The sequence below is a fragment of the uncultured Sutterella sp. genome, from assembly GCF_937923675.1.
GTDB lineage: Bacteria > Pseudomonadota > Gammaproteobacteria > Burkholderiales > Burkholderiaceae_F > Sutterella.
Window position 1 is genome coordinate 1 of the sequence record NZ_CALDXB010000077.1, and the last position, 41,518, is coordinate 41,518.

The window sequence follows — 41,518 nt, forward strand, 5'->3', positions numbered from 1 at the left end:
CGAAAAAGCCCTGCTGTGAACCAGCAGGGCTTTAGTATCCTGGGGTGGGAGATGGCCCCCGTCAGTACTTGAACTTACTGTGGTTTACATCTTTCTGTTGATCCTGGCTACTTTTCGGGCTGCTTTTCACCAGGGCCCTGCACTATCCTGCACTCCCATTATACGGCCAACCGCTTCGCCTCCCAGTGCTTGTAGCAGTCAAGGTCTTTGACTGCAAAGCCGAGTTTGGCCAGAGAGTCTTCCACAAAACAAAGGTTGAAGTCCATGATGGCCTCGGCGAACTTCGGCGCGAGCGGGGATTCCGTCTGCTTCAGGAAGTTGTAGAAGAGTTTCAGATCGTCCCGGAAGAGATACCGCCAGCAGTAAACAAAGGTGCGCTGCTTTTCGAGGAAGTCTTCGCTGACCCGGTACATCTTCCTCCCTTCCGGAATATTGAGCGGGGTGAGGTTCGGCTTCCCGCTCTTTGGCAGTGCCCTGGGTTCCTGCTTCGGGGCGGCAGCCGTCTTTGCTTCCGGCACCTTCAGGTCGACGGCGTCGATGAACTTCAGGCATTCGGCGAACTGACAACGCGGCAGTTCGGTATAGCGCGGAATCTGAAACCGCACCTTGATCGCACGGTAGATCGTCTGGTAGTTCGCACTGGAGGTCTTCGCCCGGCGTGCGACGGCCTGCTGAATCTGTAGCTGTTCTGCGGGCGTGATCGTGGTCGGGGCTTCGAGCTCGTGCTTCATGCGTTCGAATTCATCGTAGAAAGCGCACTTGAATTCGAGTGCCTTCGCACCAGTGAAGCCCATGGCGAGGATGCAGAAGCCTTTCTGATCCATCCAGTAGCCAGTTACAGTGCGCTTTGCTCCGGAGCCGATTTCGACCTCTTCGGACCATTGCGCAAAATTGCGCGATGCTAGAAGTTCAGGCTTTTTAGCGATGATGGAGTCAATTGCGCGGACTGCGTCACTATGCTTTTTCGAGAAGTATTCGGCGACGATGCGACTGGACGTGACGGGACGACCTTCGATGACCTTGAAGGCGTTTTGGAAAATAATTTGACTCATAAGAGTGTCCTCTACTGGTTTTGAAGACCCTCTCAGATACCCCGCCAAGGATATCTGAAAGGCGTTCTCTGGTTGGCGGACCGGTGTAGAGGAACCGGCGGGTTGAAACCTCCTACTTCGTTCAATAGAACGGCAGAACGGCAAAGCCGTCTGAACGACATGGCACAAGGCCGAGGTCGACATTTCGGAGAACCCCCAAAGAACGCCTATCGGATATCCTGGGTAGGATATAAAAAATCCGCGATGACGTAAGTCATTGCGGAGCCAGACGCTCCTCTACACTAACGGGCCGCCAAGCCCGCGTCGGCCATTGCGACCGACACAGGAAGCATACCCGAAACAGAAGCGAGTAGTCAAAAAGCCCCGACAGGGAGCCGGGGGCTGCGACCATTTTCGTGGCGTCACGAAAATGGCTAGCCTTGCGGTATTCCTCTTTTGTCATGCTCGATTCCTATGTCATGCGGCATCTTCAGGCTCTTTTTTTGCCCGGTTTCAGTTTGTTCTGCGGCGGAGTTCTGCATATAGCCGAGCCCTTCAACGTAGCGGCGGATGTCTTCCCGTTTCCAGAAAAGCTTGGCGGAAAATCCTTCAACCGGTTTCGGGAAGCGGGTCTTGTCCGAGTACCGGCGGCGCTTGAACGTCGTGACGGAAATTCCCATGAAGGCGGCTGCGGCCGCTTGGTCCATCAGAAGTGTTGTGTTATCCATGGCGGTGGCTCCAGTCAATGTTGTCGTTCTCTTGTTCAATTGCTCTTTTCAGTTGTTCATCTGTGTAGGCGTAACTTCCGTCTTTGCCCCGTGTCAGGTGTCTCATCGCGAAGAACTCCATGACGATTCGTGTCGGCGAGCATTCGAAGCTTTCGCGAATATATGGGCCAGCGATTGCAACTCCTGCCCTGACTGCCTTGAGTTCATCCCCTTTGAAAACGAACCGCGGGTTGTCAGGGTTCATGTCGCAGGCGCGGTCGGCGCAGGCTTTGATTGCGTCTCCGGCTGCGTTGATGACGGGCGTGCATTCCTTTACCTCGTCCTTATCAAGCCAGTCTCTGGTGACAAGTCCCATGGTGCAAAGATTCAAAACGTCCCTGACGCAGGTCATGTCGTCCATCGTCGCTTCGCCTGTCGGGAATTTCAGCTCGGTGATGAGCTCAAAGTCCTGAAAGACGGCCTGCAGATGCTCGATGTCAGAGAGCTTCCAGCAGTTGAAGCGGACGGGCTTCGGGCGGTATTTCTTCCTCGGTCTTTTGTTGTTGGCCATTTTGTTTGCTTCTCTTCCCCGGTGTGGGATGATTGAGGTGTTCTTGCCGGAACATTCGTCAACCATCCCACGGAGGAAGCCATGTTGGAAGAACTGAGCGCAACTGCGTCTCTCGTCTCCCTTGTGTTTAAGGCTGTCAAACGTTTAAAAAAGGAACCTTCTATGCAGCTCTCCGCTTCTTTTGCCGGTCGCCGTGGTGATCGTGTCGAGCTTTCTCTGATTCTTTCTGCGGAACAGGAAACTCTAGTTGAGTCCGTGAGCGTCGATGACTGCGGCCTCGTTGATGATGACGGCCGCGTTGTCGACGCCCTGACAAAACCGATTGTTCTGCATGCCGTCGGCACCGTTGTCCGGGTGGTTGATCTCGGCTACAAGCGCCGGGAAATCAAGGCCGCTCCGGTCGAACTGAAGCTGACGGCCGTGCTCAGAAAAGAGCTCAGAATCATCACGGTTCGCGTTCAAACCGACAAAGGTGAAGCGGTTGCGCGGTCAGCGATTTGATTTCTCTTTCGCTTCTTTCACGGTTCCAGAACTTCCGGCTCGTCCGGATTGAGATCCGGGAGCGGTTCTTTGGGCGCGGCCGTCGGAGCTTCCGGAGCAGGCGCCGGGGCGGGTTCTTCCTCTTCCGGAAGAATCTCGATGCCTACGCCCTTCTCGGTAGCGATCCCGTCGATCACGTCGGACGCGGTGACGGCTTCGCCGCGGTCGGTCTTCTCGTCAACTTCTACGGCGCGCTGCGCTTCGATGCTGACGGGGAGGAGCTTGAACAACCGGCGGATCACAGTCTTTTTCGCCATTTCGGCCCAGTGAGTAGCCCACGGGCCTTTTGTGCCAGCCTTCGACTGACTGCGCACGGCTTCGATTTCAGCGCGGCTCATCACGTCAAACTGGAAGCCGCCGCCGACAAGACGGGCCACGGCGTAGACGTGGGTCACGGGGCCTCGGTCGGCCATAGCTGCAGGGACGTGCCGGCAGTCCTCGTGCAGGCCGAATTCGTAGTGGAACTCGTCGGCCTCGTGCACGCAGTGAGCGGAGATCGAAACGATCTGTCCGGAACGGCGGGCGAGGTCGATCATTCCGCGGTAGCCGATAATCAGCTGCGCATTCGGACGGCCGTCGGAAGCCTTGCCATTCCCAAAAGGGAGAAGGTAGCAGTGCCCCAGGGCGGAACCGGGTTCGAGACCCAACTGAGCGCACTGCAACACGCACCCGTAGAACGACGTCGGGGAACAATTGAGAAGCGCCGGCGTCTTGCGGCATTCGCTCATGACGATACGCGTCAGGCGTTCCGGGGTGAGGGACTTCGGCAGGGCTAAGGCCATTTGCTTCTGAAACGCTTTGCCGGTCACCACGTCCAGCAGGGAGCCTTCTTTCGTGGCCTTGACGGCGACGGCCTTCTTAGCCGCGTTGGGGTTAACTTTTTCGAGAAGAGTGTCGGTAGTGGACATTTTCTGTTTCCTTTCAATTAGTAAACACGGAGGATTCGGGACGGCTCAGAACGTCCTGCGTACTGAGCCCACAATTCAGGGTCATCGGCCTTCAGCTGCTTGGCGTTGAACATCGCACGGGACTGAGACTTGAAGGTGGCTGCTTTCTCGCCACCGATGAGGATTCCTTCGTTTTCGCCGATGAAGCCTGCAATCTTGGTAGCGACGGCCTCCATCTGATCTTTGATGCTGGTGGCCTTGTCCTTTAGCTGGCGGTATTCGCCGATAGCAATGGCGACTTCCGGAGTGGCTTCGACCATGGGGCCGACTTCACGGCGGTACAGGTGCCGGATGTCGTCCAGGTCTTTCGGTTCCGGCGCCTTGCCGCCGAGGACGTTGTCGAACCAAAAAGCCCGCAGCGTGGAAACGATGGCGTTGATGGCGTCTTCGTTTCGGTCGACCTTGTACATACGGAAGTCGTTTCCTCCGATGAGGACAGCCACGTAGCAGACGTGAACCCCGGTGAGTCGCATATACCACTGAACCTGCGTTTCGTAGTAAAGCGGAATCTCGTGTTCGGTGACGACTTTCCCGGCTTTGATCTCGTCTTCTTGGGATTCGCCCCAGAGGCCGGACGCGTAGGCGGATGCGGTCTTGCATTCCAGGATGGCGTCCGTCGTGATGAGCGGTTCGCCTTCCTTCGGATCCTTCGCCGGCCGCACGTTTTTCTGAATCTCCGGCATGACGACGGCGCGGTCGATGTTGGCCCGCATCCAGTCGCCTTCACCGTCTACGAACGTGTAGCCCACGCGCTGAACCTTCATGCCGGTGCGTTTCTGAAATTCCTTGGCGACGATGTCTTCCAGGATGGTGCCGAAGTGCATGGAATCCGTGGCCGGCTGTGGTTCGCCTTCGCCGCGTTTGTCCTGCCACAGTTCGACCGGCGTGCGCCACGGGGAAAGCCCCAGGGCTGCAGCCACGTCAGAGCCGCCGATACCCTTGGTGCGCTGTTGCAGCCACTCTTCGCGGGCGAGTCCGGTGATGGGGATGAGTCTTGTCATTTTTTTTACCTATGCCGCTTCGCGGCTGTCTTCGTTGATTGTGGTGGGGGGGGGTCATGTGGTCTCCTCGTCGAGGTTGAGTTCGTCCATCAGGCGGGAGAACTCGTCTTCTGTTAAGGCGTAGGAGTTCGATACTTCTCTGCGGCTGGTGTCCATCACTGAGACGGTATGCAGCTCGGTGTAGACGAAGTAGCTTTGGCTGCCGCCCTCAAACACCATCACGCGTTCAAGCGGGTTGACGTTGAGCGGCTTCCAGGCGTTGGCGTCTCGAATCAAATCTTCGTTGTGGTTGCTGAGATCAATCATTTCTTACTCCGGTAAGGCAGGGCGCGGACAGAAGCGGTCTGTCGGCTGGTGCGCCCTTTGATCTGCGTCCCGCGTGTAAGGACAAAAATCACGCACAGAATTCATGGGACGCAGATCAAAAGGCACGAAAAAACCCGCAGGCCAAAAGCTTGCGGGTATGAAAAAGCCGCCCGGAGGCGGCTACTGCTTACGCTTTGTAAGCGGTACTATGTAATCGTATTGATTTTGCTGAAAAAATCTAATTATGTAGAATTCTACGTAATTAGATACAGAGTTCTGAGCATTTGCGGCAATTGTTCTTTGTCAAACACCAGCGACTTGTCCACGAAGTATGAAGAACGCTCATATTCGGCACGACCTACCTTTGATTGGCTTTCGATGACGGCAATAACCCGATCTTTTCGTTGCTGACTGCGTAACTGTACGCTCAGTAGTTCTGCTTCCAGAAGACGGGACTTGTCTGCGGCAGCAACGATATAAATCGGAGCGAAGGAGGCACGGCTTAGAAAGTAGTCAACTGTTATTTCGTGCGAATCAGGCACAACATACTTCTCCTGTACTTCTTCTTTCTGCATCACGGAGAAGATTGCTTCCCGCAGTTCATCCTTGAATGCGCTGGCAACCTTTTGCGGGCGCAGGACAACGGTTGAATAGAGAGAAACGGAACATTGAGCCACCCTCAGAATCTGCACTGGCAGGTCGTCTGCCTGTGCAACAGAGAAGATTTCTCCTTCATCGTTGACTTGGATGCCGAACAGTGCCGCCTGCTCTGAGATAAAGTAATTGGCGGCGCTTCCCTCAAAGTCGAAGCCGGCTGTTGAGGCAAACCAATCGGCGTTTCCTCCGTCGGATATTTGGTAGCGATTACCCGGCAGAGGGCGGACACGAATAACTGCATGGTCGTTGGTACCAACGTATGCCAGCGGGGTCTCTACGAGAGAGACTCCGCTTTCGACGTTATTACGTACTTTAAAAAGCTGGCAGATGTTGATATTCATGGCTAAAACAACGATCCTTGGACGAACCGTTTCCCGCTAATGGTAATGCCGGCTGCTTGACAAAACAACTCAATCAGTTTGCATACGCCTTCAAAGATCTGCCTTTGCTGATGCACGCATCATGCCATCAAGTCTGCAGAGTTCGACCAGTGCTTTATTCTCAAGATGCCCAAAGTTTTTCCAGGGAGAGTCATCACCAGTCAAAGGGAGGGGAGGCAAGACAAATGGAGTTGGGCTCATTTGCGTAAATTAAAATGAATTTCAGTGGAGACAAACTCATTATTGACAATCAAAAGGCGGCCCCGATAGAAACAAAGCTATTTGTTTCTATTAAGGACGCTGATGGTGTGAACAACTACGTCAACCCGCTCAGTCTTTCCTAAAAAAGACCCACATCAGCCCTCGGTTTCAAGGGTTGATGTTGGCCTTTTCACATGGTCCCGGGTTGTTACGTCCCGGCGCGGCTCCCCGTGGGCCGGCCATGCTTAGCGCTTGCAGGTGCGCTGCGCGGTTGTTCCGTTTGGTCGGGGCACCACTCCCGGCTCAGGGTACAGAGTACTTTCAACTCCTTTGCGCACGCCTTCAGTGACGCTCGCTGCAGAACAGTTCAGAACCGTTCTTTTGTTTGCCCCATCCCACCGCCCAGGCCGTTAAAAGGAATCGGCGAAAAGGGGCAAACAGAAGAACGATTTGTTCTTCTTGCCGGGCTAGTACCCCGGCAATGAAAGCAACACATACCCGAGGATGACGAAGCCCGAGGCTGCCAGGACGTTTTCGATGAACTGCTTCATGCCAGCACCCACTGAAGAAAGACGATGAGGGCGGTCACGGCGGCAATGGCAATCAGCACTCTTGCCTGTGACCAAAAACGATCCTCGGCAATATCGGCCAGAAGTCCCATCCGGAATGCGTAGTCGAGTGTCATTTGGTGTCCTGTGATTCAGTTGTTTTTGGTGTATGAAGATTACACCACAAAAGCAACTATTTGGCAACCAAATAAGAAACCTAGAAAGTGTATTAAATGATGTATATTTGACGAATGTCAAAACGCAAGGCAACAAAAAACCGCCCGAAGGCGGTTGGAAAATAGATGGGTTGTTAGTTCTTGAAGGCTTTATCTGCAGGTATTTGAGCCAAGCGGCCCGATTCTTTGGCAATTTTCTTTTCGTCTGATTTAACTCTTCGCTCAAGTTTTTGGATATCTTCTTCTGCAGGAAGATTTTCCGGCTTAATTCCTCTTTGCCCAAGCATTTCCCGAACGCTTTTGTTGTTTTGAACGTGTTCGGCAGTGATAGGCGCTTCCCCTCGCAGATCTAACTGGGTGACATTGTGGTTAGTCATCTCCGTAGCCAGGTTTTTTGCTGCAATAGTTAAGGTTGGCAAAAAGTCGGCAAGTGGGCGGGACTTTGAAATGCCCAATTTTGCTTTCATTGCCAAGGTGGTGTTGCCGCCAAACAAAGCGCAATCGCCTCTTGAGCGAATCCTGCCAAAGCCTTTGTCGTCCACCCCTCGTTCGTAGATGTTGCGAGATAGAGTTTTTTCTGACTCACGCAAACGCTCCCGAGCCTCAAGTCGCGCGTGCAGTCGCATTCGGTCTTCAATAAGTTCTTGTTTCCTCGTTTGCACCGCGAAATAGCTTTGGGCAAAGGCTATTTCTTGTTTTCTGGGGTCGCCGTTTTGCGCGATGAGATAGCAGGCATAACGAGTGAGCATAAAGTCGGCGACTTCTCTCTGAGAACCGCTTCCAAGGGGAACCATTTTCGTGACGCCACGAAAATGGTCGTCAGGGTTGAATCCTGTTGATTTGCAAGAGGTTATAGCTTTTCCGATCACGCTGATGAAATTCTCCCAACGAGAATATCCGAGCAGTGGCTGAATGTCTCTGGCAAACCAAAACTCTATGTCTTCGTGTTCGGGTACGTGCTGGATGATGCAGTCAAAAGATTCTTTAAGTGATGGCAAATTGTCAGTCATAACAGGTCCTTGTCTTGAAATCTTTCAGGGGTTACAGGCGACGATACCGCCAGTATGTTCAACCATTACCGAAACCTCTTTCTGCACTCAACCACCACGCCGCAAAGCTGCAACTGCAGCTCTTGGGACGATAGCGTCGGGTACAAAGGGTTCAACGGTCGCAGTTCAAATGTTTCACGGCCGTACTTATCGAATCCTGTGACGGCGTACTGCTTCATCGTGGCTTCATTCATGCAGCCGTTGTCGATTCTCGCAACGACATAGTCGCCTGGCCTGGGGGACAAGTCTGGGTTCACAATCACTGTTTCGCCTTCATGAAACACGGGTTCCATTGACGAGCCTTTGATCGTCAGGGCGTAAGCATTGTCCGGCACGTCGTCGCCCACATCGATCCATTCATCGTACGAGTTGTCGCCACTATCGGTGGGCAGGCCGGCCTGAACGAACGAAAGCACGGGGATTTTTTTCGAACGAGAAATCTTGGTGCCGGTGAGTTCATGCGGTTCATCCAGGAATCCCTTTCCGAGATTCAGCTTTTCTTCAATGTACCTGGCGATACGCGGGCCGAATGACTTTTTGCCGGCAAGCATATCGTTGATCTGCTGCGGTGAACGTTCAAGCGCCCGAGCCAATTCGGCTGCTGTCCCGTACTGCTCACGAACCTTCTCAAAGTTCTCAAGCCGAATTTTCGGTAGGTCAATCATGGTGTTCTCCGGTCAATTTTGACCATTATCTGCCAAATACACCATAAAAATGCACCGACGGTTGCAACGCAAACACATTTATAGTGTATCATACAGTTTATATTCATCAACCTGTACGGTGTTTAAATGAACGAAACCGCGAAGTCCTTTTTCCGCTCTCTCACTGCAGAGGAAAAAGATGCCGTAGCAGCCAAGTGCGGAATTAACAGGCGGTATCTGAACAACCTTATCTATGGCGATAAGCGTCATCCGGGCGTCAAGCTGGCGGCGAAGATCGAACGAGCCACTTCCTGCCGCGTCACCAGGGAGCAGTTACGTCCCGATGTTGACTGGAAGCTTTTGAGCGGCATTTTGTGAAGGTGCTGCTATGGCTCGATATAGAAAAATCGACCCGCGTATATGGAACGATGAAAAGTTCGCTTCGCTTTCACATGAGGCACAGCGCGCTTTCTTTTTCATCCTGACGCATCCGAGCATGACGAGTCTGGGAGCTTTCCGCATCTCAGCTGCCGGTATGGCGCAGGAGCTCGGACTGACTGAGAAAGGGTTTCAGGAACCCTTTCATGAACTCTTGTCAAAGGGCATCGTGAGGTATGACGAAAAGTCCTTTCTGGTCTTCGCTCCGAACTTCCTGAAATACAACCCGCCGGAGAATCCGAACGTCATTAAAGGTTGGGCTGTTGCCCTTGATTATCTGCCGGAGTGCGGCTTAAAGCACGAAGTTTTACTGAAGGCAAAACAGTGCGCATCCAATACTGATAAGGGTTTAAAGGCTTTTGTTGATGCTTTCGGAGATATTTGCCATATCGCTCCGAAAGGGTTTCAGGAACCCTTCCCGAAGGGTATGCCAATACAAGAACAAGAGCAAGAACAAGAGCAAGAACAAGAAATAAAGGTTGGGGGCGCTTTTAGCGAAAAAGTCGCTGACGCTCCCGAACCTCCTCCTTCGGATTTTTGTGACGAGATTCCCGAGAAACTGTTCCCGGAGGACTGGGGCGCTCTTGAGCCTTTGCCTCCGCCGGAGACGAAACCGGCGAAAAAGGAAAAGCGCGGAACGCGTCTGGACGTTCAAACGCTTCCGGACGAGTGGGGAGCCTTTGTCAAGGAAAGGGCACCTGACCTCGATCCTGATCTTGTTTTCGAAGAGTTCAAGAACTACTGGGTATCTCAGCCGGGGCAGAAGGGCGTGAAGCTCGACTGGTTTGCAACTTTCCGGAACAACGTTATCTCGATGCCCGACGGAAAGCGCCGGGCCCTGAGCAGAAAGCACACATCGTTTGAACACGTCAACTACCACGAAGGAATCAACCCCGATGGAAGTTTTTAAGTCAAAGAACGGCACCTTCTACAAGGTGCTTGAGTGGGCCGAGTGCCCGAAGCACGGCCGGTACGTCTCGCGGATCGCCGAGTGGCGGTGCAAAAACGAGTTCGGTTCGCCGTGGTCATGCGTCTGTCAGGCCTGCAGGGATGAAGCTGAAGCGAACCGGATGTTCAGCCAGGCTGCCATCCCTCCGCGCTTTCAGGGCAAGACGATCGAGAGCTTTCAGGCTGGGACCGAAAAAGCTGCAGAGGTTAAGCAGTTTTTTGCCGACTATGCGGCGAACCTACCTGAGTGCATACGGGACGGGCGTTCGGTCATCCTGACAGGGCGCTGCGGGACTGGAAAGACACATCTGGCCTGCGCCCTGGCGCTTGACGCCAAGGCGATGGGGTTCACGGCTCTTTTCACCTCTGTGGCAAAGATCGTCCGGAACATCCGGGAGTCCTGGGGAAGCGCATCGGGCGCTTCTGAGCGTCAGATCATCGACCGTTATGCCGGCGTTGATCTGCTCATCATCGACGAGGTGGGCGTGCAGAACAACACTGACAACGAGAGAAATCTCCTTTTCAGCGTTCTTAACGAACGCTACGAGCAGATCAAGCCCACGATCCTTATCAGCAACCTGAAGCTCTCGGAGATCAAGGCAGTCATCGGTGAGCGCGCTTTTGACCGTATCCGGGAAAACGGCGGCCGGGCTTTTGTTTTCGACTGGGAAAGCTGGAGGCCGGACTCCAAGGCTGCGGAACCGGTTCGGTATAACCCGCTTGCCCGCCTGCACATTGAGGCATTCCCGGACGATGCAGAGCATCCGGAGGTGAAGGTCAGACCGGTTACAGACTACAGGTCCGAACTGGAGAAGTCGGATGCGCCTTAACGAGATCAGCCCGGCGGCACGTAAGTGCGTCCGGTGGATGCGGGCCCACAGCGGTATCTCACGGACCCGCCAAGACATCGAGAAGCAGTCACGAACAAGCGTCCCGGCCGTTACGGAGGCGCTTGGTTACCTTTCGGACAACAGGCAGCTTTACACGAGCTTTGACGCGCGGCCGGAGATGTCCAACGGCATTCCAAATCTGAACTCTATAACGCTCTACTACCGCTTCACGGAAGACTTCGAGGCCTTCGACCGCTCTGTCCGGGCCGAAAGGGACAAGATTTATCCGCCGGAGAAGCGGACGAGAAAATGATTTTTAATGAGGAGTGAAACCAATGGCAAAAATGACGGCCGCAATGGCCGAAAAAATCAACCGGGCTCACAAGCTCGGTTACGGCATCGGCCGCAGCGGTGAGGCACCGTCACGGTATCAGGCCGACATCAACGCCATGAATCCCCAGGAGAAGAAGTACTTTCAGCTCGGGCTGATTGAGGGGCAGATCGAGCGGAAAGAGGAGCTGGCAGTGGTTCACAAAGGTTCACCCAGGGCGGGGGTGTCGGCATGAGCATTTACCTCAACATTGAACTGCCGTACCCGAACCGGATTTTGTTCCCAAATGGCCGCGCTCACTGGCGGGCCCGGGCCAAGTCGGCCAAGGCCTACAGGGCGGCCGGATTCTTTTACACGTCCCATGCGATCGGGAGGGGCCCTAAGCCCAAGATTCCGGAGGAAGGGAAGGTCGTCGTTCGGCTTACGTTCTATCCGCCGGACCGTCGGAGCCGGGATGAGGACAACCAACTCGCGGCCATGAAGTCCGCCCTGGACGGCGTGGCTGACGCATTAGGGATCAACGACAAGAAGTTTCACATTCTCGAGCCGATCTTCAAGGAAGAAGTCGTCAGAGGCGGGAAAGTGGTTGTGACCTTGGATTTTCTTCCACGAACAAGCAAAAAGGCGGCATAGTGGGTTCTAAGCAGCTTGACGTCGGCTCTTTCGTCGTGACTCCGAGCGGGAGAGCCGGCGTCATTGTTGCCTTCACTTACGGCTCCCGGGGCGATCTCCCCAGGGCAGCCGTCCGATACATGAACCGGATTAACGACGAGGTGTGCCTGCAGCCGAAACTGCTGCGGCCGTACGATGATGCCGACAAGAAAAAGCAAAAGGCCAAAGAAGAAGCCGGCTAAGCTGTCGGCAAAACAAAAGCGATTTGTTGAGGAATACGCCGTAGACTGCAACGCTTCTGCCGCGGCAAGACGTGCCGGCTATTCCCAGAAGACGGCCAAGGAGACGGGGTACAGGCTTTTGAGGCAGCCGCACATTGCCAACGCCGTTCAGGAAAAGATGAAGCAGGCGGCGGCACGGGCCGAGCTCTCGGCTGACTTTGTCCGGCAGTTCTGGAAAAAGGCCATTCAGACCTGCGCCCAAGAGGTTGAGGCGCGGACTGCCGACGGGCTGCCGGTGTTGGACCGGGACGGCGAGCAGGTTTACAAGAACCTCGATGCGGCCACGCTCAGAAACCTCCTGGCGGATGTGGCCAAGCATCTGAGGATGTTCGAGAAGGATGACGCAGCCAAAGACGAGGACGACGGCACGGGCGTCATGAAGGTCCCGGGCGTGGCCTCCAAGGAAGACTGGAATGGGCAGTGAACCGCGCGTCATCTGGCAGCCCTTGCCGGGTTCCCAGACGAACTTTCTTTCCTGCCCGTTCTTTGAGGTGCTTCTCGAGGGAAACCGCGGCGGCGGCAAGACTGACGCTTTGCTCATGGACTTTGCTCAGCTTGTCGGGGCCGGATACGGCGAAGAATGGAGGGGCGTTATCTTTCGTCAGACCTATCCGGAACTCCGCGACCTTGAGACAAAAAGCCTCAAGTGGTTTCGACGCATCTTTCCGAACGCCAAGTACAACGTCACCAAGCACGAGTGGCACTGGCCGACCGGTGAGGCCCTGTTGTTCCGCAATGGGCAGACGGCCGACGATTATTGGAACTACCACGGCCATGCCTATCCGTTCCTCGGGTTCGAAGAGCTTACGAACTGGCGGGATCCGGGCTTTTACGAGGCCATGCTCTCCACGTGCCGCTCATCTGTTCCCGGCATCCCGCACTTTGTCCGGGCTACAACCAACCCGTACGGTAAGGGGCACACCTGGGTAAAGGAGCGCTTCGAGATTGGTAAGCGTAAGCCCTGTGAGGCGTGGGGCGAGCCCGGCCGCGAGCGCGTCTACATCCATTCTCAGCTCACTGAGAACACGATTCTCATGGCCTCCGACCCTGACTACATCAAGACGCTTGAGTCGCTCAAAGACCCTGCGCGCAAGAAGGCCTGGCTTTACGGTGACTGGGACATCAACATCGGGACGTTCTTTGCCGAGGTGTGGGACGAACGTACGTGTGTTGTCGACCCGTTCCCGATCCCTTCGAGCTGGAAGGTGTGGAAGTCGATGGACTGGGGCTATTCCAAGCCCTACGCGGTACTGTGGCTGGCTTTGTCCGAAGACGGTGTTTTCTACGTGTGGCGCGAGCTTTACGGCATTGACGCCGATATGCCGAACGTCGGCAGCAAGGAATCGGCTGTCGATGTGGCCAAGAAGATCAAGGCCATCGAAAAGCATGATTCGCGCCTGGGGTACGAGTACCGGATGAATCTTGCCGACCCGGCTATTTTCTCGAACACCGGGGCCGAGCGCAGTATCGGCCGCATTTTCCGGGATGAGGGTATCAAGTGGCTTCCCGCTTGGAACGCCCGCGGCAGCCGTGTGAACGGCTGGCAGGAAATCGTGCGCCTGCTCGCGGAGGGACGGCTCAAGTTCTTCCGCTCCTGCAAAAACTGCATCCGGACGATCCCGGCCATGCCGCCGGACGATTACAACCCTGAAGACGTCGATACCACGTGCGAAGACCATGCGGGCGACGCCCTGCGCTACGGGATCATGCGCCGTCGCCGTAATCCGAACAAGGACGATATCCGGGATGAGCGCACAGAGTCGGATGCGGAAATCACGGACGACGGCATCACCTTCGAGGTTGACTTCGGCAGGACTTGAAAGAAATCTTGCCCGGCCTTCGCTTTTTCGGGTTACAACCGCTACACCATTGAGACAACCTGCGCATACACATGGAAGAAGACCTCATTGCCGCTCAGCCTGGGACAGTGCCGGATATGCAGACGCCGGACTCCATCCTCATCATTGAGCCGGAAAAAATCCAAGACGCTCCCCAAGAGCCCGATAAGCTTGCCCGCCAGTGGCAGAAGCGCATTGACGCCGCCAAGAAGCACTGGAAGTGGTTTTATGACCGCTGCCGGTACAACCGCAAGCTGACGGCCAACTTCAATACGGAGAAAAAGGCTGATGATCCGGACTTCATGCCGTTTCGCATCAACCTCATCGAGTCCACGATCCGCGGCATCATGCCGAATCTCTACGCCCGTAATCCGGAAATTTCCATCCGGTGCCGGCGCCGTGCTGATGAGGCCAATGCCGAACTCACAAAGTTCTGTGACACGCTGCAGGAAGTGCTTAACGCTTACCTCGAACGGGCGGAACTTAAAGCCCGCGGCAAGAGCGTTGTACGCGCGGCCCTCACGAACTCCTACGGCGTGCTGAAGGTGAGCTTTCAGCGGGACCTTTCCACGGATACGATCATACGGAACCGCCTGCAGGACGCCCAGGACAACCTGGCCCGCATTGACGGCCTGGCTTCTGAGCTGGCTGACGATGATCTGCAGGGGCATGAACAACTCGAAGCCAAGCGCCAGGAGCTTCTGGAGACAATCTCCGGCTATCAGCAGGACCCGGAGCCGCAGACGATTACCGGCCTTGTGATCGACCGGGTGCCGACTGATCAGCTCATCATCGATCCGATGATCTGCGATTTCTCGGACTACCCGCAGGCCGACTGGATGTGCCAGTGTGTGCCGATGAGCCGGGAGTACGTTGAGGACACGTACAAGATCAAGGTTGACGGCGCTGCCGTTTACACCGAATCGGCAGGAGAAGCGCTCGACCGAAAAGAACTCGCGCCGACGGGCTCGGCCACGGACAATGTCAGGCCGGACGATCAGGTGATGGTTTTTGAAATTTGGGACCGGCGCAGCCAGCGCGTCTACACGATGTGCGACGGCTGCCAGTACTTCCTGCGTGAACCGGACTCGCCACAGAAGGTGGGGAGCCGGTGGTTCCCGTTCTTCCTGCTGCCGTTCGATCAGGTTGTCGATACGTTTGTTGCGCCTTCGCTTGTAGACCTGATGGAAGGCCTGCAGGAGGAGCACAACAAGACCCGTGACACCCAGATGCTGCATAAGGACTTCTGTAAGCCCGGCTACATTGCCAGCGCAGACGTTGATGAAAAGAGCATCACGCGGTTTGCTCAGGCAGAGCTCGGCGAGATCACGATCCTCAAAAACACCGAAGGGCAGGACCTGCGCTCGCTGATTCAGCCGAAGCAGTATCCTCCGCTCGACCAAGCGCTTTACGACACTACGGCTATCCGCCAGGATATTGAGCAAGTGACCGGCATGCAGGATGCCATGCGGTCCACGGTTGTGCAGCCGAAGACCGCTACAGAAGCGCAGATCATGCAGCAGGGACTGTCCGGCCGTGTGGCCGCGTTTCGTGATGCCGTTGAGGATTTCCTGCAGGAAGTGGCCTTTTATTCGGCTCAAGTGCTTTTGCAGGAGCTTGACGTCAAGGACGTCGAGGACATCATGGGCAAGGCTCAGCCTGACTTCGATCCCGTGACGCTGCAGATTGTTCCGGTGGAGCAGCCGTTTGTGTGGTATCAGCTCTCGGCCACAGAACTCTCCCGCCTTATCCGTCTCAAGATTGAGGCCGGCTCCACGGGAGCACCAAACAAGTTGCAGGAGCAGGAGAACTGGGGGAAGGTGGTGCCGACCATCATGCAGGCCGTGCAGGCCCTGTATCAGCTCGGTTCACAAGGGCTTGATACGACGCCCTTTGAAACCGTTATTTCTGAGACATGTCGACGATTTGATGAGCGCATCGACCCGAAGGCGTTTATCCCCGACCTACAGCCGCAGCTTGCTCAGCAGGCTGCATTACAGCAGGCGGCCGCCCAAGCGCAGGAGCAAGGGGCAGCACAGCCGGCCGCGGCTCAACCGAGTTTGATTCAACCAACCTAAAGAGGGAAAACCATGGAAACTGACGACAAGAATCTGCCTGCAACGGAAGAGGATCAGGAGCCCGATACGGCGCCGGCCTCTGAGGCAGAAGAGAATCCGTCCGGGCAGGATGCGCCCGAAAAGGGTGCGCAGGAACCTGCAGATGATGCCGGTGCGCACATTGCCGAGGCCATGAAGAAGATCGGCGTTGAGACTGAAGGCGAGGACGAGCCAAAGAAGGAAGAAAAGCCGCAGCCGCAGAACGACGGGGCTGACAAGCCCGCAGCCGCGGCACAGCCGGCTGCTGAGCCGGAAACTCAGGCGGCGCCTCAGAACCCGGCCGCAAAACTCTCGCCCGAGCAGGAAGAGGCTGAGCTCATCCGGGCGATCCCGTCCGATCGCGGCCGTACCCGCATCAGCCAGCTCTTGAGCCAGGGCCGCCAGGCGCGCTCAAGCCTTGCTGCCGTACAGCGTCTCGTCTCTGATTCCGGACTTGACCAGGAGTCTCTTACCTCGCTTCTGACGATCGCCAAAAACGTCAGCAGCAAAGACCCGCAGGCGCTCGAGGAAGGGCTCAGACAGCTCGAGGCCGTACGCGCCAACCTGTACCGGCAGGTGGGGCGTGAAGCGCCGGGCGTTGACCTTGTAGCCCGTTACTCAGATCTGCAGAAGCGCGTCACCGAGATGGGGATGCGCCGCGAGGACGCCTTAGAGATCGCCAAGGCCCGGCAGATCGAAGAGCAACGCAAGGCCTACGCTCAGCAAGAGGCGCGGATGCAGCAGGAGCGGGCGGCTTTTGAGGGGAAGATTCAACGCTTTCAGCAGCAGACCGTTGCGGCTTTTCAGGCCCGTCAGAACGATCCGCAGTTTGAGGCCAAAATCGAGATCCTTAAGGGGCATTTCACGCCTGAGAAAATCCAGGAGTTCGTGCGCTCGATCCCGCCTGAGCAGTGGATGGATTCGATTCTCTACCTGTACGACAACGCCAATCCTGTTGTCCGTAAGCCCAATAACTTCATCGCCGGACGGCCGTCCCGTAATGCCGGCGTGAAGGCCGGTGTGACGGCTCCCGGCACTCCCGATGGCATTGCGGCCCGTATTGCCCAGATGGGCCTTTAAAGAAATCTTGCCATTTCACTTGAAATGTGTTGTTAAATGTGCAGTGCGCGGCGGAGGACCGTTGCGCCTGCACTAAATTTATCGCTGTCAGTAAGGGGTCGCGTCTTACAGCACCGACGCAGCATCAGGAAAAATCCGCAGCAGCGGGGGTCGCGTCCGCAGCCTGGTGTTACGTGAACAAGTCTCGTGGTGGTGTGCTCGGGAGTGCGTGTGGTTTTTGTTTATCCATAACGCTTAGGAAAAGACACCATGCCTATTTCTTCTGACGATCTTGCGGCATTGTCCCGCACATCTTTGGACGACTACCTGAAGAACACGCCTGTTGATCAGGTCACTCAGGATCAGCCCTTCATCAACCGCCTTCTGCAGGGTAAGAAGCCCTTCGGCGGTGCCAAGCAGTACATCAAGGAAAACATCCGGAAGTCTCACGATTCCAACTTCAAGTGGGCGTACGGCGAGGAAAAGATCACGTTCAAGAAGCGTGATACCGTCGAACAGACCGAGTTCCCCTGGCGTCGTTGCGTGGACTCCATCTACCGCTCCGACGACGAACTTTTCTCCAACGGTATCCGCGTTGTGCGCGGTGACAGTGGGAAGGTGCGCCTGGAAAAGAACGAAAAGGTCCAGCTCATCGATCAGCTCAACGAGGATCAACTCACGCTGCGCACGGGCTTTTTCGAGCAGCTCAACCTGCACTGCCTGCGCGACGGCACTTCAAGCCCGGACGCGATTGTCGGTCTGGACGGCATCGTCACTCTCACCCCGACCACCGGCACTCTTGGCAACATCGACCGCGCCACGGCAAAGTACTGGCGCAATACGGCCGTCACGGCCATTGCCCCGGCAGGCCTCGTTGACAAGATGGAATACGCCTGGCGTCAGTGCGTGCGCTACGCCGGCGGTCAGGCCCCGGACTTCATCCTCGCGGGCGCCGACTTCATTGATGCTTACCGCAAGTGTCTGACGCTCACCCAAAACGTTGACGCCGGCCGCGTGAAGCGCCTCGACGCCTCCACCGGCGAAGGTAATAAGACCGGGCTCTTCTTCAAGGGCAAGGAAATCATCTGGGATCCGACTTTCGATGTGTTGGACGATTTGGATAAGCCGGAAACCAAGTGGGCCAAGCGCTGTTACTTCCTCAACATGCGCAACATCTCCTGGCGTGAAGACGGTTACGACATCTTCTCTCCGGACGCTCCGCACGACACGCTGTGCCTCTATACGGCCGTGTCTATGCGCTGCGTGCTGAGCTGCAACCGCGCCAACTCTCACGCGGTTTTGGCCCTGGCCTGATGCACTGACGTAACGGGCGCGCCGATTCTCTCCCTCGCGGCGCGCCCGCAGTGCTTTCCCATTCTCTTTCTGTAAGGAACATTCACATGCTTATCAAGACCGTCCGCATTCTCTGCGTCCGCGATTCCAAGACAAAGATTTCCGCCACTGTGGCAGAACACGAACTCCCGATCCTCAAGCTCATCCACGGTGAAGGCAACGTCATTGAGCAGCCGGACGTCGCTACTCGTCCCTGTGAGATTGAGCCCGAAGACGAGGCAGACCGCCTTAGCCAAAAGTACGGCCAGGAAGCGCTTTTCGCCGCTTACGGCCGGCTCGCTGGGCAGAGCCTCAAAAACGCCCTTGCGGCAGCAGAAGTCAAGACAAAGGCAGCAGAACCCAAGAAGGCGGCTAAGACGGGGGCGTAACTATGGCTCAGCCCAGTGCTTACAAACGGCAGCACGATTTCACTAAGGATGAACAGGGCGAGATTTCGACCGGTGAGCTCAACAGTGAACTGGACGGGGCGTCCACTTCAATTAACGAAATCCGCAGAAACCTGGCACTGCTCCAAAAGGATGACGGCAGCCTAAAAAACAAGCTCGTTGGGATGGAGAACCTGACGGACGATGTCGTTGATGAGTTCCGGAAGGCGACGGAGGATTCGGCAAAACAGGCAGCAACCTCTGCCAGTAACGCCGCAACTTCTGCCCAGAGCGCAGCCGGCTCCGAAGAGGCGGCCGCAGGTTCTGCTGAAGCGGCGAAAAAGGATGCTGAGGCGGCAGCGGCAAATGCACTCCAGACATCGAACGACCGTTCGGCCGTGAACCGAATGCTCGAAGATATGCGCCCGGCCATCAACAATGCCGATGACATCGTTATTGTGGCCCGCAATATCAACGGGGTCATTACGGTGGCGGGCGTGGTTGACTCGGTTAACGCTGTAGCGGCCATCAGCGAGGCCGTTGTTGAAGTCCACGAGAACTCGGCCAACATCAAGACTGTGGCGGCCTCCGATACACAAGTTCGTACGGTGTCGCAGAGCATTGCTGACGTCCGGACTGTTGCCGGGGATCTTGAAAGTTCAGCTCCGACCGGCGCCTCGATTTCTTACGGTTCCATTACCGATCCGCTGCAGGAAAGTCAGCAGACTACCGGCGGCACGATCAAGGTAGTGGCCGACAACATCGAATCGGTCCGAAGCGCCAAGGGTAATGCCGATGCGGCTAAGGAGGCGCGGAACGGTGCCGACGAGTCTGCGCGTGAGGCTGCTTCGGCCAGGGATCTGGCAAGGCGCTGGGCTCTTGAGCAAACAACGCCGGTCGAAGGCGGTGCGTATGGCGCTCGCTATTACGCGGAAGCGGCAGACGGTTCGGCTAATGCTGCCGGTGCATCTGCTACAAAAGCGGCTTCTTCTGAGAAGGCGGCCGGGGAATCTAAGTCAGCGGCACAAGTCTCGGCTCTGGATGCGGCTGCGTCCCAAGATGCGGCAGCACGCAGTGCGTCAGCCGCGAATGCTTCGGAAGCATCGGCGGTATCTGCCGCGGGCGATGCCGAGGCCTCGGCCGAAGACGCTGAGCAGTCAGCTACAGCGGCAGAAGAATCCCGTAAGGCTGCAGAGACTGCCAAGACAGAGGCTGAAACATCCGCTTCCAACGTAGATTCATCAGCGCAGAAAGCGGCTGAAAGCGCGCGCCATGCGGCCGGATCGGAAAGCAAAGCGGCCGATTCTCAGAAAGCTGCGGCTGCTTCGCAAAAGGCAGCGGAAACGGCGGCGACTCGTGCAGAAACTGCCAAGGCCGGGGCGGATAAAAGCGCTGAAAGTGCGGCTTCTTCTGCAACAAGCGCAGCGGGATCGGCGCAAGCGGCAGCAACGGCAGGAAGCGCGGCGGCCGGCGCCGCTTCTGCGGCTCAGACGGCTCAGGGTGCGGCAGAGTCCGCAAAGACCGCGGCAGAGACCGCTGCCGGAAAGGCGGGCACATCAGAGACGGCTGCGGCCGAGAGTGCGCGCCATGCGGCAGAATCGGCCAAACAGGCGTCCGCGGGGCAGATTCAGGCCGACTGGAACGAAAAGGACAATACCTCCAAGGCTTTCATTAAGAACAAGCCCGAGGCATTCACACCCTCCAAGCACTCCCACGCAATTGCCGATGTGGAAGGCCTGGGAGAGAAGATCAAAGAGCTCGAAGACAATGCGGCGGGGGCGGACTCCGTCATGCTCGCGCAGCAGGTTGTCGGCTTCTACAACGGGCTTACCGGGAGTGAGCTGGACTACCGCGAGTATGTCGATGCGCCTCCCTCTGAACTGCTTGACTCGCTTTACAGCTTTGGCGCCGGCTATCAGGCAGCGGCCGCTCCGGCTACATAACTTTTCAGGAGATGCCACATGGCAGCACAAATTGATATGGAAACAGTCGGCCGCGATATTCAGACGCGGTTGACGAACGTAGAAAAAGGTAAGGCTGACAGCTCAAAACTTGGGACGCTTGCCGCGCTTAATGAAGTCAATGCGGGACAGCTCGCTCCTCAGATTGCCCTTGGTGCAGTTAATGCCGCTGAGGGCAGCACCCATCGTCAGGTGGGGCAGGCCACAGCTCCAAATGATGAAGCGTTTGCCGGTTACAGGGGCGTAATTGGCCAAATTGTCTTCAACCGCGGCACCAAGGCACTTCATGTTCTTGACGGTACGGAAGGCTCTCTGGGCACGATCTTTCTAGACAGGGATGCGTGTGACAAGCGTTACTTGGGCCTAAAAACAACGGCTGAGGCAGCAAAGAAGGTGCCGTGGACCGGCGTACAGGGGCGTCCTGATCCTGTTGTTAAGGCGGGGAGCCGAGGAGCCCTTGCTGGCTACTCAACATCCGCAGCACTGACGGGGGCTCAGACCGTTGCGAAAGACTCGTCCGACACGATTGCCCTGAAAACGTCCGGAGCGGTAACGCTCACATTTACAGCGGCAACGGCTGCCGAGGCCTGCACCAAGGTGATTGACCTGACCGCCACTGCGGCGACGACATTGACAGTGGCCGGCGCCTCCTGGGCGAACGGCGATGAGGCCCCGACCTGGGGAACCGCCGGCAAACATCTGACGATTGAGGCCCACTTCATCGGCGGCCGCGTCGATCTCTATGTGCTTAACAACAATGAGGAGCAGGCATGAGTACGCATTACATCTACGAGGGAAAAGAGTACGCCACGCTGGCCGAGGTACGCCGGGCCGTCAACAAGAGTTTTCCGAAGAACCCGGACACGGCCATGCTCCTTTTGCTCAACATTAAAACTGTTGAGCGCCCGGATCCGGTGCCGCAGGAACCAACCGAAGAAGAGAAGGCGGCCGCAGCGCTTGAGCAGGCTAAACAGGAAAGAGCTTCTACGGTTGAAAAAATAAAAGTGACGATCGACGGGATGGTTTTTGACGGTGATGAAGTCTCGCAGGGGCGCATGGCACGAACGGTGGCGGCTGCTGTTGCCAAGGGCGTTGATCTCAAAACGACGAAGCGCTTGTGGGTGCTCGCCAACGACACTCCTGCGGAAGTAACGATTGATCAGCTTTCCCGGGCGCTTGAGGCGGCTGGAGACGCCCAAAGCGCCGTGTGGGCGAAGCCTTACGAAGCACAAGCTAAGGCCTGACAAAAGAAAACCGCCTGCAGCGGCCGGCTTCAGGCGGTTGGATATGACATCTAACAAGTCACAAAGGAATTGTATCAATGACTGTAGAAGAAAATGCTATGGAACTCCGTGAAAAGCAGGCCTTTTGGGCCGGTGTTGTGCGCGGCGTCATTGGATCGGCAGTGTTCTTTGCCGGGCTGGTGACGCTTATTTATTACGTTGTACGTTGTTCAGATTGTTAACGTGATGAAGTGAAACTATGTGGCCGTACCTTAAAAATATCCTTATCGCGATTGATCAGCTCATAAATACCGCTTTCCGCGGGCAGCCCGATGAGACGCTTTCGAGCCGCGCCTGGAGGCACTATGCCGACGGCACACGAAAGTGGCCGAAGGTCTTGATCGACACGATTCTCTTCTTCGACAAGAACCATTGCGAAGAGAGCTTTAAAAGTGAACTTGAGCGGCGTCAGTTGCCGCCTTCCATGAGGGAGAAGCAGGATGTTTAACGAACGATTGCTCATGGCGGCGGCCGCACGCCGCAGCCGCAACAAGAACTCAACGATTGGCGTGCCCGGCGAGCTCGGCTTCGGTGTCGGCGCCTTTCCGGGGCCCGCGTCCAAACTTGCGGCCATGGGGCTGCACGAGGCCGAGGCGGGGTTCAGTGATCCGACGAGCGAGCACTACTGCGAGTATGTGCACACCAACGGCTCGGTTATGGTTTTTATCCCGGCTTTCGCTATTCGTATCGGTAACGCGGCCGCTCCGCTTTACTCGAAGTACGGAGCCGACACCATCGAGATCGGTGAGACAAAACTGGCCGGCAAGGACGGCTGGGCCATTCCCCGCGGGTTTTATGACGGCGGCGAGGAACATCCGGGGTTCTTTATTGATAAGTACCTCAACAGCAAAGACGCTGCGAAGAAACAGGCAATTTCGGTAAAGAATGGTGATCCGATTGCTTTATCAACTTCGTATAACAAGTCGAGTGAGCTGCCGAACTGCGTTGGCCAGATTCTTGACGCAATTGAATTGAGCCGCGCCCGAGGCGAGCACTATTCCCTCGTGTCCTGCTATCAGTGGGCCGTGATTTCGCTTATCACGCAGGCTCACGCCCAGGCGGCAGCGGGTACCGAGGCTTGTGCCTGGTACGACGCTTCCGGACAAAAGAACTATCCAAAGGGGAACAACAATAACGGCAGTGACGTCGACGACAATACGATCACATTTACTGCAGCGGGATCAGGCTCTTATACGTATGTCAGAAAAACTGGTTCTGCTGTTCCTTTGGCCAAAACGACTCACAATGGCCAGGTGAGCGGTATTTGCGACGTCAACGGTAATATGTGGCAGCCGGTGTTGGGATGGCATAATCCGACATCAGGGCTCTTTAAAACGGCAAAACTGTCCGTGAAGATGCATGACTTCACAAAAGACAACCGCAACGATAATTCGCTGTTTGATGGCTATACCGTTACTGGAATCACAAACGCTAGCTGGAGTTACTGGAAGTCCCCGGCGTTGTATGCCACTGATGACACCAAGTTTCCCCTTTGTGGTGTCATACCGAAAACACCGACAACTAGTAATACTGGCACGGAAGGTTTTGGTAAGGATGGATTCTATCCGTACGCCGCATCAGACCGCGTTTTGCTCGTTGCCGGCTACTGCTACAGTGGGACCAATGCCGGCTCCTGGTACCGCTACGGCTACTACGCTTGGACCGACGACTACAACGACGCGTCGTTCCGGGCGGCGGCCTATGCGTCGTTATAGTGTCGTAGGGAGCGGGAGCGACCGGAGATACGGAGTTTGATATGGAAAAAGTCGTCGGGGCGGACAAAGGCGCAGAGGTGCCGGTCATTGAACCGAATAAGAGCGGCGAGGTGTCCGCAGCGAAGAAAGAAGATTTCTACACCAAGATGCAGAACAAGATGATTGATCTGCGAAAGCAGAGCAACATCTATCTCAACCATGCGCCGAAGAGCGAGAAGTACGGCTTATGTCAGCGCATCCGGAATCTTGAGGATGAAATCTTCGGCCTGCTGATCGAGGCGCGCAAGCGTTACTGGAACAAAACCTCGCTCACGAAACTGGACGTGGCCCATGAGCAGCTTCGCGGGTACTGGCGGCTTTTCTACGAACTCGGCTACTTCGACTACCGCCGCGGCGAGAAGGAGCCGGTGACGGTTTCCGAAGACGGCGTGCGGCGCTTTAAGGTAATCAACTTTATGATCAATGAAATTGGGCCGATGATTAACGGCCTCATCGAGGCCGAAAAGAGAAAGGCGAAGGTAGCAAAGGAACAGACGGCCGTAAAGGAACAAGCACAGGAGAAAGCTGATGTGTAAACTCCCGTGTGGGCTGTCATTAATTGGTTAAGCGTTTTGCTCGTTGCCGGCAACTACAACAATGGAACCAATGCCGGCTCCTGGTACCGCAACGGCAACAACAATTGGAACAACGACAACAACAACGCGTCGTTCCGGGCGGCGGCTAAGCTTCTGAACAACCCTTGCATTCTGCTTTAAGGAAAAGATGGGAGCATAGCGATGACTAGTCCGTCCTCTCCGGAGGAAAACTTTGCAGGCAGCGCGACGGTTAAATCTTCGCGCTGCCGCTTCCAGCTTTGCCTTGAAGAGATCGTTACGCTTTCGGGGCTGATTGAGGCTTATGCCAATGCCAGCCGCGGGAAGCACGAACGCCTCGGCGTTTACCGCTATGCCGATGATCTCGGCGAAAACCTCACAATCCTGCGTGACCGTATCCTGTCGGGCGAATACAAGCCGCAGCCCTGTCATGAGTTCGACATCTACTGCGCGGCCGGCCAAAAGGTACGGCGCATAGCCGCTCCCGCTTTTGAAGACACAATCGTCCAGCATCTTCTTTACGAGGCTCTGTACGACTCTTTTGACCGCGGCTTTATCTTCGATTCGTACGGTTGCCGACGCGGTAAGGGGACACATCGTGCGGCCGACCGTGTGCAGGAATTCATGCGCCGGGCTGATACCGGCGCTTACACACTGCAGATTGACATCCGCAAGTATTACTACCGGATCAATCATGCCGTGCTTCGCGAGTCAATCGAGCGCACAGTTGCTGATCCTCGGATCGTTGATCTTGTCATGCTGTTTGCCGGAGACGGCGAAGTCGGCCTCAACGTAGGAAGCCTGCTGAGTCAGCTGTTTGGGATGATCTATCTTGACCGTTTTGACCACTACGTCAAGCGCATTCTTAAGATCAAGAGCTATGTCCGTTATGTGGACGACATGGTTTTCGTCGTTCGTGACAAGGCAGAGGCCAACAGAATTCTGGCCGAGGTGCAGGCGTTTCTCGCCGACAGGCTTTGTCTTGAGCTTTCGAAGTGGCGTATTCAGCCTTTGAGCAAGGGCGTCAACTTTGCCGGCTTCCGCACCTGGCAGAACTATCGCCTTATTCGTAAACGCAGCCTTCACAACTTTGGCCGAAAGCTTACAAAGAAGGATATCGACTCGGTGAGCGCTATTTTGGCTCATGCCATGCGTACGTCTTCCTACAGGCACCTGCTCGGGCGCGTTCTGGATAAATGGGGCCCGGAGGAGATACGGCAGTTGTGTGACCGCCAGAGAGCGGACTTGCGAAAAATCCTCTTCCCGCAGGACGAAGCGCCTGTTTTTCCCTGAAGTATAGAAATCTTGCCACGGCCGTCTCAATGCGCCGTAAGTTTCCTGCATCGATTACGGAGCGGGAAACATGGCACAGCCTCAAAAGTACGAACGCAGAAAGGATTTTGCGGAGAATGCGTCAGATCAGGTTGATCTGCAGAGCATCAACGAAGAACTTGATCGGGTGGCGGAGTCCGTTAATGCCGTTATCGCCAACGTGGGCGAGTTGCAGAAAGACGACGGGTCCCTTGCCAACGGCATCGTTAACTATGACAACCTGTCTGCTGAAGCGAAAAAGCAACTCGCGCCGATTCCCGGGAAGGACGGCACGCCCGGCAAGGACGGAGCCCCTGGAAAGGACGGAAAGGACGGGGACGTTGGCCCGTCGTTTCAGGCGGACGCCCGAGGGAACGTTGCTGAGCGCAGTTCTTACGACTCCCGTCCCAAGGGGTTTTGCTTTTTGGCTATCGACACCGGGGAGCTCTTTTTCAAGCTGTCAGATGACGTCTCTGACTGGTCTCAGGCTTATTCGTTTGCCAAGGGTGAGAAGGGCGATAAAGGTGATCCCGGGCAGCGAGGGGAACAAGGCGTCCCCGGCGTAGGCATCAAGGGGGATCCTGGTGATCCGGGCCCCCAGGGGGAACCGGGCAAGGATGGCATCGTCACATCCGTCTCGACAGCCTTTACGACTATTTCAATCGTCGGCAAGCGAACGGTTAAGGCCCGTCCGGTTTTAAAGGACGGAGTCCTTTCTATTGAGCTCGACGTGGAGGCGTGATATGGCGAATCCTCTTACGTCTCGCGAGGGCACGCTCGGCTCCATGATGACCGAGCTCAAGGCCCGCCTGGGCTTTGTGACTCAGGGCGCATCTTCGAAGCTCATCGATCCCCTGCTGAAGTCCTTTCTGCAGGAGGGGCATGAGTACGTCTACGAGCAACTCGGGGCGCCTCTTTTGAAGAAGCGGACAATGATCATGCTGCAGAAGGGCAGCAAGCTCTACGACTGCCATAACGACATCGAGGACGAAAACTTCGAGCCGGCCATGATCGAGTCGATCTGTGTTTACGACACGGAAACGAGCTTCAATGAGCTTCGGCAGGGTATCACCGAGCTGATGCGCTGTGACGACATTACGCCTACGGTACCGGAGCGCTACGACATCCTCGACGGGCAGATTGAACTGTGGCCTACGCCGGATGACGCTTACCGCATGGTGGTTATCTACAGGTCCGAGCTGACGCGCTTTACTCGTCCGGCCGATCACGCGTGTGTGCCGTCTCGCCTGGTGTTTCTCTATGCGCTTGCAAGCGCTAAGGCGCACTACCAACACCCCGATGCCCAGACGGCTGGAAACATCTTTCAGCAGGCGCTGCGCATTGAACGGCAGAAGCAGCATGAAAACAAGCGCTACTCGGCCCTGGCAGTCCGGCCGCGCGCTCGCACTCAGGTTCGCCGCAGGTCTGACGGCCGGTACTTCTTCTGAGGATCGCCATGGCAAGCATTGTCTTTAATCGGTTTGACCTCGGCATCGATCTCCGCAAGGATGCAGCCGTCTCTGATGCTAACCGTTTGCGTGAGATGAAAAATGCTTACGTGACGACTGGCTTGACGACGGCCAAGCGGCCTGGGTTTCGTCACTTTGTGACGCTTGAGCCTGGCACGAAGGGGCTTTTTGCCGCCCTGGGAAAACTCCATACCTTCTATGGTACGGGGACTGTGACGCACGAAAACAAGATGTTTGAGGCGCATAAGGTGGCACCGAACGACGGCGAAAAGGCCGTGAAGGACGTTTGGTACACGGACGTTTTCTCAAACTACATTTATGCGGCCGTTGAGTACGAAGACGGCACGGCGTTGCATCACTATCTGGACGGCAACACTTCCGGAACGCAGGTGACGGACAGCAACTGCCCTCACACCAAGGCTCTCTACAAAACGCAGTCCAAGATTTTTGCCGTGGGCAGAGACGGAGACGTGGTGCGCTTCTGTGCGGCCGGCCGCCCCAGGGATTGGTCAACAAGCGAGGACGCAGGCTTTATCCCCACGGGCATGAATGCCAGAGGGGACCGCACTGCTACGGCAATTGGTCTGCAGCGTGGCCGTCTGGCCGTTCTTACGCGCGATTCCTGTCAACTGTGGACGGTCGATCCGGATCCCAACAACATGGGGCTGTTCGATACGGTTGAAAACGTTGGGTCGACGTTTCCGAAGACTGTGGCCAACGTCGCCGGTGACTTGTACTTTTTGTCGGACTACGGTGTTCGATCCATTACGACGCAGGTATACACCGACAACCTCGTGGATGAGGACGTTGGCTCTCCGGTCGACAAGATGGTCCGCCAGGCAATTGAAGAGGCCGAGCGCGACGGAGTGACGCCCAAGAGCTTTTACTTCTACGGCACGGGGCAGTACGTGCTGTGTTTTGGAAATCACCTGTTTGTTTACTCCATCAGCCGCACGGCGAAGATCGCGGCGTGGTCGCACTACTACATCAGCTTCCCGGTGGACGCTGTGGCCGAACTCGGCAAGCAGCTTTACTTCCGCTCCGGCGATGACGTCTACATCTTTGATGAGAACGAGACAACGGACGGCGGCATTCCATTTGAAGTCGTTATTGAGCTCCCCTGGATGGATCTCAAGAAGCCCGGGGACTTGAAGATGATCCAGGCGGTGGACGCGGTCCTTGAAGGCAAGGCTTTCATCTCGCTTGCCTTTGATTCCCGGAACCCGAACGCCCGTACGCCGGAAGTGCTTGTGTCAGGGAACACACGGCCGACGGGGTTGATTCCTATGCCGTGCTGCGGCACCGAGGTTTCGATCCGTATCCGCAACTACGACGACAAGCCGTTCAAGCTCAATGCCCTGACGCTTTATTACCAAAACTTAGGAACACGCTGATGCACACACTCAATATCTGCTGCCAGTCCAATGCGGACCGGTGGCGTTTTATCAAGACTGAAGTTGAGCGCTGCGTCAAAAAGGCCGTGCACGGCGAGTTCACGGCCGAAGACATCAAAAAGCGCATCGAAGAAGGCAGGGCTTTTGCGGCCTACGCCATGGATGGGGACAAGGTTCTCATTGTCTGCGTGTGGGAACTTGTCTGTTACCCGCGGATGACGGCCGTAAACATCATGTGCCTGGGCGGAAGCGACGCCCGAGGCATGTGGGACGAGTTCGGAGGAATCATGCGCAAGGTGTGGAAGGCTGCGGGCGCAACTCATCTTGAGTCCTGCGTATCGCCGGCGATGGCCCGCCTGCTGCAGAAAACAAACTATATCGCCAAGCCGCTCTACATCCATCTGCGCGGCGCTCTTTAACTGTTTACCCAGCACATCTATCAAGGAGACAACATGATGAAAGCTGAATTTTTGGTTTGCGGTGCAGACTTCGGCGGCCCGGCTCTCGGCGCCTGGCCGACATCGAAGGCCGGTCGTCTTGTTCCGCATAAGGGTGGTGGTGGCACTGACGCAGCGGTTATCGAGCAGCAGCGCCAGCAGCGGGCCAAGGAAGCCATTGATGCAGTCAATGAAATTTTCGACAACGCCAACCGTGATGCACTCTATCAGAGTCAACGCGACGCGGTTTACTCGCTCAATGCGAAGGAAGTCGAACGTCAGGCCCGTGAGGCCGAGCGCGCCAATCGTTTTGCCTTGGCTCGTAACGGCCTTCTCGGCGGTTCCGTTGATATTGACTCCAATTCCGAGCTCAACCGACGTACGAACGAAGGCTTGAGTAAGGCTGGCGGTATTGCTGATGCGGCCATGAGCGACTTACAGACGGCCGATGAGAACACGCGCTCCAATCTGGTCTCGATGGCCACGGCCGGCACTGATGCGACAACGGCCGGCCAGCTTGCTGCCAGCGGCCTGCGGCAGAACATGGACGCAGCCCGGTCCAATGCTTCGGTGGCAACGGTCGGGAACCTCTTTAACGACATTGCTAACGCCTATCTGTACCAAAACCTAGGCAAGTACGTGCAGGGCATCAGCTCGTCCAAGGTCCCGTACGCAACGGATCAGACGACAAGCAAGATTGCTCCGCAGAACGAATACGGCGGCAGCGCTTACTAAAAGGAGAGTTTTATGGGGTGGATCATCGGCGGCTTGATTGCCGCTTTAGTAGGAACGGCCATGCAGAGCTACGGACAGGCAGAAGCCAACCGTAAGGCTCAGGCCAAGATGAAGGCTGCCCAGTACGCCCTGGGGAGTGCTCAGGACAAGATCAATGCCCAGATTCAGGAAGCGGCGGCCGGCTACGAGTCCCCGAGACGTATTGCCAATCAGGAGGCAGAGGCCAACCGCATTGCTTCCGACATCAAGGCGGATGTCGCTGAGTCCCAGGCTATTCGTGATACGCAGCAGGAAACGGCAGGCAATGTGTCTGAGGACTACAAAGCAGCGCGCACGGCGAGCCAGGACCTGACGAAGCAGAAGTTCAACGCTTTTGCCGACTTGATTGGGCAGATTCGCTCGGCCGGCACGCTGCGGCAAAACGAGGGCTTCAGGCTCAACCGATATGCCCAGAACGTCGATCAGCTTGCGAAAAACGCCCGAGGCGATTTTGCAGTCGGGCAGGCTCAGGCTCAGGACGCACTCCACTCCAAGGACGGCCTCATCAACCTTGGCAAGGTAGTTCAGGCTATTGGCGCGGTCGCATCTATGTACGGCGGTATTGCCGCGGCCGGAGCCAGTACCGCGGCAAACGCTGCGGCCGGAACTGGGCTTTCTGCCAGTGCGGCAGGATCTTCCGGGCTGACGGCGGCCGGCACAGGGGCGAGCGGCCTGAAGATGGCCGGCGCAGGCCAGGCGCTGTTAGGCGGGAGCTCTGCTGCGGCCAACTCCGCATGGACCTCCGGCATCCCGTACATGCTCGGCGGCGGGTATCTCGCATCCAATCCCTGGGGGAATTAAATGGCAACTGTAGACATCAGCCCGATAGCCAACGGCATTCGCGGCTTCGGCACTGGCCTGGCAAACCTGGCCATCAAAAAAGCACTCCTTGGCGCTCAGGCCGAAAAGCAGGCTCTTGCGGCACAGCTTACGCAGTCGCAGATCGACTTTAACGACTCCAAGGCGCAGCTAAACAAGCAGAAGTATGACGCCCTGGCGCCGTTGTTTGGCCGTATGGCCGGCATGGATATGGCAGACCGTGACGTGCGCAATGAGCTTGCCATGCTTGCCAACGGGAAGGCCTATCTGCCGTACTCGAATGTTGGCTCTACGGGCGCAACGTTCAACCGTGCCACTGGGGCGGTCAGCGCTTCTCCTGAAGACAACCCCCTGCTCACGGCTGAGCTGGCAGTCAGGGAGTCCCAGGCCGGCCGAAATGATGCGGCCGCTGCGGCCAGTCTTGCGCTTAAGGCTCTTAACGATACAAAGACGGCCGCGGGCGGGTTTGCTCCGAAGTCCGGGGGCAGCGCCGGCTCTGTATCGAATGTGAAGCCGCTTTATACGGACAACGTGGAGACGCCGGATCCTTTCATGCCTGGTGTGATGAAGGTGACGCCGAGGACGGATTACGCCCGTATGCGTAACGCAATGGCGGAGCTGGTGAAGCAAGGTAAGAACCCAAACGACATGATCGCGCATCTGGCGCTGATGGCGGCCGGCGCCAATGGTGGTTCTTCTGCTCCGGTACCGGCCCAGGCAGTTCCTGCTCCGACTGCTCCTGCCGCTTCGGGTGACAACATCGACATGGTGCATGGACGTCTCGGCAACTCCGGTGTCGAAGCGGCGGTCAACAACGTTCTTAATCAACTGCGCCGGGGCGAAATTACTCGCGCTGAAGCGCAGGCAGCACTGACTCAACTGGGTGTGAACTGATGTCTCTTTTGGATGATCTCTTAAACGAGGCCGATCCGGCCTTACAGCAGCCGGCGGCTACGCCAGCCACTCCTGTTGCTCCGGCAGTTCCCCAAGCGATTCCGCAGCCTGGTTTAGGCGCTGAGCTTCTTGACGAGGCGGAAGCGGCCAAGGGTGCGGGCTTTTTATCGGGGCTGAAAGATTTGGGGGTGTCGGCAGTGGCGGCCGTCCCCCAGGCGGTGAAGACCGTCCCGGATATTCTCCGGATGGCCGTCGGCGATGCTCAGGTGATGAACCCGATTACCGGGGAAATGGAAGATTCGCCGTACAAGAAGCTCTCAGAGCTTTTGGGCGGCCTTTCTGACTGGATCAGTGAGAAAGGTCACAGCGATTCGACCCAGGCTCAGCGCCGCAATGTTGCGCGCTTCATGGAAGACGATAAAAAGTCATGGAAGGATCTTCCGGAAGTTCTAGCACAAAATCCGATGGGAGCCGGTACCCAGGGCGTTGAAAGCATCCTTTCCATGCTTGTTCCGGCTGGCGTCGGGGCTGCGGCCGCAAAGGGAGCCGGAGCCATGGGCAAAGCGCTCAAGATGGCAGTCTCTCCGGAAAAGGCGATGACGGCCGGCGTTATCGGCGGCAATACGCTGATGAATGCAGCCGATACTTTTGACGCCACGGCCGATCAGCCGCTTGAGGATCGCTACAAGGGCGCCGGCGTGAGCGCGGCCGCATCGCTCCTGGCAAGTGCTTTGACGGGCGGCGCGGCGGAAAAGACCTTGGCTTCTCTCATCTCCGGGCAGGTCGCGAAGAATGCGGCCGCAGGTGGATCGGCGGCGGCTCTCAAAGAGGTCGGAAAGCAGATCGGGAAGGGAGCGGTGAAGGAAGGGCTCCAGGAAACCGGGGAAGAAGCCGGAAACTCTATCGGCGAAGATGTCGCACGAGGGCAGGATATTGATCTGCAGAAGGCCGGACGCCGTGGAGCTTTCGGCGGCGTGCTTGGTGCGGCTATGGGCGGAGGCGTAGGCGGACTCAATGCCGGCGCGTCTCTGCGTGGGGTGAGAGATGTAACGGCTGAGGCTTCTCCGGCATCGGCGGAAAAAGCCGCGGCCGAAGCAGCGCAGCGCATTGACGCCCTCGCTGCAAAGTCAGCGTCCGCTCCCGTGCCGGTGACGCAGGCCGAAGACAAAAACCGCATGAAGATTCAGGCTCCGGACTTTGAAAACGAGACCGAGGGCCGAACTGTTTTGCAGAACCGTGATCGATCTCTGCCGCAGTCAGTTGGGCAGATGAACTCCATTGCGGCCGCACCTGATTACATCCGGCTCCGGGCCTCAAACGATCTGGGGAACGGCGCGCCGGTTGTCGCCTACGGCACAGTGCCGGAAGCTCAGCTCGGCCGTCCGGAGGTTGTTGCTGACAACACCGGTAAGCACTATCAGATGCGATATGCCGTTGTTGACGCGGATACGGTGCTCACGTCCAACGACGTCGGCGGCGCGGTAAATCCCGCATATCAGACCGCTCCGGAAACAGAAATGAGGGCGATCGCCGGTAACGGCCGCGTGGCCGGTTTGACGGCCGCCTATCAGCGCGGATCGGCCGGGCAGTATCGGGCTGATCTGACGGCTGACGCTGCCAATCTCGGCATCGATCCGAAGGTTGTGGAGGGCATGAAGCAGCCGATTCTTGTCCGTGTGATGGACAAGGCAGACGTTACGGCCGACATCGGGGACCGCTCCAACACGTCCGGAAATATGGCCTTGTCTGCGGCTGAACAGGCGGCAAACGACGTGGACCGCATCGACTTCGGGAAAATTTCCTTCACGGCCGACGGTGAGGTGGACAACGATTCCGTGCTCGACTTTGCATCTCAGATGCCGGAGTCCGAACGCAACACGCTTGTTGGCCGCAACAACAAGCCGACGGCCCAGGGTTATGCCCGTTTTGCATCAGCGCTTTTCAAGAAGGCCTATGGCGATGACGAACTCGTACGTATTGCCGTACAGTCAAACAATGAAGAGATCAGCACGATCTTTAAGGCCATGCGGGCTATTGCGCCGAAGATGGCGCGCCTGGCCGGCCTCGGTAATCTCGATATCCGCGGGCTTGTAACCCAGGCGGCTCAAATGGCAATCAATGCCAAGCGCAGCGGCGTTGCCCTGAAGGACTATATCGCGCAAGATGACATGACCGTCGATCCGGACGTTCTTGTCATTGCCGAGGTGTTTGCGGCCAACCCCCGTAGCTATCGTCAGATTGCTGAGATTCTTGAGAACGCGGTCGACTTTGCCTACAGTGAAGGAGTCAAGCCCGCCGAGGATATGTTTGGCCCGATTGAGAAGGCCACACGCCAAGACGTTTTAAACCGTATCAGGGAACAGACCCATGGACAACAGTCAGAATCAACAGGAACCGCAACAGGCGCAGCCGCAGAGCAGCAACAAGCCAGGGATGACGGAAGCGGGCCGACAAGTGTGGAAGAGCGCGGCCGGGCAGAGCCTGCTGAAGAAAATGTTCAGCGGCCGTCCGATCGAGCCGCAACTGGATCAGACGGACAGAGAGACTCTGCAGAGCCTGCGCAAGACGCGCTGAGTCTCACCGGAGAAACAGAGGAAGAGGCCCTGCAGAACAACGAACGCCGTGCGGCTTTTGAGGAAGAGGAACGCACGGCCGCAGATCGTGCTGAACGCGAGGCCCGTGAAGAACGTTTGGACAAAGATACGCGTGCGGCCGTCGAGAAGTCGGTTGATCGTTTTGAGCTCAACGACGATACCGTTTCTGATGAGGATGCTGTTTCCGGACAGCAGGGGCTTAAGTTCTCGCGCGGCAGCGATACGGTCGAAGCCGTAACCCGGGAACTCGAATCCAACGAAAAGGTGGGGGACGCTTTCAGAGAGCTGCGCCGCATCGGAGCGGTGGAAGTTGTCGAAACCGTTGATGACCTGCCGTCCGACATTCAGGATCAGCTTGATGAATCGAAGATGAGTCGTTCGGCCATGAAGTCTGTTGAGGCGAATATCCGCCGCGGCAAGAATTCAATGGCCAAGGCATTGCTGAATCGTTCGAGCGTGTTTCGGGCCATGTATCGGAACGGCCTGGGATGGGTGGATTTTCTTTGGGGCTATGAGGGTTCTCCGAAAGTAACACCGAAGGGTTCTCGAAAGGGAGAACGAGGTCTGCTGCATATTTTGGAGGCACGCTGGCGTAAAGACGGGTATTCCGAGAAACAGGTGTCCGATCTGCTTGACGATATTGTCGAGACGATTGCCAGAGGGAAGGCAGTAAAAGACGGGGATTACAAGCAGGTTATTACGCATTCCGGTGTGACCGTTGTGCTCGTAAAAAACCGCCCATACAACAATTGGTTGCTGAGCGGCTATCGGAACGAGACAACGGGTGACACCGTGCCGGCCTTTGACGTCCACGGAGCTACTGACTCTCGCCCTACACCTGGCCGAACGAGAGGAGGAGCCGTTGCTGATTCCTATGAGACAATTTTAGGGGCCATGGTTCTCACCGTCAAACGTTCCGAAGACGGTTCTATCCAAGGTGTTTTCGATCCGGCAAGCGGCAAGTCCTGGCTCATTGCCTCAAACCTGACGCCCGAGACGGCGCCCGGTGTCCTTGTTCATGAGGTCGGTGTTCACATGGCGGCCGACGGTTCCGGCCGCGCCGCGATGGAGCCGCTGATTGCCCGGGCCGCTCAGATCGTGATTAACGGAGCGTCCAACGGTGACGCCACTGCCAAGGCTGTTTTACAGCGTATGGAAGACGCGGGGCTTATTGAAACAGTCGGCGGCCGCAAGAACATCAAGAAAGGTCAGGAAGAAGAGGCATTCGCTTATCTGGCTGAGCATGTCGTCAATAACAAGGAGAAGTCTTCTCGCCCGATTCGTGAGTGGTTCGAGAAGGTCATCCGGGCAATACGCCTATGGCTTTACCATCGAGGACTTTTCGTTCAGGCGGAAAACCTGACGGAGAAGGAGCTCGTTGATTTGGCCATTGCCAATGTCCGTGAGCTCGGAAGAGAAAAGGTGGCTGGTACATCCGGGCTCAAGTTCAGTAAGAGCGGAACATCATCAGGCGAAGAATCTCCCGTCACTCAGGTGCTTAGCCATAGGCTTGATACCGGCACTCCCGCCTGGGGATTTAAGCGTTCTGGGAAAATTGTTGGTCGCGACAATCTCGGCCGTATGACATTTGCGCCTGGAGAATGGGCTTACGCCAACGTGGCTCGGGCAGCGCATGCGCTTTTCGACTTGATTGATGAGAAGTCCGGTCATCGTTTTAACCTGAATCCGCTCTCTCCTGAGTTCCGGATGCAGTACCGCCGGTATAAGGCTGAGCTGCAGCAGGCAACGGTTGCCGTGGGCGAGGTCGCAACGGCCTTGTCTCAGATGCCGGAGGCCGAGCGCCGTCTGGTATCTGATATTGTGGAAAAGACCGTGGCTCCCGGAGTCAATCCTCCTGAGCACGTTGTCCAGGTGGCCGCGGCCGTCAGTAACTTGATGGATACGCAGACCGATCAGATGCTTGCAGAGGGGTTGCTGACTCAGGAATCGGCAGACCGCTGGCGTGGTGAATATCTGCCGCGCGTCTATCTGAAACAGACTGCCCTTTTGAAGGATGCAAAACAGAGCTTTGACAAACTGTTTGGTCGTAAGTCGGTTAAGGGCATTCGGGGTAATTCCTTTAAGGGGCGCGGCATTTTCCGTCAAGTCGTCGGCGAGCAGGACATTGCCAACCACAAGGCACTCGGCTGGGAGGTTCGTGATCCGGATTGGTCAGATGCCCAGGGATTCTTGGATTTCACCGGAACGGGCCAACGGCCGAAGGTTCCGGAAGTCATTATGTGGCGCGACTTCACTCAGCAGGAGCGAGCGCTGATGGGCGAGGAACGGGACGCTATGGTGCGCCTTGTTCTGGGATACATGGATTCGCAGAAAGACATCGCGCTCTTCCGGTTCTTTGCCGGCATTGCCGAGAATCCTGAGTTTGCCGGGAAGATTGCCCAGGACGGCTGGGTGAAGATCCCCGACACCACAATCGGTGACGGCAGCAAGGTGAAGCGCTACGGCAAGCTCGCGGGCCTTTATGTCGCTCCGGATGTATGGAGTCAGATTTCGCACTACGGGGAGCCAGAGACAACGTTTACCCGCTTGTGGCACAGCTTTATGTCGGCCTGGAAGGAGGGCAAAACGGCTCTTAACCCGGTAGCCCATCTCAACAACACGGTTGGCAACGTTGCAATGGCGCATTTTGCCGGCGTCAATGCCTGGGATGCGCCGACTTATTTCAAGACGGTTGAGTCTATCTACAAGCGGGATGCGACATATCAGGAAGCCGTGAAAGCGGGGCTCCTTTCCGGCTCTTTCATGCGCAATGAAGTGCTCGAACTTCTGCCGCTTGAAGACGTGCGTGAAAAACTCACGGGCATGAAGCCTGCTTACGAAAAGGTTTTCGATCTTTTCCTGACGGTTTTCTCGCTCGGATTCCGCCGTTCGCTTCGGGCCGCCTACGAGTTCGAGGATGCTTTCTTCAAACTCCTTATTTACCGTAAGGGGCGCAGCGAAGGTTTGACGCCTGAGCAGGCCGTTGACCTGGCCAATCAGTACATCTTCGCCTATGACGATCTGCCGAGCGGAGCCCGTGCAGTGCGTGACAGCATTCTGCCGTTCTTCTCTTGGACTTATAAGGCAATTCCTGTTCTCCTGCGTGTGGCCATGGTGTATCCGCACCGATTCCTTCTGCCGGCGGCTATCTGCTTTGCCTTCAACAAGGCGGCCTATTTGTCTGCGGCTGTGGCTGCCGGTGCCGACGATGATGACTGGGAGAAGATTTGGAAACGGGCTCAGGAAATGGAAGCGGCCGAACGATCTCTGCTACCTGAAAGCGCTCAGGGTCTTTCGATCTTTGCTACGCAAAAGTTCATCCGGACATGGACGAACTCCGACGGGACGCCGAACTTTCTTGACGCCTCCCGCCTGGTGCCGGGCGGAGACATGCTCGACGCCAACAATCAGATGGGCGGCGTTCCTTGGTTGCAGCCGCTGATGCCGAACTCTCCGACGATCGGCCTCTTCTTGTCGATCTTTGCCAATAAGGACGCCTTCACCGGGCGCGACATTGTCGGCCGAACGGATGATGCCGGTGAGGCGAGCATGAAGCGTTTAGGTTATGTCTGGCGGAATATTGCGCCGGCTCTGGCACCGGGGAGTTACCACTTCAACCGTCTGGCTAACGGCGTTGCCTCCGCCACGGGTACATCCTTCACGCTTGATCCGTTCTTCGACTATACGGGTACGGACTGGCAGGGGCGCAACATGGAGATGTCTCGGGCGCTTATCAATACGCTGGGTATCAAGATGCGGGCCGTCGATCTTGAGCAGGAGGCCGGGCGTAAAGCCGGACAAGCCCGTGGTGAGATTCGTGAGCTGCAGGGGCAGATACGCTCCAAGGCCCGGGCGCGCGCCAAGGGTTCCGTATCGGACGAGGCCTTCGAGAGCTTCGTTGGACACACGGTCGACAACATCGCCGAGCGTGTCAAAAAGCTCAATGAAATTTCAGACAATCTGGAGAAGCTGAAGAAAGTGAACGAGAAGTAGCAGCAGGCCCGGGGATCCCCGGGCTTTTTGTGAAGTAAAGAAATCTTGCCACGGGGAGGGAGTTTCTGCTTACCCTGCAGACAAATGAAAACCCCGCAGTGACTGCAATCACTCGGGGGCTTGATGGAAAGTTACACGGGAATTTCCATGAGCAATATTTTAACAGTACTCAGATTGGGCGAGCTTATGAAAAAAGATCATGAACTTCCGTGGGTAATACGCTTAGGCCGATGGGTATTTTTTGTTCTCGGAACGCTTCTGGCAGGCGGTTATGTGGCCCACTGTTTCAAGGAATGGTTTTTATGAATGCAGAGGCCCTCATGCCTGAAGAACAAGGTGCGCCAATGAAACAAATTATTGGAGGTCTGCTACCGTCATCCGCTGCCGGGCTGGCAAAAGCAAGCCCGGGAATAGGCGTCGGCGGCCTCTCTCTGGCGGGGATCAACATAGCAGATTGGGTATCTGTACTCACCTGTATTTACATCCTGATTATGGCCGTCGGGGCGCTTCCCAAGTTTTTCGACACGTTCCGTTATTTCCGGAAGAAGTGGACCGATAAGTTTTCCGGTGCCGATCCACTGGTGGTGAACGTGATCCGTGACAACTCCATGATTGCGGCCAAGGTCGATGGTGCGCGGGGTAAGGACGATGAAAAGAGTGGCAGCAGCGGTTCTTAGCTTGAGCGCGGCGGGCCTGCTTGCCATTGCTGGCTACGAGGGATACAGCGAAGTAGCGTACATGCCGACGGCCCAGGACGTCTGGACGATTGGATTTGGTAGCACCCAGGGCGTCAGGCCTGGGGATCGAGTATCTGTTCCCCAGGCGCTCGGCCGGTTGCGCAAGGATGTGGCCCAGGCTGAGGGCTCTTTGGTGAAGTGCGTGAAGGTTCCGCTTTCCCAGGATGAGTTCGACGCTTACACATCTTTCGCTTTCAACGTTGGGGAAGAGCAGTTCTGCGGATCGACGCTTGTGAAGAAGTTAAATGCCGGCGACTACAGCGGAGCCTGCAGCGAGCTGCGGAGATGGGTTTACCAGGGAGGCGTTAAGTTGCCAGGGCTTGAGAAACGCCGGGCTGACGAGTTTTTAACCTGCATGGGATTGAAGGAGAGGTAAATGCGATTTTCAACAGTGGCAGTTGTGTCTGCGGCCGGCGTTCTCTCGAAGGAAGAATACAAGGCCGAGATGAGCAAGCTCACCAAGGCTGTCAACGAGAAAAAGGAATGAACAAGAGAACCCTCATTGCCTGTTGTGCCTCGGCCGTTGCCGGCTGGTATGTAACGCACTTGTATTACTCGGCGGAAATTGCCGGAATCCAACGTAAGCAGGCAGAGGCAGTTCAGAAGGAGCAGACGACACATGCAGCAAAACTTGTGGCCGCAACGGACACCATCCTACTGGCGCAGTCTGAGTATGACGCTGTGCGTTCTGAGCGGGATCGTCTTCTTGCCAGGCTGCGCGACAACAACGCCCGTCGCAGTGACAAAGGAGATTCCGTCGAAACTCTTAGAGCCCGAGTTGCCCGGTGCGAACGCATGGTCAGCCGACTGGCTGAAGCTGGTTCGCGATGCAGCGACGGATGGCAGCGCTGCGCAGTCAAGCATGACGCCTTAGCAGAGGTGGCCCGGTAGATGTTGTGAAAAGCCCCGGAGCTTGATCGGATCTCCGGGGCTTTTGCAAAGGCAATTGCATCACTCATGCAACGAGCTGATTTTGCCTATGACGATGAGCATGAACTGAAACAATAAGCAGCCCATTGGTCCAAGATTTCGCGCATGTCTTCGAGAGGGTAGGCGCGCATGTATGCTCCTCCATACTTCGGCGAGAAGTGATCGAGGCAGGCTTCGACGATATCCTTGTCAAAAAGCGGGTGCCCGAACTGCCTTGGATTGTTTGCCCAGGTGTCGAAACTGGCACGGGCAAGGCCGTGTGGAGTGGCTATGCGGGGCAGGCCTTTAACGTCTACTTCGACGGGATCAGTGTAGCCGACTGAGCCGGAGTGAGACTTTTCAAAACTGGCGCGTCGAATCAGCGATCTGAGAGATGTGTCACTGAGGTGCCCGGATTTGCGTTCAAAGAAGCTGCGCCAAACATAATCCGGTTCACCGGGAACAACGGGAAAGCGCGGGAGATTCCGGAGAATGTCTGCCGCCTGCAGGGACAGTGGGGTTTGCCGGTCAAAGGCAAGGCCCTTTACCTTCATTTCCTCACGGGGAATTGTGATAACCATTTTGTCAAGGTCTACCTGACTCCAGCGCAGACTCAGGCAGTTATCAATACGGCTGCAGGTAAGAATCGCAAACAGAAGGGCGCGTGATGTGACGCCGGTCCGGGCAGATATGTCTTTGAAAAACTCAGGCATCCGCTCCGGAGGAAGGTGAGGCATGTGTGAAAGTCGGGGGCGCATTTTCTGCGCCGGCAGCAAGTGCCCCAGTGCTCCCCTGATGTCGGCGGGGTTGATGAGGTTCGGCAGTTTTTTAAGGGCGATAGCCCAGTCAAAGGCTCTTTTGATCTCGCCGATACACTTTTCGGGGGTGCTTCGCATCGTGAGCCACTTGTCCCGGTATTCATCGGCAAGGATATCCGCCGTGAGCGCAATGGCCGGCATGGTGCGTAGTGTTGTGCTCATGTGGTTTCTGATCCAGCCGTCAGCTTTTTCAGCATGAGTCTGACGGCCGCGGGTGGACCAGCGTCCGCGGGATTCTTCAAAGGCAATGAATTCACGCAGCAGTTGTTCAACTGTAAGGTCGTACTGCGGTCGTTCCGCTTCGGCTGCTTTTGCCCTTATTTCAGCCTTCGGATCTGTGCCTGCTTTAATTTTGATCAGCCAGTCCTTCGCGATCTCACGTGCTTGCGCGAGTGTGTAAATGCCGTATGCACCTATGGTGAACCATTTGGTTGATCCATTTGACTGGTATCTGAGAACGAATGTTTTGCTGACGGATGCCCCTGACTTTCTGACTCTCAGAGTCAACCCGGGGACGCCTCCGACGGCTATGGATGAAGATGCCGATTTGGCCTCCTTGTCGGTAAGGGGCTTCTGGCGGATGTTTGCCATGTCTGAATCTCTCGGGGTTTGCGGCCTTGAAAAGTAGCCCGGCAACTTTTGAAAATTCGAATATCCGGCTTGGTATGGATTTTCGGCCTTGCGGCATCTTGTCCGGCTACTTTTGAATTATGGCATAGAGAGATACGGCGGAGGTACAAAGAGACACGGAGAGAGACGGAGAAGAACAACACAAACCCAATAACGGCGCGGGTTTGGTGGTACGGAAAGATACGAAAAAGCCCTGCTGTGAACCAGCAGGGCTTTAGTATCCTGGGGTGGGAGATGGGACTCGAACCCACGACAACCGGAATCACAATCCGGGACTC

44 protein-coding genes are annotated in these 41,518 nt (G+C 56.4%); 33 read left to right on the plus strand and 11 right to left on the minus strand.

Annotated features, from left to right (window positions below):
- Nucleotides 1–158: 158 nt before the first annotated feature.
- From Q0106_RS08305 to Q0106_RS08315, 3 genes are all read right to left on the minus strand, one after another.
- Nucleotides 159–1,052 carry a Rha family transcriptional regulator gene (locus Q0106_RS08305; protein ID WP_297611455.1) on the minus strand — a complete coding sequence of 298 codons (894 nt, stop codon included), beginning with the start codon at nt 1,050–1,052 and terminating at the stop codon, nt 159–161.
- A 413-nt stretch (nt 1,053–1,465) separates the two neighbouring features.
- The gene (locus Q0106_RS08310; protein WP_297611459.1) at nt 1,466–1,759 is read right to left on the minus strand and encodes a hypothetical protein; all 294 of its coding nucleotides are present in this window, start codon (nt 1,757–1,759) and stop codon (nt 1,466–1,468) included.
- Nucleotides 1,752–2,309, minus strand: a complete 558-nt coding sequence (locus Q0106_RS08315) for a hypothetical protein (RefSeq protein ID WP_297611462.1) — start codon at nt 2,307–2,309, stop codon at nt 1,752–1,754. The genes Q0106_RS08310 and Q0106_RS08315 overlap by 8 nt, the downstream gene beginning before the upstream one ends.
- A gap of 162 nt (nt 2,310–2,471) precedes the next feature.
- Here Q0106_RS08315 and Q0106_RS08320 point away from each other — a divergent pair, with 162 nt between their 5' ends.
- Nucleotides 2,472–2,810: a hypothetical protein gene (locus Q0106_RS08320; protein ID WP_297611465.1), complete on the plus strand. Its 339-nt coding sequence runs from the start codon at nt 2,472–2,474 to the stop codon at nt 2,808–2,810.
- Nucleotides 2,811–2,827: 17 nt separating this feature from the next.
- On the opposite strand, the gene recT is transcribed toward Q0106_RS08320, so the two are convergent.
- The 7 genes from recT to Q0106_RS08355 all read right to left on the minus strand — a co-directional run bounded on the left by recT (nt 2,828) and on the right by Q0106_RS08355 (nt 8,779).
- Nucleotides 2,828–3,757, minus strand: coding sequence for a recombination protein RecT (gene recT / locus Q0106_RS08325; protein ID WP_297611468.1), 930 nt, complete (start codon nt 3,755–3,757; stop codon nt 2,828–2,830).
- Nucleotides 3,758–3,774: 17 nt separating this feature from the next.
- Nucleotides 3,775–4,797: a lambda-exonuclease family protein gene (locus Q0106_RS08330; RefSeq protein ID WP_297611471.1), complete on the minus strand. Its 1,023-nt coding sequence runs from the start codon at nt 4,795–4,797 to the stop codon at nt 3,775–3,777.
- A 54-nt stretch (nt 4,798–4,851) separates the two neighbouring features.
- Nucleotides 4,852–5,103 (minus strand): hypothetical protein, encoded by a 252-nt coding sequence (locus tag Q0106_RS08335; RefSeq protein ID WP_297611475.1) that lies wholly within the window; start codon nt 5,101–5,103, stop codon nt 4,852–4,854.
- A gap of 254 nt (nt 5,104–5,357) precedes the next feature.
- Entirely contained in the window at nt 5,358–6,101 is a 744-nt protein-coding gene (locus Q0106_RS08340) for a DUF1828 domain-containing protein (RefSeq protein WP_297611478.1), read from the minus strand.
- Between the two features lie 787 nt (nt 6,102–6,888).
- Entirely contained in the window at nt 6,889–7,026 is a 138-nt protein-coding gene (locus Q0106_RS08345) for a hypothetical protein (RefSeq protein ID WP_297611481.1), read from the minus strand.
- A 173-nt stretch (nt 7,027–7,199) separates the two neighbouring features.
- Entirely contained in the window at nt 7,200–8,075 is an 876-nt protein-coding gene (gene dinD / locus Q0106_RS08350; RefSeq protein WP_297611484.1) for a DNA damage-inducible protein D, read from the minus strand.
- 65 nt (nt 8,076–8,140) lie between these two features.
- A complete protein-coding gene (locus Q0106_RS08355) occupies nt 8,141–8,779 on the minus strand; it encodes a S24 family peptidase (protein ID WP_288343920.1) in 639 nt (212 codons plus the stop codon).
- 126 nt (nt 8,780–8,905) lie between these two features.
- On the opposite strand from Q0106_RS08355, the gene Q0106_RS08360 reads away from it, so the two are divergent.
- The 32 genes from Q0106_RS08360 (at nt 8,906) to Q0106_RS08515 (ending at nt 39,259) form a co-directional block, all read left to right on the plus strand.
- The gene (locus tag Q0106_RS08360; protein ID WP_297611495.1) at nt 8,906–9,136 is read left to right on the plus strand and encodes a YdaS family helix-turn-helix protein; all 231 of its coding nucleotides are present in this window, start codon (nt 8,906–8,908) and stop codon (nt 9,134–9,136) included.
- Nucleotides 9,137–9,146: 10 nt separating this feature from the next.
- A complete protein-coding gene (locus Q0106_RS08365; protein ID WP_297611498.1) occupies nt 9,147–10,106 on the plus strand; it encodes a hypothetical protein in 960 nt (319 codons plus the stop codon).
- Entirely contained in the window at nt 10,093–10,974 is an 882-nt protein-coding gene (locus tag Q0106_RS08370; protein ID WP_297611501.1) for an ATP-binding protein, read from the plus strand. The genes Q0106_RS08365 and Q0106_RS08370 overlap by 14 nt, the downstream gene beginning before the upstream one ends.
- The gene (locus Q0106_RS08375) at nt 10,964–11,287 is read left to right on the plus strand and encodes a hypothetical protein (RefSeq protein WP_297611504.1); all 324 of its coding nucleotides are present in this window, start codon (nt 10,964–10,966) and stop codon (nt 11,285–11,287) included. Before Q0106_RS08370 ends, Q0106_RS08375 begins: the two co-directional genes overlap by 11 nt.
- Nucleotides 11,288–11,309: 22 nt before the next feature.
- Nucleotides 11,310–11,540, plus strand: a complete 231-nt coding sequence (locus tag Q0106_RS08380) for a hypothetical protein (RefSeq protein WP_297611507.1) — start codon at nt 11,310–11,312, stop codon at nt 11,538–11,540.
- Nucleotides 11,537–11,938, plus strand: a complete 402-nt coding sequence (locus Q0106_RS08385; protein ID WP_297611510.1) for a hypothetical protein — start codon at nt 11,537–11,539, stop codon at nt 11,936–11,938. The genes Q0106_RS08380 and Q0106_RS08385 overlap by 4 nt, the downstream gene beginning before the upstream one ends.
- Entirely contained in the window at nt 11,938–12,159 is a 222-nt protein-coding gene (locus Q0106_RS08390; protein ID WP_297611513.1) for a hypothetical protein, read from the plus strand. The genes Q0106_RS08385 and Q0106_RS08390 overlap by 1 nt, the downstream gene beginning before the upstream one ends.
- Nucleotides 12,113–12,622, plus strand: a complete 510-nt coding sequence (locus Q0106_RS08395) for a terminase small subunit (RefSeq protein WP_297611516.1) — start codon at nt 12,113–12,115, stop codon at nt 12,620–12,622. Before Q0106_RS08390 ends, Q0106_RS08395 begins: the two co-directional genes overlap by 47 nt.
- Complete coding sequence (locus Q0106_RS08400; RefSeq protein ID WP_297611519.1) at nt 12,612–14,018, plus strand: terminase family protein; 1,407 nt, start codon at nt 12,612–12,614, stop codon at nt 14,016–14,018. Before Q0106_RS08395 ends, Q0106_RS08400 begins: the two co-directional genes overlap by 11 nt.
- A 71-nt stretch (nt 14,019–14,089) precedes the next feature.
- Nucleotides 14,090–16,114: a hypothetical protein gene (locus Q0106_RS08405; RefSeq protein WP_297611522.1), complete on the plus strand. Its 2,025-nt coding sequence runs from the start codon at nt 14,090–14,092 to the stop codon at nt 16,112–16,114.
- Nucleotides 16,115–16,126: 12 nt separating this feature from the next.
- Nucleotides 16,127–17,212, plus strand: a complete 1,086-nt coding sequence (locus tag Q0106_RS08410) for a hypothetical protein (RefSeq protein WP_297611525.1) — start codon at nt 16,127–16,129, stop codon at nt 17,210–17,212.
- A gap of 249 nt (nt 17,213–17,461) precedes the next feature.
- Nucleotides 17,462–18,505, plus strand: a complete 1,044-nt coding sequence (locus Q0106_RS08415; RefSeq protein ID WP_297611528.1) for a phage major capsid protein — start codon at nt 17,462–17,464, stop codon at nt 18,503–18,505.
- 86 nt (nt 18,506–18,591) lie between these two features.
- Nucleotides 18,592–18,912: a hypothetical protein gene (locus Q0106_RS08420; protein ID WP_288343903.1), complete on the plus strand. Its 321-nt coding sequence runs from the start codon at nt 18,592–18,594 to the stop codon at nt 18,910–18,912.
- A 2-nt stretch (nt 18,913–18,914) separates the two neighbouring features.
- The gene (locus Q0106_RS08425; RefSeq protein WP_297611532.1) at nt 18,915–20,852 is read left to right on the plus strand and encodes a hypothetical protein; all 1,938 of its coding nucleotides are present in this window, start codon (nt 18,915–18,917) and stop codon (nt 20,850–20,852) included.
- An 18-nt stretch (nt 20,853–20,870) separates the two neighbouring features.
- On the plus strand, nt 20,871–21,644 hold the full coding sequence (locus tag Q0106_RS08430) for a hypothetical protein (RefSeq protein WP_297611535.1): 774 nt from the start codon (nt 20,871–20,873) through the stop codon (nt 21,642–21,644).
- Nucleotides 21,641–22,114 carry a hypothetical protein gene (locus Q0106_RS08435; RefSeq protein WP_297611538.1) on the plus strand — a complete coding sequence of 158 codons (474 nt, stop codon included), beginning with the start codon at nt 21,641–21,643 and terminating at the stop codon, nt 22,112–22,114. The genes Q0106_RS08430 and Q0106_RS08435 overlap by 4 nt, the downstream gene beginning before the upstream one ends.
- Before the next feature lie 77 nt (nt 22,115–22,191).
- Nucleotides 22,192–22,335 carry a hypothetical protein gene (locus Q0106_RS08440; protein WP_297611541.1) on the plus strand — a complete coding sequence of 48 codons (144 nt, stop codon included), beginning with the start codon at nt 22,192–22,194 and terminating at the stop codon, nt 22,333–22,335.
- 17 nt (nt 22,336–22,352) lie between these two features.
- Nucleotides 22,353–22,601: a hypothetical protein gene (locus tag Q0106_RS08445; RefSeq protein ID WP_288343895.1), complete on the plus strand. Its 249-nt coding sequence runs from the start codon at nt 22,353–22,355 to the stop codon at nt 22,599–22,601.
- Nucleotides 22,594–23,868 (plus strand): hypothetical protein, encoded by a 1,275-nt coding sequence (locus Q0106_RS08450; protein WP_297611545.1) that lies wholly within the window; start codon nt 22,594–22,596, stop codon nt 23,866–23,868. The genes Q0106_RS08445 and Q0106_RS08450 overlap by 8 nt, the downstream gene beginning before the upstream one ends.
- A 41-nt stretch (nt 23,869–23,909) precedes the next feature.
- Nucleotides 23,910–24,443: a four helix bundle protein gene (locus Q0106_RS08455; RefSeq protein ID WP_288343891.1), complete on the plus strand. Its 534-nt coding sequence runs from the start codon at nt 23,910–23,912 to the stop codon at nt 24,441–24,443.
- 6 nt (nt 24,444–24,449) lie between these two features.
- Nucleotides 24,450–24,623, plus strand: coding sequence for a hypothetical protein (locus Q0106_RS08460; protein ID WP_288343889.1), 174 nt, complete (start codon nt 24,450–24,452; stop codon nt 24,621–24,623).
- 21 nt (nt 24,624–24,644) lie between these two features.
- On the plus strand, nt 24,645–25,754 hold the full coding sequence (locus Q0106_RS08465; RefSeq protein ID WP_297611549.1) for a reverse transcriptase/maturase family protein: 1,110 nt from the start codon (nt 24,645–24,647) through the stop codon (nt 25,752–25,754).
- Nucleotides 25,755–25,824: 70 nt separating this feature from the next.
- Nucleotides 25,825–26,514 carry a hypothetical protein gene (locus tag Q0106_RS08470; protein WP_297611552.1) on the plus strand — a complete coding sequence of 230 codons (690 nt, stop codon included), beginning with the start codon at nt 25,825–25,827 and terminating at the stop codon, nt 26,512–26,514.
- Between the two features lies 1 nt (nt 26,515).
- Nucleotides 26,516–27,220 (plus strand): hypothetical protein, encoded by a 705-nt coding sequence (locus tag Q0106_RS08475; RefSeq protein ID WP_297611555.1) that lies wholly within the window; start codon nt 26,516–26,518, stop codon nt 27,218–27,220.
- Between the two features lie 8 nt (nt 27,221–27,228).
- The gene (locus Q0106_RS08480; RefSeq protein ID WP_297611558.1) at nt 27,229–28,635 is read left to right on the plus strand and encodes a hypothetical protein; all 1,407 of its coding nucleotides are present in this window, start codon (nt 27,229–27,231) and stop codon (nt 28,633–28,635) included.
- Complete coding sequence (locus Q0106_RS08485) at nt 28,635–29,054, plus strand: hypothetical protein (protein ID WP_288343882.1); 420 nt, start codon at nt 28,635–28,637, stop codon at nt 29,052–29,054. The genes Q0106_RS08480 and Q0106_RS08485 overlap by 1 nt, the downstream gene beginning before the upstream one ends.
- A gap of 33 nt (nt 29,055–29,087) precedes the next feature.
- The gene (locus Q0106_RS08490) at nt 29,088–29,807 is read left to right on the plus strand and encodes a hypothetical protein (RefSeq protein WP_297611561.1); all 720 of its coding nucleotides are present in this window, start codon (nt 29,088–29,090) and stop codon (nt 29,805–29,807) included.
- A 12-nt stretch (nt 29,808–29,819) separates the two neighbouring features.
- Nucleotides 29,820–30,647, plus strand: coding sequence for a hypothetical protein (locus Q0106_RS08495; RefSeq protein ID WP_297611563.1), 828 nt, complete (start codon nt 29,820–29,822; stop codon nt 30,645–30,647).
- Nucleotides 30,648–31,559 carry a hypothetical protein gene (locus Q0106_RS08500; RefSeq protein ID WP_297611567.1) on the plus strand — a complete coding sequence of 304 codons (912 nt, stop codon included), beginning with the start codon at nt 30,648–30,650 and terminating at the stop codon, nt 31,557–31,559. It begins immediately after the preceding gene.
- On the plus strand, nt 31,559–38,146 hold the full coding sequence (locus tag Q0106_RS08505) for a hypothetical protein (protein WP_297611569.1): 6,588 nt from the start codon (nt 31,559–31,561) through the stop codon (nt 38,144–38,146). The genes Q0106_RS08500 and Q0106_RS08505 overlap by 1 nt, the downstream gene beginning before the upstream one ends.
- A 320-nt stretch (nt 38,147–38,466) precedes the next feature.
- A complete protein-coding gene (locus Q0106_RS08510; RefSeq protein WP_297611571.1) occupies nt 38,467–38,823 on the plus strand; it encodes a hypothetical protein in 357 nt (118 codons plus the stop codon).
- Nucleotides 38,804–39,259 (plus strand): lysozyme, encoded by a 456-nt coding sequence (locus Q0106_RS08515; RefSeq protein WP_297611574.1) that lies wholly within the window; start codon nt 38,804–38,806, stop codon nt 39,257–39,259. Before Q0106_RS08510 ends, Q0106_RS08515 begins: the two co-directional genes overlap by 20 nt.
- A gap of 601 nt (nt 39,260–39,860) precedes the next feature.
- Here the strand turns inward: Q0106_RS08515 and Q0106_RS08520 are convergent.
- Entirely contained in the window at nt 39,861–41,201 is a 1,341-nt protein-coding gene (locus tag Q0106_RS08520; RefSeq protein ID WP_297611577.1) for an integrase arm-type DNA-binding domain-containing protein, read from the minus strand.
- Nucleotides 41,202–41,518: the final 317 nt, after the last annotated feature.

Excerpts from the sequence above, each read along its gene's own strand:
- Q0106_RS08305 (WP_297611455.1), bottom strand. The coding sequence starts at position 1,052 with ATGAGTCAAATTATTTTCCAAAACGCCTTCAAGGTCATCGAAGGTCGT.
- Q0106_RS08310 (WP_297611459.1), bottom strand. The coding sequence starts at position 1,759 with ATGGATAACACAACACTTCTGATGGACCAAGCGGCCGCAGCCGCCTTC.
- Q0106_RS08315 (WP_297611462.1), bottom strand. The coding sequence starts at position 2,309 with ATGGCCAACAACAAAAGACCGAGGAAGAAATACCGCCCGAAGCCCGTC.
- Q0106_RS08320 (WP_297611465.1), top strand. The coding sequence starts at position 2,472 with ATGCAGCTCTCCGCTTCTTTTGCCGGTCGCCGTGGTGATCGTGTCGAG.
- recT (WP_297611468.1), bottom strand. The coding sequence starts at position 3,757 with ATGTCCACTACCGACACTCTTCTCGAAAAAGTTAACCCCAACGCGGCT.
- Q0106_RS08330 (WP_297611471.1), bottom strand. The coding sequence starts at position 4,797 with ATGACAAGACTCATCCCCATCACCGGACTCGCCCGCGAAGAGTGGCTG.
- Q0106_RS08335 (WP_297611475.1), bottom strand. The coding sequence starts at position 5,103 with ATGATTGATCTCAGCAACCACAACGAAGATTTGATTCGAGACGCCAAC.
- Q0106_RS08340 (WP_297611478.1), bottom strand. The coding sequence starts at position 6,101 with ATGAATATCAACATCTGCCAGCTTTTTAAAGTACGTAATAACGTCGAA.
- Q0106_RS08345 (WP_297611481.1), bottom strand. The coding sequence starts at position 7,026 with ATGACACTCGACTACGCATTCCGGATGGGACTTCTGGCCGATATTGCC.
- dinD (WP_297611484.1), bottom strand. The coding sequence starts at position 8,075 with ATGACTGACAATTTGCCATCACTTAAAGAATCTTTTGACTGCATCATC.
- Q0106_RS08355 (WP_288343920.1), bottom strand. The coding sequence starts at position 8,779 with ATGATTGACCTACCGAAAATTCGGCTTGAGAACTTTGAGAAGGTTCGT.
- Q0106_RS08360 (WP_297611495.1), top strand. The coding sequence starts at position 8,906 with ATGAACGAAACCGCGAAGTCCTTTTTCCGCTCTCTCACTGCAGAGGAA.
- Q0106_RS08365 (WP_297611498.1), top strand. The coding sequence starts at position 9,147 with ATGGCTCGATATAGAAAAATCGACCCGCGTATATGGAACGATGAAAAG.
- Q0106_RS08370 (WP_297611501.1), top strand. The coding sequence starts at position 10,093 with ATGGAAGTTTTTAAGTCAAAGAACGGCACCTTCTACAAGGTGCTTGAG.
- Q0106_RS08375 (WP_297611504.1), top strand. The coding sequence starts at position 10,964 with ATGCGCCTTAACGAGATCAGCCCGGCGGCACGTAAGTGCGTCCGGTGG.
- Q0106_RS08380 (WP_297611507.1), top strand. The coding sequence starts at position 11,310 with ATGGCAAAAATGACGGCCGCAATGGCCGAAAAAATCAACCGGGCTCAC.
- Q0106_RS08385 (WP_297611510.1), top strand. The coding sequence starts at position 11,537 with ATGAGCATTTACCTCAACATTGAACTGCCGTACCCGAACCGGATTTTG.
- Q0106_RS08395 (WP_297611516.1), top strand. The coding sequence starts at position 12,113 with ATGATGCCGACAAGAAAAAGCAAAAGGCCAAAGAAGAAGCCGGCTAAG.
- Q0106_RS08400 (WP_297611519.1), top strand. The coding sequence starts at position 12,612 with ATGGGCAGTGAACCGCGCGTCATCTGGCAGCCCTTGCCGGGTTCCCAG.
- Q0106_RS08405 (WP_297611522.1), top strand. The coding sequence starts at position 14,090 with ATGGAAGAAGACCTCATTGCCGCTCAGCCTGGGACAGTGCCGGATATG.
- Q0106_RS08410 (WP_297611525.1), top strand. The coding sequence starts at position 16,127 with ATGGAAACTGACGACAAGAATCTGCCTGCAACGGAAGAGGATCAGGAG.
- Q0106_RS08415 (WP_297611528.1), top strand. The coding sequence starts at position 17,462 with ATGCCTATTTCTTCTGACGATCTTGCGGCATTGTCCCGCACATCTTTG.
- Q0106_RS08420 (WP_288343903.1), top strand. The coding sequence starts at position 18,592 with ATGCTTATCAAGACCGTCCGCATTCTCTGCGTCCGCGATTCCAAGACA.
- Q0106_RS08425 (WP_297611532.1), top strand. The coding sequence starts at position 18,915 with ATGGCTCAGCCCAGTGCTTACAAACGGCAGCACGATTTCACTAAGGAT.
- Q0106_RS08430 (WP_297611535.1), top strand. The coding sequence starts at position 20,871 with ATGGCAGCACAAATTGATATGGAAACAGTCGGCCGCGATATTCAGACG.
- Q0106_RS08435 (WP_297611538.1), top strand. The coding sequence starts at position 21,641 with ATGAGTACGCATTACATCTACGAGGGAAAAGAGTACGCCACGCTGGCC.
- Q0106_RS08440 (WP_297611541.1), top strand. The coding sequence starts at position 22,192 with ATGACTGTAGAAGAAAATGCTATGGAACTCCGTGAAAAGCAGGCCTTT.
- Q0106_RS08445 (WP_288343895.1), top strand. The coding sequence starts at position 22,353 with ATGTGGCCGTACCTTAAAAATATCCTTATCGCGATTGATCAGCTCATA.
- Q0106_RS08450 (WP_297611545.1), top strand. The coding sequence starts at position 22,594 with ATGTTTAACGAACGATTGCTCATGGCGGCGGCCGCACGCCGCAGCCGC.
- Q0106_RS08455 (WP_288343891.1), top strand. The coding sequence starts at position 23,910 with ATGGAAAAAGTCGTCGGGGCGGACAAAGGCGCAGAGGTGCCGGTCATT.
- Q0106_RS08465 (WP_297611549.1), top strand. The coding sequence starts at position 24,645 with ATGACTAGTCCGTCCTCTCCGGAGGAAAACTTTGCAGGCAGCGCGACG.
- Q0106_RS08470 (WP_297611552.1), top strand. The coding sequence starts at position 25,825 with ATGGCACAGCCTCAAAAGTACGAACGCAGAAAGGATTTTGCGGAGAAT.
- Q0106_RS08475 (WP_297611555.1), top strand. The coding sequence starts at position 26,516 with ATGGCGAATCCTCTTACGTCTCGCGAGGGCACGCTCGGCTCCATGATG.
- Q0106_RS08480 (WP_297611558.1), top strand. The coding sequence starts at position 27,229 with ATGGCAAGCATTGTCTTTAATCGGTTTGACCTCGGCATCGATCTCCGC.
- Q0106_RS08485 (WP_288343882.1), top strand. The coding sequence starts at position 28,635 with ATGCACACACTCAATATCTGCTGCCAGTCCAATGCGGACCGGTGGCGT.
- Q0106_RS08490 (WP_297611561.1), top strand. The coding sequence starts at position 29,088 with ATGATGAAAGCTGAATTTTTGGTTTGCGGTGCAGACTTCGGCGGCCCG.
- Q0106_RS08495 (WP_297611563.1), top strand. The coding sequence starts at position 29,820 with ATGGGGTGGATCATCGGCGGCTTGATTGCCGCTTTAGTAGGAACGGCC.
- Q0106_RS08500 (WP_297611567.1), top strand. The coding sequence starts at position 30,648 with ATGGCAACTGTAGACATCAGCCCGATAGCCAACGGCATTCGCGGCTTC.
- Q0106_RS08505 (WP_297611569.1), top strand. The coding sequence starts at position 31,559 with ATGTCTCTTTTGGATGATCTCTTAAACGAGGCCGATCCGGCCTTACAG.
- Q0106_RS08510 (WP_297611571.1), top strand. The coding sequence starts at position 38,467 with ATGCCTGAAGAACAAGGTGCGCCAATGAAACAAATTATTGGAGGTCTG.
- Q0106_RS08520 (WP_297611577.1), bottom strand. The coding sequence starts at position 41,201 with ATGGCAAACATCCGCCAGAAGCCCCTTACCGACAAGGAGGCCAAATCG.